The 56,495-nt window shown below is 72.3% G+C and carries 49 protein-coding genes and 3 pseudogenes (2 of these 52 only partly in view); 14 read left to right on the top strand and 38 right to left on the bottom strand.

Translation table 11 applies throughout. From position 1 onward, the window contains the following. From OCT49_RS30890 to OCT49_RS30840, 11 genes are all read right to left on the bottom strand, one after another. Nucleotides 1-379, bottom strand: partial view of a polyprenyl synthetase family protein gene (locus tag OCT49_RS30890; RefSeq protein WP_283855094.1) — the 5' end (the start) only. Its footprint begins 725 nt before the window's first position; 379 of the gene's 1,104 nt are visible here — the first part of the coding sequence; it begins with the start codon at nt 377-379; its stop codon lies off the left edge, out of view. Further along, nucleotides 376-1,764 (bottom strand): hydroxysqualene dehydroxylase HpnE, encoded by a 1,389-nt coding sequence (gene hpnE, locus OCT49_RS30885; protein WP_283855093.1) that lies wholly within the window; start codon nt 1,762-1,764, stop codon nt 376-378. Before hpnE ends, OCT49_RS30890 begins: the two co-directional genes overlap by 4 nt. Before the next feature lie 115 nt (nt 1,765-1,879). After that, entirely contained in the window at nt 1,880-2,800 is a 921-nt protein-coding gene (hpnD, locus tag OCT49_RS30880) for a presqualene diphosphate synthase HpnD (RefSeq protein WP_283855092.1), read from the bottom strand. Between the two features lie 29 nt (nt 2,801-2,829). Next, on the bottom strand, nt 2,830-3,750 hold the full coding sequence (hpnC, locus tag OCT49_RS30875) for a squalene synthase HpnC (RefSeq protein ID WP_283855091.1): 921 nt from the start codon (nt 3,748-3,750) through the stop codon (nt 2,830-2,832). Between the two features lie 447 nt (nt 3,751-4,197). After that, a complete protein-coding gene (locus OCT49_RS30870) occupies nt 4,198-4,983 on the bottom strand; it encodes an ABC transporter ATP-binding protein (RefSeq protein WP_283855090.1) in 786 nt (261 codons plus the stop codon). Further along, nucleotides 4,976-5,905, bottom strand: a complete 930-nt coding sequence (locus OCT49_RS30865) for an ABC transporter permease (protein WP_283855089.1) — start codon at nt 5,903-5,905, stop codon at nt 4,976-4,978. The genes OCT49_RS30870 and OCT49_RS30865 overlap by 8 nt, the downstream gene beginning before the upstream one ends. 112 nt (nt 5,906-6,017) lie before the next feature. Next, nucleotides 6,018-6,890, bottom strand: coding sequence for a glycosyltransferase family 2 protein (locus OCT49_RS30860; protein WP_283855996.1), 873 nt, complete (start codon nt 6,888-6,890; stop codon nt 6,018-6,020). A gap of 8 nt (nt 6,891-6,898) precedes the next feature. After that, the gene (locus OCT49_RS30855; RefSeq protein ID WP_283855088.1) at nt 6,899-7,678 is read right to left on the bottom strand and encodes a CDP-alcohol phosphatidyltransferase family protein; all 780 of its coding nucleotides are present in this window, start codon (nt 7,676-7,678) and stop codon (nt 6,899-6,901) included. Further along, entirely contained in the window at nt 7,656-8,717 is a 1,062-nt protein-coding gene (locus tag OCT49_RS30850) for an iron-containing alcohol dehydrogenase family protein (RefSeq protein WP_283855087.1), read from the bottom strand. The genes OCT49_RS30855 and OCT49_RS30850 overlap by 23 nt, the downstream gene beginning before the upstream one ends. Beyond that, nucleotides 8,705-9,442: a phosphocholine cytidylyltransferase family protein gene (locus tag OCT49_RS30845; RefSeq protein ID WP_283855086.1), complete on the bottom strand. Its 738-nt coding sequence runs from the start codon at nt 9,440-9,442 to the stop codon at nt 8,705-8,707. The genes OCT49_RS30850 and OCT49_RS30845 overlap by 13 nt, the downstream gene beginning before the upstream one ends. Continuing rightward, a complete protein-coding gene (locus OCT49_RS30840; RefSeq protein WP_283855995.1) occupies nt 9,439-11,208 on the bottom strand; it encodes a DUF5941 domain-containing protein in 1,770 nt (589 codons plus the stop codon). The genes OCT49_RS30845 and OCT49_RS30840 overlap by 4 nt, the downstream gene beginning before the upstream one ends. 520 nt (nt 11,209-11,728) lie before the next feature. Here OCT49_RS30840 and OCT49_RS30835 point away from each other — a divergent pair. The 3 genes from OCT49_RS30835 (at nt 11,729) to idi (ending at nt 14,942) form a co-directional block, all read left to right on the top strand. Then, the gene (locus OCT49_RS30835) at nt 11,729-12,667 is read left to right on the top strand and encodes a cation diffusion facilitator family transporter (protein ID WP_283855085.1); all 939 of its coding nucleotides are present in this window, start codon (nt 11,729-11,731) and stop codon (nt 12,665-12,667) included. A 264-nt stretch (nt 12,668-12,931) separates the two neighbouring features. Further along, the gene (locus OCT49_RS30830; RefSeq protein WP_283855084.1) at nt 12,932-14,200 is read left to right on the top strand and encodes a bifunctional class I SAM-dependent methyltransferase/N-acetyltransferase; all 1,269 of its coding nucleotides are present in this window, start codon (nt 12,932-12,934) and stop codon (nt 14,198-14,200) included. 148 nt (nt 14,201-14,348) lie between these two features. Beyond that, complete coding sequence (gene idi, locus OCT49_RS30825) at nt 14,349-14,942, top strand: isopentenyl-diphosphate Delta-isomerase (protein WP_283855083.1); 594 nt, start codon at nt 14,349-14,351, stop codon at nt 14,940-14,942. Nucleotides 14,943-14,969: 27 nt separating this feature from the next. Here idi and OCT49_RS30820 read toward each other — a convergent pair whose 3' ends face one another. Then, on the bottom strand, nt 14,970-15,425 hold the full coding sequence (locus OCT49_RS30820) for an ATP-binding protein (protein WP_283855082.1): 456 nt from the start codon (nt 15,423-15,425) through the stop codon (nt 14,970-14,972). A 134-nt stretch (nt 15,426-15,559) separates the two neighbouring features. Next, a complete protein-coding gene (locus OCT49_RS30815; protein ID WP_283855081.1) occupies nt 15,560-16,222 on the bottom strand; it encodes an HdeD family acid-resistance protein in 663 nt (220 codons plus the stop codon). Nucleotides 16,223-16,302: 80 nt separating this feature from the next. Between OCT49_RS30815 and OCT49_RS30810 the strand changes: the two genes are divergently transcribed. Then, on the top strand, nt 16,303-17,061 hold the full coding sequence (locus OCT49_RS30810; protein WP_283855080.1) for an enoyl-CoA hydratase/isomerase family protein: 759 nt from the start codon (nt 16,303-16,305) through the stop codon (nt 17,059-17,061). Nucleotides 17,062-17,071: 10 nt separating this feature from the next. On the opposite strand, the gene OCT49_RS30805 is transcribed toward OCT49_RS30810, so the two are convergent. Both OCT49_RS30805 and OCT49_RS30800 read right to left on the bottom strand, forming a co-directional pair. Then, a complete protein-coding gene (locus OCT49_RS30805) occupies nt 17,072-17,707 on the bottom strand; it encodes a DJ-1/PfpI family protein (protein ID WP_283855079.1) in 636 nt (211 codons plus the stop codon). A gap of 99 nt (nt 17,708-17,806) precedes the next feature. Continuing rightward, nucleotides 17,807-18,775, bottom strand: a complete 969-nt coding sequence (locus OCT49_RS30800) for a GlxA family transcriptional regulator (protein ID WP_283855078.1) — start codon at nt 18,773-18,775, stop codon at nt 17,807-17,809. A gap of 145 nt (nt 18,776-18,920) precedes the next feature. Between OCT49_RS30800 and OCT49_RS40180 the strand changes: the two are divergent. Together OCT49_RS40180 and OCT49_RS30795 are read left to right on the top strand one after the other, a co-directional pair. Next, nucleotides 18,921-19,478, top strand: a pseudogene (locus tag OCT49_RS40180) (SCO6745 family protein); the annotation flags it as partial. A gap of 219 nt (nt 19,479-19,697) precedes the next feature. After that, nucleotides 19,698-22,084 (top strand): annotated as a pseudogene (locus tag OCT49_RS30795) (Tex family protein). An 81-nt stretch (nt 22,085-22,165) separates the two neighbouring features. On the opposite strand, the gene OCT49_RS30790 reads toward OCT49_RS30795, so the two are convergent. From OCT49_RS30790 to OCT49_RS30775, 4 genes are all read right to left on the bottom strand, one after another. After that, complete coding sequence (locus OCT49_RS30790; protein ID WP_283855077.1) at nt 22,166-23,374, bottom strand: amidohydrolase family protein; 1,209 nt, start codon at nt 23,372-23,374, stop codon at nt 22,166-22,168. Beyond that, on the bottom strand, nt 23,368-23,658 hold the full coding sequence (locus tag OCT49_RS30785) for a hypothetical protein (RefSeq protein WP_283855076.1): 291 nt from the start codon (nt 23,656-23,658) through the stop codon (nt 23,368-23,370). Before OCT49_RS30785 ends, OCT49_RS30790 begins: the two co-directional genes overlap by 7 nt. A gap of 274 nt (nt 23,659-23,932) precedes the next feature. Next, nucleotides 23,933-25,570 (bottom strand): ribosomal protection-like ABC-F family protein, encoded by a 1,638-nt coding sequence (gene abc-f / locus OCT49_RS30780; protein ID WP_283855075.1) that lies wholly within the window; start codon nt 25,568-25,570, stop codon nt 23,933-23,935. Nucleotides 25,571-25,618: 48 nt separating this feature from the next. After that, a complete protein-coding gene (locus OCT49_RS30775; RefSeq protein ID WP_283855074.1) occupies nt 25,619-27,388 on the bottom strand; it encodes a BCCT family transporter in 1,770 nt (589 codons plus the stop codon). 513 nt (nt 27,389-27,901) lie between these two features. Between OCT49_RS30775 and OCT49_RS30770 the strand changes: the two genes are divergently transcribed. Further along, a complete protein-coding gene (locus OCT49_RS30770) occupies nt 27,902-29,386 on the top strand; it encodes a M1 family metallopeptidase (protein ID WP_283855073.1) in 1,485 nt (494 codons plus the stop codon). Nucleotides 29,387-29,509: 123 nt separating this feature from the next. Continuing rightward, nucleotides 29,510-29,865: pseudogene (locus OCT49_RS30765) on the top strand (substrate-binding domain-containing protein); the annotation flags it as partial. Here OCT49_RS30765 and OCT49_RS30760 read toward each other — a convergent pair. From OCT49_RS30760 to OCT49_RS30750, 3 genes are all read right to left on the bottom strand, one after another. Further along, complete coding sequence (locus OCT49_RS30760; RefSeq protein WP_283855072.1) at nt 29,828-30,778, bottom strand: oxygenase MpaB family protein; 951 nt, start codon at nt 30,776-30,778, stop codon at nt 29,828-29,830. The pseudogene OCT49_RS30765 and the gene OCT49_RS30760 overlap by 38 nt on opposite strands. Before the next feature lie 170 nt (nt 30,779-30,948). Next, nucleotides 30,949-33,624 (bottom strand): M4 family metallopeptidase, encoded by a 2,676-nt coding sequence (locus tag OCT49_RS30755; RefSeq protein WP_283855071.1) that lies wholly within the window; start codon nt 33,622-33,624, stop codon nt 30,949-30,951. Nucleotides 33,625-33,782: 158 nt separating this feature from the next. Beyond that, nucleotides 33,783-34,802: a helix-turn-helix domain-containing protein gene (locus tag OCT49_RS30750; RefSeq protein ID WP_283855070.1), complete on the bottom strand. Its 1,020-nt coding sequence runs from the start codon at nt 34,800-34,802 to the stop codon at nt 33,783-33,785. A 491-nt stretch (nt 34,803-35,293) separates the two neighbouring features. On the opposite strand from OCT49_RS30750, the gene OCT49_RS30745 reads away from it, so the two are divergent. Next, a complete protein-coding gene (locus OCT49_RS30745; protein WP_283855069.1) occupies nt 35,294-36,583 on the top strand; it encodes a phosphatase PAP2 family protein in 1,290 nt (429 codons plus the stop codon). Between the two features lie 102 nt (nt 36,584-36,685). Here the strand turns inward: OCT49_RS30745 and OCT49_RS30740 are convergent, their stop codons facing one another. Beyond that, nucleotides 36,686-37,162 carry a macro domain-containing protein gene (locus OCT49_RS30740; RefSeq protein WP_283855068.1) on the bottom strand — a complete coding sequence of 159 codons (477 nt, stop codon included), beginning with the start codon at nt 37,160-37,162 and terminating at the stop codon, nt 36,686-36,688. A 176-nt stretch (nt 37,163-37,338) separates the two neighbouring features. On the opposite strand from OCT49_RS30740, the gene OCT49_RS30735 reads away from it, so the two are divergent. Beyond that, nucleotides 37,339-38,070, top strand: a complete 732-nt coding sequence (locus OCT49_RS30735) for a MerR family transcriptional regulator (protein ID WP_283855067.1) — start codon at nt 37,339-37,341, stop codon at nt 38,068-38,070. A gap of 53 nt (nt 38,071-38,123) precedes the next feature. Here the strand turns inward: OCT49_RS30735 and OCT49_RS30730 are convergent, their stop codons facing one another. The 6 genes from OCT49_RS30730 to OCT49_RS30705 form a co-directional block, all read right to left on the bottom strand. After that, nucleotides 38,124-40,295: a 3-hydroxyacyl-CoA dehydrogenase NAD-binding domain-containing protein gene (locus tag OCT49_RS30730; protein ID WP_283855066.1), complete on the bottom strand. Its 2,172-nt coding sequence runs from the start codon at nt 40,293-40,295 to the stop codon at nt 38,124-38,126. A gap of 28 nt (nt 40,296-40,323) precedes the next feature. After that, nucleotides 40,324-41,538 carry an acetyl-CoA C-acetyltransferase gene (locus OCT49_RS30725; RefSeq protein WP_283855065.1) on the bottom strand — a complete coding sequence of 405 codons (1,215 nt, stop codon included), beginning with the start codon at nt 41,536-41,538 and terminating at the stop codon, nt 40,324-40,326. A 39-nt stretch (nt 41,539-41,577) separates the two neighbouring features. Further along, nucleotides 41,578-42,720 (bottom strand): acyl-CoA dehydrogenase family protein, encoded by a 1,143-nt coding sequence (locus OCT49_RS30720; RefSeq protein ID WP_283855064.1) that lies wholly within the window; start codon nt 42,718-42,720, stop codon nt 41,578-41,580. A gap of 77 nt (nt 42,721-42,797) precedes the next feature. Continuing rightward, nucleotides 42,798-43,952 (bottom strand): CaiB/BaiF CoA transferase family protein, encoded by a 1,155-nt coding sequence (locus OCT49_RS30715; protein ID WP_283855994.1) that lies wholly within the window; start codon nt 43,950-43,952, stop codon nt 42,798-42,800. Between the two features lie 366 nt (nt 43,953-44,318). Next, a complete protein-coding gene (locus tag OCT49_RS30710; protein ID WP_283855063.1) occupies nt 44,319-45,524 on the bottom strand; it encodes a peptidoglycan-binding domain-containing protein in 1,206 nt (401 codons plus the stop codon). 35 nt (nt 45,525-45,559) lie between these two features. Continuing rightward, nucleotides 45,560-46,369, bottom strand: a complete 810-nt coding sequence (locus OCT49_RS30705; RefSeq protein WP_283855062.1) for a glycoside hydrolase family 25 protein — start codon at nt 46,367-46,369, stop codon at nt 45,560-45,562. A gap of 256 nt (nt 46,370-46,625) precedes the next feature. Here OCT49_RS30705 and OCT49_RS30700 point away from each other — a divergent pair, with 256 nt between their 5' ends. Further along, complete coding sequence (locus OCT49_RS30700; protein ID WP_283855061.1) at nt 46,626-47,732, top strand: peptidoglycan-binding protein; 1,107 nt, start codon at nt 46,626-46,628, stop codon at nt 47,730-47,732. A 34-nt stretch (nt 47,733-47,766) separates the two neighbouring features. Here OCT49_RS30700 and mmpA read toward each other — a convergent pair whose 3' ends face one another. Next, nucleotides 47,767-47,910: a morphogenic membrane protein MmpA gene (gene mmpA, locus OCT49_RS30695; protein ID WP_187438959.1), complete on the bottom strand. Its 144-nt coding sequence runs from the start codon at nt 47,908-47,910 to the stop codon at nt 47,767-47,769. Nucleotides 47,911-47,978: 68 nt separating this feature from the next. Then, a complete protein-coding gene (locus OCT49_RS30690) occupies nt 47,979-48,656 on the bottom strand; it encodes an endonuclease V (RefSeq protein WP_283855060.1) in 678 nt (225 codons plus the stop codon). A 132-nt stretch (nt 48,657-48,788) separates the two neighbouring features. Here OCT49_RS30690 and OCT49_RS30685 point away from each other — a divergent pair, with 132 nt between their 5' ends. Beyond that, nucleotides 48,789-49,088, top strand: a complete 300-nt coding sequence (locus OCT49_RS30685; protein ID WP_283855059.1) for a YciI family protein — start codon at nt 48,789-48,791, stop codon at nt 49,086-49,088. Between the two features lie 56 nt (nt 49,089-49,144). On the opposite strand, the gene OCT49_RS30680 is transcribed toward OCT49_RS30685, so the two are convergent. After that, entirely contained in the window at nt 49,145-50,254 is a 1,110-nt protein-coding gene (locus OCT49_RS30680) for a WD40/YVTN/BNR-like repeat-containing protein (protein ID WP_283855058.1), read from the bottom strand. 185 nt (nt 50,255-50,439) lie between these two features. Here OCT49_RS30680 and ssgD point away from each other — a divergent pair, with 185 nt between their 5' ends. Beyond that, nucleotides 50,440-50,856, top strand: a complete 417-nt coding sequence (ssgD, locus tag OCT49_RS30675) for a spore wall synthesis regulator SsgD (protein ID WP_283855057.1) — start codon at nt 50,440-50,442, stop codon at nt 50,854-50,856. Nucleotides 50,857-51,284: 428 nt separating this feature from the next. Next, nucleotides 51,285-52,259: an acyl-ACP desaturase gene (locus tag OCT49_RS30670; protein ID WP_283855056.1), complete on the top strand. Its 975-nt coding sequence runs from the start codon at nt 51,285-51,287 to the stop codon at nt 52,257-52,259. Between the two features lie 57 nt (nt 52,260-52,316). Here OCT49_RS30670 and OCT49_RS30665 read toward each other — a convergent pair whose 3' ends face one another. The 6 genes from OCT49_RS30665 to OCT49_RS30640 all read right to left on the bottom strand — a co-directional run. Next, nucleotides 52,317-52,817 carry a tetratricopeptide repeat protein gene (locus OCT49_RS30665; RefSeq protein ID WP_283855055.1) on the bottom strand — a complete coding sequence of 167 codons (501 nt, stop codon included), beginning with the start codon at nt 52,815-52,817 and terminating at the stop codon, nt 52,317-52,319. Nucleotides 52,818-52,950: 133 nt separating this feature from the next. Then, entirely contained in the window at nt 52,951-53,205 is a 255-nt protein-coding gene (locus OCT49_RS30660) for a WhiB family transcriptional regulator (RefSeq protein ID WP_283855054.1), read from the bottom strand. A gap of 333 nt (nt 53,206-53,538) precedes the next feature. Beyond that, the gene (locus OCT49_RS30655; protein WP_283855053.1) at nt 53,539-54,612 is read right to left on the bottom strand and encodes an LLM class flavin-dependent oxidoreductase; all 1,074 of its coding nucleotides are present in this window, start codon (nt 54,610-54,612) and stop codon (nt 53,539-53,541) included. Nucleotides 54,613-54,616: 4 nt separating this feature from the next. Further along, on the bottom strand, nt 54,617-55,522 hold the full coding sequence (locus OCT49_RS30650; RefSeq protein WP_283855052.1) for an ABC transporter substrate-binding protein: 906 nt from the start codon (nt 55,520-55,522) through the stop codon (nt 54,617-54,619). Further along, complete coding sequence (locus OCT49_RS30645) at nt 55,523-56,302, bottom strand: ABC transporter ATP-binding protein (protein ID WP_283855051.1); 780 nt, start codon at nt 56,300-56,302, stop codon at nt 55,523-55,525. Beyond that, nucleotides 56,299-56,495, bottom strand: partial view of an ABC transporter permease gene (locus tag OCT49_RS30640; protein WP_283855050.1) — the 3' portion only. 634 nt of this gene lie beyond the right edge of the window; 197 of the gene's 831 nt are visible here — the last part of the coding sequence; its start codon lies beyond the right edge, outside the window; it ends in the stop codon at nt 56,299-56,301. The genes OCT49_RS30645 and OCT49_RS30640 overlap by 4 nt, the downstream gene beginning before the upstream one ends.

Genomic DNA, 56,495 nt, shown 5'->3' with positions numbered 1-56,495 from the left:
GGCGCTGCTCGTCGCCGTCCATCAGGTCGTCGTGCAGCAGCGAGAAGTTGTGCACGAGTTCGACGGCCACGGCGCCGGGGATCCCGGCCTCGGGCTCGGCGCCGGCCGCCTCCGCGGACAGCAGGGCGAGCGCCGGGCGGACGGCCTTGCCGCCGTCGCCCTCGGCCGCCCGTCCCTGGGCGTCGATCCAGCCGAAGTGATAGGCGGCGACGGTGTCCATGGGCGGTGCGAGCCGGTCGACGGCGGCCCGGAGCACCGGCGTGGAAAGGGCCCGTCCGCGCTCCAGAAGCGCGGTGACGTCCGTGGTGTCGGCCACGGTGTCGAAAGCCGGATTCGCCGGGGTCACTGACTCTCCTCTTGTTCCGGTGGTACTGCTCATGCCGCCTCCTGCAGCGGATGTTCATGGGAGCGGCCGAGCGCCCTCAACGCGGCGGACGCGGCGCTGAATCCACTGCGCACGGCGCCCTCCATCGTCGCGGGCCAGCCGGTGGCCGTCCATGCTCCGGCCAGGCACAGGCCGGGGGCGCGCGTGGGGGCGCCGGGTCTCAGCCGGCCGACCCCGGGGGCGGGGGCGAAGGTCGCCGTGCGCTCCCGGGTGACGAAGAAGTCCTGGACGCCGGCCCCGCGGGCGGCCGGCAGGAGCCGCTCCAGCTCGGGCAGGTAGCGCCTGCGCAGTTCGGCGACGGGGAGGTCGATCTCCTCGTGCGCGGCGGACTGGGACAGGGCGAGGTACTGGCCGGGGCCGGTGAGGCCCGAGGCGTCGGTGCGGTCGAAGACCCACTGGACCGGGGAGCCGAGCGCGGTGAAGAAGGGGCGGCGCAGCACCTTGCGGTCGTAGACGACGTGCACGTTGAGAATCGGCGAGGTGCCGATCTCCAGGAGCTTGTCCGGTTCGTCGAGCGCGCCGTCGGGCAGCAGTCCGTGGGCCTCGCGCTGCGGGACGGCGAGGACGACGGTGTCGGCCCCGATGCGTTCGCCGTCGACGTGGACGGTCCAACCGCCGTCCTCCGCACGGGTGATGGCGGTGGCCTTGGTGCGCAGTTCGGTACGTACGCCGACGGCGTCGAGCGCCTCGCGGGCCAGCTTGTCGTGGATCTCGCCCAGGGGCACGCCCGCCCAGCCGATGTCGGCGGCGCCGGGGTCGGAGAGCAGCCCGGTCTTGAACACCTTCGCGGCGAGGGCCAGCGAGGAGTGGGGCGCGGTGGCGTTGAGCGTGGCGACGCCGACCAGGTCCCAGAGGGCCTCGATGGTGCGCGGCGACTGGCCGTGCCGGGCGAGCCAGCTGCCGAAGTCCACGGTGTCGAGCGCCGGGTCGTCCGGGTCCAGGCGGCCGAGGGCCAGCGCGGCGCGCCCGACGCCCGCCCGTTCGGCGAGCGAGAGGTGCGGGTAGCCGGCGAGCCCGGCGGCGAGGTGGAACGGCACCGGCAGGGCGTTGCGGCGCAGTCGTCCCAGGCGGGGGCCCGAGGGGCGGGCGACGTCGAGAACGGGCACGTCCAAACGGTTTTGCAAGGGTGCCAGCCGGGCGCCGCCGACCCGGTCGAGGAACCACTGGTAGGCGGTGCAGCAGCGCAGGTAGACGTGCTGGCCGTTGTCGATCGTCAGTTCGCCGCGCCGGAAGGAGAAGACGAGGCCGCCGAGGCGGGGCCGTCCTTCGAGGAGGGTCACCGCCAGCCCGGCGTCGGCGAGGCGCAGCGCCGCGGTGATGCCGGCGAGTCCGCCCCCGATCACGACCGCGCGGGAGGAACGCGGGTGGCCGTTCGTCATGCGTCCTCCTTTCGTGGGGTCACTTCAGTCAGGGACGCGGCGGAACCGCCGAGGGTTGACCGCTCAACGATTGTGTCCGTGCTGCACATGGTGCGCGAGTTCTCCGTACGGCGCATCAGAAACGCCCCCGGCCCGTCCGCCGGGAGACGTACCGGGCGTCCAGGCCCGACAGCCCGCGCACCGCGACGTACGCCTTCTCGTGACCGGGCAGCGAGACCCGGCCGCGCAGGACCGCCTCGGGGTCGCGCTCGATCCGGTCGAGCAGTCTGCGGTAGATGCCCGCCATGGCCGCGACGCACGCGCCGCTGCGCCGGTCGAGCATGGGCAGCAGCCGGTAGCCCTCGGCGAACAGCGTGCGGGCCCGGCGCACCTCGAAGTGGACCAGTCCCGCGAAGTCGGCGCCCTGCGGCGGGGTGGCCCGGTGGAACCCCGCCGAGCAGCCGAACTTGGCGAGGTCGTCGGAGGGCAGGTACGTGCGCCCGTTGCCGGCGTCCTCCCGGACGTCGCGCAGGATGTTGGTGAGCTGGAGCGCGAGGCCGAGCGTGTCGGCGTACTCCGCGGCCCGGTCGGTGCCCGGCGCGCCGGGTGCCGTGCCGAAGACGCCGAGGCTGAGGCGGCCGATGGCGCCCGCGACGCAGCGGCAGTAGACCTTGAGGTCGTCCCAGGTCTCGTACGTCGCTCCGCGCACGTCCATCAGCACGCCGTCGATCAGTTCGTCGAGCCCGCCGAGCGGGAGCGGGAACCTGCGCGCGGCGTCGGCGAGCGCGACGGCCACCGGATCGGTGTCGTCCTCGTCCACCTCGCCGGCCCGGATCCGCTCCAGCACGGTGCGGGTGCCCTCCAGCCGGGTCCGCTTGGTCTCCGGATCGAGCTCGCCGTCACCGATGTCGTCGACCCGACGGGAGAAGGCGTACAACGCCGACATGGCGTGTCGCTTCGCGGCCGGCAGCAGTCTGATGCCGTACGCGAAGTTGCGCGCCTGCTGTCCGGTGACCGCCTCGCAGTAACCGTATGCGGCCTGTACCGGTGCCGACATGTACGTCGTCTGGCCCTCCACGGTCCGGCTCACCCCTCTCTACGCGCTCTTCGCAGGACAACTCCCACCTCGCGCAGCAGGCCGGGCCTGGTGGGCTTGGGCGGGCCGGGCAGTACGTCGAACCCGGCGGCCGTGATCGCGGCGAGGGCCGCGCGCCCTCCGCCCACGAATCCGGCGAGGAGCAGCTTGAGCCTGCCGTGCACGCTGCCCACCAGGGGGATGCCCTCGTCCAGCAGTTCCCGGGCGCGTTCCGCCTCGTACGCGACCAGGGAACGCACCGACGCGTTCCCCGAGGGGGCCGCCAGATCGGCCTCGTCGACGCGGAACCGCGCCATGTCCTCGGCGGGCAGGTAGATCCGGTCGCGGCCGAGGTCCTCGGTGACGTCCTGGAGGTGCTCGATGATCTGCAGGGCCGTGCAGACGGCGTCGGAACGGCGGATGCGTTCGGGGCCGGCGGTCCCGGTGACCTGCAGGACCAGCCGGCCGACGGGGTTGGCGGACAGCTCGCAGTAGGCGAGGAGCTCGTCGTACGTCCCGTAGCGGCGGACCCGCTGGTCCTGCCGGTTCGCCTCGACGAGGCCGAGGAAGGGTTCGGGGGTGAGTCCGCGGCGCCGCACGGTGGGGCGCAGCCCGCGCAGCAGGGGGTGGCGGGGGCCGTCGCCCGTGGGGGCGAAGACCCGGTGGAGATCGGCCTCGAAGGCGTCGAGCACGGCGAGCCGGTCGTCGGCCGCCGCCGGGTCCAGGCCGAGATGGCGGGCGTCCGCCCCGCCCTCGGCGAGGTCGCCGTCGCCGATGTCGTCGACGAGGCGGGCGAAGCCGTACAGGGCCATCAGGTCGTCCCGCCAGGCCCGGGGCAGGAAGAAGGGGGCCACGGGGAAGTTCTCGTCGGCGGCCTTGTCGAGGGTGCCGGGCGCCGTGGTGCCGGGGGGCGCCTGCGGGGTGAGGGTCACCGGCGGCCGCCCGGTGCGGGGACGGCGTGAGCACCTCGGAGCTGGAGATCTTCCGTCATTGCCGTCACATCTCCCGTTCTACACTGCTGACCCAAAACATCCCATTCCGGACACGCCGCCCGCTCTGCCGAGTGCGGAGCGCTGCCTACGAGCCGTACGGCCAGGCGGTATCGCCCCACTTGCCTCGAATCAGCACCGGTACAGCTTACGTTGCACAAGGCTCATCCATACGGCGGGGTGCGGGGCGCCTCGCGCGAGCACCCCCCACCCCGCCAACCTTCCCCGCGTCCAGCGGGATTGACGTCATCCGCCGGTAGGAGATCTTGCCCCGGACATACCGCCGGGCGCGCAGAACCACGGCGGCCGTCCATGATCCGGACAGCGGGACGGCCCCCGCCGGAACCCTCCGGCAGAGGCCGCCGCGCCGTCGCGGACCCGTGGGAGCGGCTACTTCCCGGTCTCGCGCTCGTACGCCTTGAGCACCTCGTCCGTGGGGCCGTCCATCAGCAGCTCGCCCTTTTCCAGCCACAGGACCCGGTCGCAGGTGTCCCTGATGGACTTGTTGCTGTGGCTGACCAGGAAGACGGTGCCCGCCTCCTTGCGGAGCTCCCTGATCCGCTTCTCGGAGCGGATCTGGAACTTGCGGTCACCGGTCGCCAGCGCCTCGTCGATCATGAGGACGTCGTGGTTCTTCGCGGCGGCGATGGAGAAGCGCAGCCGGGCGGACATGCCGGAGGAGTAGGTGCGCATCGGCAGGGTGATGAAGTCGCCCTTCTCGTTGATGCCGGAGAAGTCGACGATCCCCTGGTAGCGCTCCCGGATCTCCTCGCGGGACATGCCCATCGCGAGGCCGCCGAGCACCACGTTGCGCTCCCCGGTCAGGTCGCTCATCAGCGCCGCGTTCACCCCGAGCAGGGAGGGCTGGCCGTCGGTGTAGACCTTGCCCTTCTCGGTCGGCAGCAGACCGGCGATGGCCCGCAGCAGCGTGGACTTGCCGGAGCCGTTGGTCCCGATGAGGCCGATCGCCTCGCCCCGGTAGGCGGTGAAGGTGACGCCGCGCACGGCGTGCACCTTGCGCACCCCGCGCGCCTCGCCCTTGCCGCGGCGCAGTATCCGGCTCAGCGCCGCGGTGGCGCTGCCCCTGCCGCCGCCCGCCCCGTTCACCCGGTAGACGATGTGCACATCGTCGGCGATGACGGTGGGGACGCGCCCCTGGGTCTTGTCGTCAGCCACGGCCGTACCGTTCCTCTGCCTTCCAGAAGTACACGAAGCCCACCACGCCGACGACGAGCGCCCAGGCCAGCGCCACCATCCAGACGTGCGCCGGCAGGTTCTCCGAGCCGTACCCGTCGATCAGCGCGAAGCGGATCAGGTCCATGTAGACGGCCGCCGGGTTGTACTGGAGGACGTCGGCGATCCAGGCCGGCTTGTCCTTGAGCATCACCGGGATGGAGAACATGACGCCCGAGGCGTACATCCAGGTCCGCATGACGAACGGCATCAGCTGGGCGAGGTCGGGGGTCTTGCTGCCGAGCCGGGCCATGATCAGCGCCAGGCCGGTGTTGAAGACGAACTGCATGGCCAGCGCCGGGATGATCAGCAGCCAGGACAGGCTCGGGTAGCTGCCGAAGACCACGGCCACGACCCCGAGCACGATCATCGAGAACAGCAGTTGCTGGAGCTGCTGCAGCGAGAACGAGACGGGCAGCGAGGCACGCGGGAAGTGCAGCGCCCGGACCAGGCCCAGGTTGCCGGAGATCGCCCGCACGCCCGCCATCACCGAGCTCTGGGTGAAGGTGAAGACGAAGACCCCGGTCACCAGGAACGGGATGAAGACCTCCTGGGTCATTCCCTTCCGGGTGCCCAGGATCAGTCCGAAGATCAAGTAGTAGACCAGGGCGTTGAGCAGCGGGGTCGCCACCTGCCACAGCTGGCCCAGCTTCGCCTGACTGTACTGGGCGGTCAGCTTCGCCCTGGAGAACGCCATGATGAAGTGGCGCCGGCCCCAGAGCTGCCGGATGTACTCGAAGAGCCCCGGCCGGGCGCCGCTCACCGTGAGGCCGTGCTTGGCGGCCAGCTCTGCCGGACTCAGACCGTCGTCGGCGGATGGCGGGGTGCTCAGTGCGACCGCACCATCAGGGGTTGTGTCACTCACCAGATGAAACTCTCGTATTCAAGATGCGCAGCCAGTCGCGGGCGCGGCTCGGAGCGGACAGGTCCCGTAGGGAAAACGAACGTACGACTCATGCTCTCAGAAGGAGAGCCTCTCAGATCACGGGAGGTCGGCCGAGCCGGGTCAGCCGCCACACCGTGCGCCACTTCATGGGGCGGCGGGTGCCGCACGGGGTGGTCCAGCCCTCCCGGAAGCCGCCGAACCAGGCCTTCAGCGCCGGGACGGAGGGCCTGCGCAGCAGGGTCAGCAGCAGCCACACCCCGAGGTAGACGGGGATCAGGAGGGCGGGCAGATTGCGACGGGCCAGCCAGACCCGGTTGCGGGCCACCATGCGGTGGTACACCGCGTGCCGCGACGGGGCGGTCGTGGGGTGGTTGAGGACCATGTCCGCGCGGTAGTCGATCATCCAGCCGGCGTCCAGGGCCCGCCAGGCGAGATCGGTCTCCTCGTGCGCGTAGAAGAACCGGCCGGGCAGCGGTCCGACCTCGGCGATGACCCGGGTGCGCACGGCGTTGGCGCCGCCCAGGAAGGTCGTCACGCGGGAGGAGCGCAGCGGGTCGGAGGCGCGCAGCCGCGGCACGTGGCGGCGCTGGGTGACCCCGGTGTCCGGGTCGGCGATGCGGAAGCTGACGATGCCCAGCCGGGGGTCCGACTCGAACGCCCGGCGGCACAGCTCGGCGGTGTCGGTGAGCGGCAGCAGTCCGTCGTCGTCGAGGAAGAGCAGGACGTCCACATCGCTGCCGGACGGGCCGAAGGCCTCGATCCCGACGTTGCGGCCGCCGGGGATGCCGAGGTTCTCCGGCAGCTCGACGGTGCGCACCCCGGCGGGGACCTCCGGGACGGGGGCGCCGTTGCCGACGACCACCACCTCGATCCGGTCGCCCTCCTGGCGGACGACCGAGTCGAGGAGGGCGCGGAGCTCGTCCGGGCGGTTGCCCATCGTGATGACGACCGCGCCGATCTTCATGGGGGTGCTCACTTCAGCCTGCTCGACGCCAGGATCGACACGAGGTGCAGGAGGGTCTGCAGCAGCGCGATGCCGGCCAGCACCGCGACCATCAGACGGCTGAAGAACAGGTCGTCCCTGACCGCGTCGAGGACGGCCGCCGCCAGGATCACCAGCGACGCCTCGACCCCGAGGATCAGCCGGTGGAACTTGAGCGCGCCGGCGGCCCGGCGGGCGAGCGCCATGCCGGACGAGCGCGGCTCGGACGCGGACTCCTTGACGGGCGGCAGGCCGCCCTGGTGGCGGGCGACCCCGACGAGGTCGGTCTCGGCCTTGATCAGGATCGCGCCGAGGGCGGCGAGCGTGCCCAGGAAGGCCCACAGCCAGTCGATCCGCCCGGAGCCCCACAGGTCGGCGGCGCGCAGGCCGAAGCCGACCAGCACGGCCGCGTCGCAGAGGTACGCGCCGACCCGGTCCAGGTAGACCCCGCCCAGCGAGAACTGCTTCTTCCAGCGGGCGATCTCGCCGTCGACGCAGTCGAGCAGCAGGTAGAGCTGGACCATGAGGACCCCGAGCAGCGCGCCGGGGATGCCCGGGACGAGCAGGGCGGGGGCGGCGAGCACACCCGCGACGGTCATCAGGTAGGTCAGCTGGTTGGGGGTGACCCGGGTGTTCACCAGGTGCCGGTCGATGCGCAGCGAGATCTCGCGCATGTAGAGCCGACCGGCCCAGTGCTCGCCGCTGCGCCGGTCCTTCACGCCCGGCGGGTGCACGACCGGACGGAGTTCAGCTATGGATGGCTTTTGCATAGTCGGCGTACGCGTCCCTGATCTGGTCGGTGGACAGGTTGAGGTGTTCCAGGATCGTGAAGCGCCCGGGGCGGGTCTGCGGGGCGTACTCGACGACCCGGACGAACTCCTCGGTGGTGAACCCGATCTCCTCGGGCAGGACCGGCAGCCCGTGCCGGCGCAGGGTCCTCGCCATGAGGAGCGACTCCTCGTGGGCGCCCCGCAGCCACATCGCGAAGCCGGCGCCGAGGCCGACCTGCTCGCCGTGGCTGGCCGCGCGCCGGGGGTGGAGCAGGTCGAAGGCGTGGTTGATCTCGTGGCAGGCGCCCGAGGCCGGCCGGGAGTCCCCGGCGACGGACATCGATATGCCGGTCAGCACCAGGCCCTCGGCGAGCACCTTCAGGAAGGCGTCGTCGCCGATCCCGCCGGGGTGGCGCAGCACGGCCTCGCCGGCCTGCCGGGCCATGGCGGCGGCCAGGCCGTCGATCTCCTCGCCGGTGATCTCGTGGGCCAGCTCCCAGTCGGCCACGCAGGAGATGTTGGAGACCGCGTCGCCGATGCCGGAGCGCACGAAGCGGGCGGGTGCCTGGCGGACCGTGTCGAGGTCGATGACGACGGCGATCGGGGTGGGGACCCCGTAGGAGCCCCGGCCGTTGTCGTTGTCCAGGGTCGCGACCGGCGAGCACAGGCCGTCGTGGGCGAGGTTCGTCGCCACGGCGACCATGGGCAGGCCGACCCGCGCCGCGGCGTACTTGGCCACGTCGACGATCTTGCCGCCGCCGAGGCCGACCACCGCGTCGTACCGGTTGCCCTTGATGTCGTCGGCCAGCTTGACCGCCGAGTCGAGGGTGCCGTCGGTGACCGGGTACCAGTGGGCGCCGGGCAGCGCGGGGGCCAGCCGCTCGCGCAGGGCGCGCCCCGACCCGTCGCTGATCGCCACGGCGAGCTTGCCGGAGGCGGAGATCCGCTGGTCCGCGAGGAGACCGGCCAGGTCGTCCAGGGCGCCGCGACGGATGTCGACGACGACCGGGGACGGGATGAGCCGGGTCAGTACTGGCACGCGATCTCACGGCCCTTCGCGAGGTCGTCGTGGTTGTCGATCTCCACCCACGCCACCTCGCCGATGGGAGCCACGTCGATGGTGAAGCCGCGGTTCACGAGCTCCTGGTAGCCGTCCTCGTAGTAGAGGTCGGGGTCGCGCTCGAAGGTCGTCCGCAGGGCGTCGGCCAGCTCCGCGGCGGCCTCGGGCTCGATCAGGGTGACGCCGATGTACTCGCCGGTCGCGGTGGCCGGGTCCATCAGCTTGGTGATGTGCCGCACCCCCTTGCCGTCCTCGGTGACGACCTTCATCTCCTCGTCCGCCAGCTGCTTCAGCGTGTCGAGGGCGAGGATGATCCGCCGGCCCTCGCCGCGGGCGGCGAGCAGGGTCTTCTCGACGGAGGCGGGGTGGACGGTGTCGCCGTTGGCCAGGATGACGCCGCGTCCCAGGACCTCACGGGCGCACCACAGGGAGTAGGCGTTGTTCCACTCCTCGGCCTTGTCGTTGTCGATCAGGGTGAGGGTCACGCCGTACTTCGCCTCGAACTCGGCCTTGCGGGCGTACACCGCCTCCTTGCGGTAGCCGACGACGACGGCGACCTCGGTGAGGCCGATCTCCGCGAAGTTGGCCAGCGTCAGGTCCAGGACCGTCTTCTCGCCGTCCACGGGCACGAGGGCCTTCGGGAGCGTGTCGGTGTAGGGGCGCAGACGCCGTCCTGCACCGGCTGCCAGTACGAGGCCGATCATGCGGGTTCTCCTTCGTCGTGAACGGCGGGTGCGCCTGAGGACACCCAGAAGCGGATGGACTCCACGAGCACCACCAGGGCCACGGCCACGGCGAGCGCGGTGAGTGCCGTGGTGAAGGTCGAGTGCCGGGTGAACAGGGCGGCGAACACGGTCACCACCAGGGTGCGGCCCTCGTGCCCGCCGATGGTGCGGACCAGCCACCGGGGCGGCGCACCGGTGCCGCCGCGGATGCGGTACACCGTGTCGTAGTGATGGTAGGCGACGGCCGAGACCAGCCCGAAGGCCGCGGGAAGCGCCCCCGGGACGTCGCTGCGGGCGGCGAGGACCAGGACGGTGCAGTACTCCGCCGCCCTGAACGCCGGGGGCACGAGCCAGTCGAGGGCGCCCTTGAGCGGGCGGGAGACGGCCATGCCGGAGAGCATCGCGTAGACCACCGCGGCCAGGATGGTGTGCCAGCTGCCGAAGGGCTGGGTGAGCGCGGAGGCGATCATGAGCGCCCCGGCGAGCAGCGCCGTGACGGGGGCGCTCCAGCTGCCGCCGAGCCGGGGCCCGATCGCGGCGACGGTATCGGCGAGCGGTCCGGAGTCGGCGAGGTCCGCGAGGGCCCGGGCGGCGCGGTCGGTGCGCTTCGCCCTGCGGGTCAGCGAGCGCAGCAGCCGGCCCGCGGTGGTGTAGCAGGCGGCGAAGGAGCAGCCGACGAGCAGGGCGTAGAAGACGATCCGGGGGGTGGTCACCGCGGTGAGGACCGCGATCATCGCCCAGCGCTCGCCGATCGGCAGCACGATCATCCGGCGCACCCAGACCGTCCAGCCGACGCTGTCGAGCTTGGTGGACAGCGCCGCCGTGGGGCTCGAATTGGCCACCGCGTCGTGGTTGGCCTCGTTGAACGAGAAGTCGATCACGTGCCGGCAGGCCTGGAGCACCATCGCGCCCAGGGCGAGCGCCCATACGTCGTCGCCGCCCCGGGCGGCACCGAGGGCGAGACCCGCGTAGTAGGCGTACTCCTTGGCCCGGTCGAAGGTGGCGTCGAGCCAGGCGCCCATCGTCGAGTACTGCAGCGAGTAGCGGGCGAGCTGCCCGTCGGTGCAGTCCAGGACGAAGGACAGGAGCAGCAGCACCCCGGCGGCGACGTAGCCGCCCCGGGTGCCGGTCGCCGCGCTGCCGGCCGCGATCAGCGCGGTCAGCAGGGAGGCGGTGGTGACCTGGTTCGGCGTGAGGCCGCGGCGGGCGCACCAGCGGGCGATGTAGCGGGAGTACGGGCTGATGAAGAAGGTGGTGAAGAAGCCGTCGTGCGCCTTCACCGCGCTGCGCAGCCGCACCGCCTCGTCGTCGACCGAGACGAGGGCGCGCTCCGCCTCGGCGCGCGTGGCGTCGTCCCTCGGTACGGCGGCGACCAGCGAGCCCAGCTCGGGGCGCCGCACCTCGGTGCCCCCGGCGTCCATGGCGGCGGCGAGGCGGCCCGGCACGGTGGGGTCGGTGACCGGGGCGCCGGGCGCGCCCGCGGGGACGCCCGCGCCGACGGCGGCGGTTTCGGTGTCCAGGGCCCGGACGAGCGCGGGGCGCGCCTCGGGCTGGGCGGTGAGCGCGCCGGGCACGGCGGCGGCGGGGAAGCGCGGGTCGGTCAGTCCGAGCCGGAGGGCGTGGACGTGGCCCACGAAACCGGGATCGACCAGTGCGACGCGGTGGTCGGCGGGGACGGCCGAGATCAGCCGTGCGGCCTCGGCCGCATCGGCGGCGACCCGGACGTCGAAGCCCAGGGACCGCAGATCGTCCGCGAGCGACGACCCGGGTACCGGTGCACCGGTGAGGATGGCGGTCGACAGACGAACTCACTCCTTGGTGCTGACGGGGTCGGCGCGCGACAGTGCGGTCCTGATGTGGACCGGCGGCACGTCGGCAGAGGCTATCGGATGAACGGAAGCGCGAGTTCACCGACCGTTTGTGCTCCGTTCGGGGCTGACCGGCATCATGCGGCACGCCCGCGATCATCATCGTCGATCCCCGCCCCGCCTGACAAAAACGCCTCGTCGCAACGCCTCGTCGCCCCGGGCCGCCGGCAGCGCGGCGCGACCTCGGGGAGGGGCTCCCGGGCGGGGCACCCGGTCCTCGGCAGCGCCCCGTCGGAACTCTTCCCACCGCCCTGACCTGCGAGCATTTCCGCAGGTCAGAGCATATGACAACGGTGTTCAGTACCGTGTTGCCACATACCCCCCACCCGTAGTTCACTGGCAGTGCCCGGCCCCCGATCGGGGGCCGGACCGACGAGACGAGCGGAAGGCGTTTCCCATGGGGGCAGGGCACGACCACGGACACACGCACGGCGGGCCGACGACCGGTACGGCGGCCGCCGCCCACCGGGGGCGGTTGCGGATCGCGCTCTGCATCACACTCACCGTGATGGCCGTGGAGATCGTCGGCGGGGTGCTCTCCGGCTCGCTCGCCCTGATCGCCGACGCGGCCCACATGGCGACCGACGCCCTGGGGCTGGGCATGGCACTGCTGGCGATCCACTTCGCCAACCGGCCGGCCGGGCTCAACCGCACCTTCGGCTACGCCCGCGCCGAGATCCTGGCCGCCCTGGCCAACTGTCTGCTGCTGCTCGGGGTGGGCGGCTTCCTGCTCTTCGAGGCCGTCGAGCGCTTCATCACCCCGGCCGAGACCAGGAGCGGGATGGCCATCGTCTTCGCCCTCGTCGGCATGCTCGCCAACATCGTCTCGCTGTCGCTGCTGATGCGCGGGCAGAAGGAGAGCCTCAACGTGCGCGGCGCCTATCTGGAGGTGCTCGCGGACACGCTCGGCTCGCTGACCGTGCTGGTCTCGGCGGGAATCATCCTGGCCACCGGCTGGCAGGCCGCCGACCCGATCGCCTCGCTGGTGATCGGCCTGATGATCGTCCCCCGTACCGTGAAGCTGTTCCGGGAGACGCTCGACGTCCTGCTGGAGTCGGCGCCCAAGGGCGTGGACATGGCCGAGGTGCGGGCCCACATCATCGCCCTGCCCGGGGTGCTGGACGTCCACGACCTGCACGCGTGGACGATCACTTCGGGGATGCCGGTGCTCTCCGCCCATGTGGTGGTGAGCCAGGACGCGCTCGACTCGGTCGGGCACGAGAAGCTCCTCCACGAACTGCAGGGCTGCCTCGGGGGCCACTTCGACGTGGAGCACTGCACGTTCCAGCTGGAGCCGAGCGGCCACGCCGAGCACGAGGCCGGGTTCTGCCACTGAGCCCCCGCCCGGGGCCGGTGTAAAGTGCTCGCAGAGGCGTTCGAGCCTCCCGCACTCGGTGACGAGAGCCCACGAAGAGAGCCCGCGAAGAGAGTCCCTGTGGAGGGCCTCTCGAAGAGAGGAGCTGAGGTTGATGACCGTCGCGACGGCGCCTTCCCGGCGCAGCATCCGGTTCTTCCTCAACTCCCGGGTTCTCGGCTAGCGCCCCGACTCGCACCGGGTCGACACCGTTGGCCGGAGCCCTCACACACAAGGGTTCCCACGTTGACCGACAACGATCACGCCGTCCGTATCGAGGCGTTCTTCTCCCTGCACCACGGCCTGCCCCGGCAGGGCCCCGGCTCCGACGCCACCACCCGGCGCCTGCTGGAGTTCGCCGGCCCGCTGCCGCGCCGCCCGCGCGTGCTCGACCTGGGCTGCGGTCCCGGCCGTGCCGCGCTGCTGCTCGCCGCGGAGGCCGACGCCGAGGTGACCGCCGTCGACCTCCACCAGCCGTTCCTCGACGAGCTGCGCGCGGCGGCCGACACCCGGGGGCTCGGCGACCGGGTCCGCACCGTGCGGGCCGACATGGCCGAGCTGACCGGTCCCGACTTCCCGGACGGGTCGTTCGACCTCGTCTGGGCGGAGGGGTCCGCGTACCACATCGGCTTCGACACCGCGCTGCGGGACTGGAAGCGGCTGCTCGCCCCGGGCGGCTCCCTCGTCGTCACCGACTGCGTCTGGACGACCGACGCCCCGACGGCCGGGGCGCGCGCCTTCTGGGACCGACAGGCCCCGCTGCGTCCCCTGGCGGCCAACACCGCGGCGGCGGTGGCGGCCGGCTACCACGTCCTGGGGACGCTGGTGCAGCCCGACGGCGACTGGGACGAGTACTACGTCCCGCTCGCCGCGCGCGTCGAGACCGCGGACCCGTCGGCCCCAGGCATGGAGTGGGCGCTCGCGGCCACCCGTGAGGAGCTGGCGGTGCGGCGCGACCACGGCACGGAGTACGGCTACGCCGGCCACGTGCTGCGTCCCGTCGATCCCCGGTGGCCGGCCAGGCCGGAGACCTCGGCGGACCGGGCCGCCGTGTTCGCGGTCAACGCGGCGGCGTTCCCCACCCCGGACGAGGCCGCGCTCGTGGACGCGCTGCGCGGTGATCCGGCGGCCTGGCTGCCGGAACTCGGCCACGTCGTGACGGACGGCCCGGACGGGGACGTGGTCGCGTACGCGCTGCTGACCCGGTGCCGGGTCGGTGACGCCCCGGCCCTGGCGCTGGCCCCGGTGGCGACGGCCCCGGACCGTCAGCGGCAGGGGGCGGGCCGGGCCGCGGTGCGGGCGGTGCTGGACGCGGCCAGGCTGCGCGGCGAGGCACTCGTCCTGGTGCTCGGACACCCCGAGTACTACCCGGCGTTCGGCTTCGTGCCGGCGTCGCGGTACGGGATCCGGCCGGGCTTCGACGTGCCCGACGAGGCGATGATGGCCCTGGTCCTCGACGGGTCCGTGCCGGTACCGCGGGGCACGATCCGCTACCCGGCCGCCTTCGGCGTCTGAGGCACCGTCCGGCCCCGTCGCACCCCGCCGGTGCGGCGGGGCCGGACATGCCAGACCCCGAAGTGCGGACAAGCGGCTTTTGTACGGCAGACTTGACCGGACTCGACGGGACCGGCGCACGGGGCCGGGACCACAGCGAAGGATGGGTATGCCGACCACACCAGCCCCCTCGGCGAACAGCTCGTCGAACGGCACCGCAGAAGCGATCATGCTCGAACTGGTCGACGAGAACGGCACCACCATCGGCACGGAGGAGAAGCTCACCGCCCATCAGCCGCCCGGCCAACTGCACCGCGCCTTCTCCGTGTTCCTCTTCGACGAGCGGGGCCGGCTGCTGCTGCAGCGCCGCGCGCTCGGCAAGTACCACTCCCCCGGCGTCTGGTCGAACACCTGCTGCGGCCACCCCTACCCCGGTGAGGCACCCTTCGCCGCCGCCGCCCGGCGCACGTACGAGGAGCTGGGGGTCTCCCCCTCGCTGCTGGCCGAGGCGGGCACGGTCCGCTACACCCACCCCGACCCGGCCTCCGGTCTGGTGGAGCAGGAGTTCAACCACCTCTTCGTGGGAATGGTGCAGGACCTGCCGCGGCCCGACCCGGAGGAGATCGGCGAGACCGCGTTCGTCACCGCCGACGAACTCGTCGAGCGGCACGCCCGGTCGCCGTTCTCGGCCTGGTTCATGACGGTGCTGGACGCCGCGCGTCCGGCGATCAGGGAGCTGACCGGACCGTCCGCCGGCTGGTGACGGGCGGACCGTGCCGGGGACGGGCGGTCAGGGCCGCGTGCTCAGCGGCAGGGCCGCCCAGATGATCTTCCCGCCGCCTGCGGTGTGCCCCACATCGCAGGCTCCGCCCGCCTCCCGGGTGATCTCCCGGACCAGCAGCAGGCCCCGCCCGCCGGTCTGCCCGTGGTCCGTCTCCAGGGCCGTCGGGCGGTAGGGGTGGTTGTCCTCGACGGAGACCCGGACCCACTCCTCGCCGACGGCCACCTCGACGGCGAACTCCGGCGAGAGCAACGCGGCGTGCTTCACCACGTTGGTGACCAGTTCGGAGACGATGAGCAGCAGCCCCTCGGCGATGTCGTCGTCCACCGGCACGCCCTGGCGGTTCAGCAGGTCGCGCACCGCGCGCCGGGCCTGCGGTACGGAGACGTCCACGGCCGGGGCGGTGAACCGCCAGACTCCCTCGTACGGCACGGGCCGGGCGGGGACACTCCCGCGGCTCTCCATAGTCCGGTACCCGCTCTCCACTCGATGGTGACTGCACGTCGGGTACAGAGTGCGGGGCGTAGTCGGCCCGAGCCGTGCTACTGCACACAAGTCGACTTCTATTGAAGGCTTTTGACCGGACAAGACCGAAAGGATCACTCCTTCGACCACTTGCCTCGCTCTTCCGACGGTGAGGCCGACGGTTCCCCGGTCACCCTCCGTTCCGACCGCTCCGAGGTCACGGAATCCGGGGTCATGGAATTCGAGACCATGGAGACGACGCGGCGGCCGCCCAGTCCCATCGCGAGCAGGCCGAGCCCGTCGAAGAGCAGCGCCAGCGAGAAGAAGAGCCCCAGGACGTAGAGGCTGCTGTGCGGCCAGTCGAAGAGCACCAGCAGCCCCAGCAGCAGTCCGAAGACCCCTTGCAGGAGCGTCCAGCCGAACTGCGGGCCGCGCACCACGACGCTGCCCACCAGGCGGAACACCCCTCCGGTCAGGAAGAGCAGTGCGGCGAACATGGTCAGCGCCTCGGCCGTGCCCTGCGGGTGGCGGATGACGACGACCCCGGCGGCGATGTTCAGCGCGGCCACCACGACGCCGAGCCAGAAGTAGTTGGTGCCCCGGGAGTCGATGGCGTGCAGCAGCCCGACGAAGCCGCCGATCAGCAGCAGCCAGCCGAACAGGAGCATCGAGGTCAGCGTCGCGAGGCCGGTGTACACCAGGCCCACCAGACCGGCCACGACGAGCAGTGCGCCCAGGACGGCGAGCCGGCCGAAGCTGCGGCGCAGCCTCCGGCCCTCGGTTGCGGGATCGGCCATGGGAAGCTCCTCACGGTGCGTGCCTGGTCGGCGACCCCTTCTTGATCATAGGTTCGAACCGTACGGATAGCATCCGGCGCATGGACCGCACGGAACCCCGGCTGGAGCACGCCGTCGCGAACGGCGTCGCCACCGTCGTCATCACCCATCCCGCGAAGCGCAACGCGATGACGGCCGCGATGTGGAGCGCGCTGCCCGTCCTGCTGGAGCGGCTGGCGGCCGACCCGGCGGTCCGGGTGCTGGTGCTGACCGGCGCCGGGGACACCTTCTGCGCCGGCGCGGACATCTCCTCGCTCCGGGAGGGGTCGGGCGATCCGCAGGCGCTCGCCGTGGCCGCCGAGGAGGCGCTGGCCGCGTTCCCCCGGCCGACCCTGGCGGTGGTCCGGGGCTACTGCGTGGGCGGCGGCAGCCAGCTCGCGGCCGCCTGCGACCTGCGGTTCGCGGCCGAGGGCGCGTCCTTCGGGGTCACCCCGGCCAAGCTCGGCATCGTGTACCCCGCCTCGTCGACCCGGCGGCTGGTGGCGCTGATGGGCCCGGCCGCGACGAAGCACCTGCTGTTCTCCGGCGAGCTGATCGACACCGCGCGGGCGCTGCGGACCGGGCTGGTGGACGAGGTGCTGCCGGCCGACGGGCTGGACGAGCGGGTCGGGGCGTACACGGCGACCCTGGCGGCACGTTCGCAGCTGACCCAGGCGGCGGCGAAGGAGTTCGCCGCCGGACGCGAGGACCGGGACGCGTACTGGGCGGAGCAGGCGCGCCGCAGCGACGACACCGCGGAGGGTGTCGCCGCCTTCCTGGAGCGGCGCGCGCCCCGCTTCACCTGGACGACCGGGGCGTGACGGCCCGCCCCTACCGGAACAGGTAGTGGCGCTGGGCGCGGAACTCCTCGACCAGGGCCGCCGGGGCCTTGTCCGGCGAGCCCGCGTCGTACGGCGGCTGCGGGTCGTACTCGGTCAGCAGCTGTACGGCCATGGCGTGCTCGTCGCCCTTGATCCGGCCGAGCAGGGTGAGCCCCATGTCGATGCCGGAGGAGACCCCGGCCGCCGTGGCGTACTTGCCGTCGATGACGACGCGCTCGCCGGTCGGCTCGGCGCCGAAGGCCTTCAGCGCGTCCAGCAGGAGCCAGTGCGAGGTGGCGCGGCGCCCCGCCAGCAGCCCGGCCGCGGCGAGCAGCAGCGAACCGGTGCAGACCGAGGTGGTCCAGGTGCTGGTGGCGTCGGCGGCGCGCAGCCAGTCGAGCAGCACCTCGTTCTCCATCTGGTCCTGCTGGCCGGGGCCGCCGGGCACGATCACCACGTCCGGGGCCGGGACGTCGGCGAAGGTCCGGTCGACGACGAGCGTGAGGCTTCCGGTGTCGTTGCGCACGGGGCCGGGCCGTTCGGCGACGAACACGATCTCGCCGCCGGGGATGCGGGCGAGCGTTTCGTGGGGTCCCACCGCGTCGAGCGCGGTGAAGCGGTCGTAGAGGACGATCGCGATCTGCATGGGAATCCTTTCGGAGGCCGGCCACCGGCGGGATGCCGGTGGTCAGGGGTCGGCGGGAGGCCGGTGGTCAATCGGGGCCGGCAGGCCGGTGGTCGGTGGTCACCGGTCGACGGCGGCGGGGTGGGCGCGGAAGCGTCTGCGGTATTCGGCGGGGGCGGTGCCCAGGGCCTTGACGAAGGCGCGGCGCATGGCCTCCGGGGTGCCGTAGCCGCAGGCGCGCGAGATGCCGAGGACCCCGTCGGTGGTGTCCTCCAGCAGCCGACGGGCCTGTTCGAGCCGTACGCGTTCGACGTAGCGGCCCGGGGTCAGGCCCGTCTCGGCCCGGAAGGCGCGGGCGAAGTGGCGGGGCGAGAGCCGGGCGCGGGCGGCGAGCGCGCCGATCGAGAGGTCCTCGTCCGGGTGCTCGCTGATCCACCGCTGGACCTCGCGCAGCGGTTCGCGCCGGGCGGTCTGGGCGGTGAGCTGGGCACTGAACTGCGCCTGGTTGCCGGGCCTGCGCAGGAAGACCACGAGGTGACGGGCGATGGTGAGGGCGATCTCCCGGCCCCGGTCCTCCTCGACGAGTGCGAGGGCGAGGTCGATGCCCGCGGTGACCCCGGCGGAGGTGGCCAGCCGGCCGTCCCGTACGAAGATCGGGTCCGGGTCGACCTCGACGGCCGGGTGGGTGCGGGCGAGGTGGTCGCAGACCGTCCAGTGCGTGGCCACCCGGTGTCCGTCCAGCAGTCCGGCCTCGGCGAGCAGCAGCGCCCCCGTGCAGACGGAGACGAGGCGTTCGGCCCGCGGGGCATGGTCCCGCAGCCAGTCGACGAGTGCCGGGGCGGGGGTGCGGGCGCCCTCGCCGCCCGGTACCAGCAAGGTGTGCGGCACCCGCGCGCCGGCGAGGTCGCCGTCCGGGACCAGGAGCAGGCCGCTGCTCGTACGGACCGGGGCGCCGTCGAGCGAGGCGGTGCGCAGCTCGTACCCGGCCCCGGGGAAGTGGGAGGCCCCGGCGAAGACCTCCATCGGTCCGGTCACGTCGAGGCTCTGGACGCCGTCGTACAGGACGACGAGCACGGATTGCTGCGGCATGTCCGCCATCCTGGGCGGCGTCGGGGCACGGCCGCAATGACGAGAAACCCACCTTTCCTGCCATTCCCGGCCGCAGGGCGGGACGGGGGGGTGCGGTGAGAACGGGGGTGCCGGGACGCAGGGATGCCGGGGACGGGCGGTTCGGGAGGGCCGGCTGCGCGCCGCCGACTCGACGCTCCGGCGGTTGCTGGGCGAGGAGGTCGTCGCCTCCCCCGAGCCGGCCGAGGCGGCCGGCCCGGCGCTGCGCGCGGCCGAGGGGTGCACCCGACACGCCCGGCCGCTCCACACCGCCCACACCGATCTCCCGGTGCCCGAGGAACCCCATCCGGCCTACTGGCACGCCGGCCCGCCGTTGCGCGAGCACCGCGGCGACGGCCGTGTCGCCGCGCTCCTGTCCGCCGGACTCGACCCGCTGGAGGCCCTGGTCGGCCACACGGCGACCGGCAAGGGGATGTCCCCGCGCCGGGTGCTCGCCGGCCGGGGCCGGCACCGCGACGACCGGGACGCGGCCGGCGAACGGCTGCGGGGGCGCGGACTCCTGGACGGCGAGGGCGAGTTGACCGGGGCGGGCATCACGCTCCGGGCGGAGCTGGAGGAGGCCACGGACCGGATGGACGCGGCACCGTACGAGCACCTGGGCGCGCGGGGCGTGGAGCGGCTCACCGAGCCGGCGCGCGGCTTCCTCCTCACGGCGACGTCGGCGGGCGCGTTCCCGGCCGGTCTGATCGGCAAGGGCCGACGCCCCCGCCCGGCCACGACGGGCGTCGCGGAGCCGCCGCCCGTCATGGGTGTGCTCGTGGGCGGTCGTCCGGAGCGGCCGGGCGACACGGCGCCCGGCCACCCGGCACAATGCAGGCGGAGGGGCCCCGCCCCGGCAAGCACAGCCAGTAGAGCCAGTACGAGAAGGCGAGTCGGTAGAACCGTGACGACGTCCATCGAAGGCAGGATCGCCGAGGAGCTCGGCGTACGCGAACGGCAGGTGAAGGCGGCCGTCGAGCTGCTCGACGGCGGTTCGACCGTGCCGTTCATCGCGCGTTACCGCAAGGAAGCGACCGAGATGCTCGACGACGCGCAGCTGCGCACGCTCGAGGAACGGCTGCGGTACCTGCGGGAGCTGGAGGACCGCCGTGCGGCGATCCTCGACTCCGTGCGCGAGCAGGGCAAGCTGGACGAGGCCCTGGAGGCGCAGATCCGGGCCGCCGGGACCAAGGCGCGGCTCGAGGACATCTATCTGCCGTTCAAGCCCAAGCGGCGCACGAAGGCGCAGATCGCCCGGGAGGCGGGGCTCGAACCGCTCGCCGACGGCCTGCTCGGCGACCCTTCGGTGGACCCGCTCGCCGCTGCCGCCGCCTTCGTCGACGCCGACAAGGGGGTCGCGAACGGCGCGGCGGCGCTGGAGGGGGCGCGTGCCATCCTCACCGAGCGGTTCTCCGAGGACGCGGACCTGATCGGCGAGCTGCGCGAGCGCATGTGGACGCGCGGGCGGCTGGCCGCCAAGGTGCGGGAGGGCAAGGAGGAGGCGGGGGCGAAGTTCGCCGACTACTTCGACTTCGCCGAGCCGTTCACCGAGCTGCCCTCGCACCGGGTGCTCGCGATGCTCCGGGGCGAGAAGGAGGACGTGCTCGACCTGGTCCTGGAGCCTGAGGAGCCGTCCGAGGCCCCCGGCCCCTCGACGTACGAGAACCTGATCGCCCGGCGCTTCGGGGTGAGCGACCGGGGCCGGCCCGGCGACAAGTGGCTCGGCGACACCGTGCGCTGGGCCTGGCGGACCCGCATCCTGGTGCACCTCGGCATCGACCTGCGGCTGCGGCTGCGCACGGCGGCGGAGGACGAGGCGGTGCGCGTCTTCGCGTCGAACCTGCGCGACCTGCTGCTGGCCGCCCCGGCCGGGACGCGGGCCACGCTCGGGCTCGACCCCGGTTTCCGTACGGGGGTGAAGGTCGCCGTGGTCGACGCGACCGGCAAGGTCGTCGCGACGGACGTCATCCACCCGCACGTGCCCGCGAACAAGTGGGACCAGTCGCTGGCCACGCTGGAGCGGCTGGCGAAGGCCCACGACGTCGACCTGATCGCGATCGGCAACGGCACCGCGTCCCGCGAGACCGACAAGCTCGCCGGTGAGCTCATCGACAAGCACCCGGAGTTGAAGCTCACCAAGGTGATGGTGTCGGAGGCGGGCGCGTCGGTGTACTCGGCGTCGGCCTTCGCCTCACAGGAACTCCCCGACATGGACGTGTCGTTGCGCGGCGCCGTCTCCATCGCGCGGCGGCTGCAGGACCCCCTCGCGGAGCTGGTGAAGATCGACCCGAAGTCGATCGGGGTCGGCCAGTACCAGCACGACCTGTCCGAGGTGAAGCTGTCGCGCTCGCTGGACGCGGTGGTCGAGGACTGTGTGAACGGGGTCGGTGTCGACGTCAACACGGCTTCCGCGCCGCTGCTCTCGCGGGTGTCCGGGATCAGCTCGGGGCTCGCGGAGAACATCGTCGCGCACCGCGACGCCAACGGCCCCTTCCGGTCCCGCAAGTCGCTCAAGGACGTGGCGCGGCTGGGCCCGAAGGCGTACGAGCAGTGCGCGGGCTTCCTGCGCATCCGGGGCGAGGACCCGCTGGACGCCTCCAGCGTGCACCCGGAGGCGTACCCGGTGGTGCGGGCGATGGTGAAGCGGACGGGCGGCGACGTCGCCTCGCTGATCGGCAACACGGGTGTGCTGCGGTCGCTGCGGGCCGACGACTTCGTGGACGAGAAGTTCGGTCTGCCGACGGTCACCGACATCCTGAAGGAGCTGGAGAAGCCGGGCCGCGACCCGCGTCCGGCGTTCCGCACGGCCACCTTCAAGGAGGGCGTCGAGAAGATCGGCGACCTGGCGGCCGGGATGGTGCTGGAGGGCGTCGTCACCAATGTCGCGGCGTTCGGCGCGTTCGTGGACGTCGGTGTGCACCAGGACGGCCTGGTGCACGTGTCGGCGATGTCGCGGACGTTCGTGAAGGACCCGCGGGACGTCGTGAAGCCGGGCGACATCGTGAAGGTCAAGGTCATGGACGTCGACATCCCGCGCAAGCGGATCTCGTTGACGCTGCGGCTGGACGACGGGGCGGCGGGTGCCGGGGCCCCGGGCGGCGAGCGGGGCGGGCGTCCGCCGCGCCAGCGCCAGGGGCAGGGCGGCGGCGAGCGACGCGGTGGCCAGGGGCGCGAGCGGCGCGGGGCGGCGCCCCTGCCCGTCCGGCCCCGGCGCCGGTGAACAGCGCGATGGCGGACGCCCTGCGGCGGGCCGGGCTGGCCGATCCGGAGCGGGGCGGCAGGAAGCGGTGACGGGGCGGGAGGGGTGCGCCCGCGGCGTGCCCTCCCCGGCCCCGGCCGGTCCCCGGCCCGGGGACCGGCCGTCCCGGTCCGTCAGCCGACGAGTCGCAGGCCGTCGGCGACGACCCGGCCCGCGTGCAGGACCGTGCGGTCGTCGCTGCGGTCCATGACGGCGGACGTCACCGTCTCGCCCTCGACCAGCAGCAGATCGGCGGCGTCGCCCACGGCGACCCCGGGGCGGTCGGCGACGGAGGCCAGGCGCGGCAGGTCCGGGTGGAGGATCGAGGCGCCGCCGCGGCCGGCGACGGCCACGCAGTGCTCGATCAGTTCGTCGGCGCGGTAGCGGTTGGTGAAGGCCAGCTGCCAGGTCCGGTCCAGCATGTCCCCGTTGCCGTAGGGCGACCAGAAGTCGCGCTGGCCGTCCTCGCCCAGGCCGACGCGCACACCGGCGGCCGTCAGGTCGGCCAGTGGCAGGGCCCGGTGCTGGGCGGGGGCCACGGTCGCCATCGCGATGTCCAGTTCCGCGAACTCCTCGACGAGCCGTCGGGTCGTCGCCTCGTCCACGCCGCCCAGGTCGTACGCGTGCGAGATCGTCACCCGGCCGGCCATGTCGAGGGCGCGCACCCGTTCCAGGATGAGGTCGACGCTGAACACGCCCAGTGCGCCGGGTTCGTGGAGGTGGACGTCGATCGGTGCCCGGTGGCGCTCGGCGAGGCCGAAGAGGATGTCCAGGTGGCGCACCGGGTCCCGGTCCAGGGTGCAGGGGTCGATGCCGCCGACGACGGCCGCGCCCGCGGAGAGCGCCCGGTCCATCAGTTCCGGCACGCCCTTCTCCCTGAGCAGGCCGGCCTGCGGGAAGGCCATGATCTCGACCTCGCACCGGCCGGCGTGCGCCTCCTTGGCGGCGAGGACACCCTCGAACCGCTCCAGTCCGCAGTCCGCGTCGATCTGCGCGTAGCTGCGGACCCGGGTGGTGCCGCGCTCGATCATGCGGCCCAGGGTGTGCGTGGCCCGTTCGGCGACGCTCCACTCGTCCTCGCGCCAGTGGGCGCGGTCGTTCATGGTCATGGCCCAGACGCCGGGGCCTCCGGTGTGGGGGCGGAAGGGCAGACCGATCCGGGTGGAGTCCAGGTGGCAGTGGACGTCGGAGAACGACGGCAGGGCGAGCCGTCCCCGTCCCGCCACGGTGTCGTCGGCCGGGGCGCGGTCCGGGTCGTGCGGAGCGAGCGCGGTGATCGTGCCCTTCTCGATCTCGATGTCGCACGGCTCACCGCCCCAGGGACGGACGTTCGTGATCAGCATGGGGTGTCTCTCCTTCGGTCCGGGGCGCCGGCCCGTGGGGCCGGAGCGGGGCGCGGCGCGGTGCGGGGGCGCAGGTTCGCCGGGACGATGCGGTCCTCGCCGTGGACGCCGGGGCGCCGGTCGATCACGATGCCGGGCGGCACGAGGAGCCGGGTGCCCAGCGGCCCGGTGCGCTCCAGCAGGCGCAGCGGGGTGGTGCCGTGCGGTTCCCGTACGAGGTTCCGTCCGGTCACGCCCCGCAGGTGGTGCAGCCGTGCGTGGGCGGCGCGCCGGCGGGTTCGCACGGGGTCTCCTGCGGATGCGGGGTCAGGACCGTTCCGGCCGGACGGCGGTCCACGGCTGAAGCGACACTAACACTTGGCATACCAAAAATGGGCACCCCGAAATGGGGCGCTCAGGCGACCAGGGGATTCTCTCCGCACGAAGTGGGTTCAGGTCGGAGCGGCCCCCTGTTTGGCATACCAACCGGGTCCACGGGCTGCGCCCGGTTCCCCGGCCCGGCGGGCCGGGACGGCGCGCCGGGGCTCGGGCCTCGGGACGGCGCGCCGGGCCCGGGTGTCAGACCTCCGTCACCTTCCCCGCCGCCACCTCCACGCGCCGCGTCGTGCGCACCGCGTCCAGCATCCGCCGGTCGTGCGTGACCAGCAGGAGCGTTCCCGGGTACGACTCCAGCGCCGATTCCAGCTGTTCGATCGCGGGCAGGTCGAGGTGGTTCGTCGGCTCGTCGAGCACGAGGAGGTTGACGCCCCTGCCCTGGAGCAGCGCGAGGGCGGCCCTGGTGCGTTCGCCCGGGGAGAGGGTCGTCGCGGAGCGCGTCACGTGGTCCGCGCGCAGGCCGAACTTGGCGAGCAGCGTGCGCACCTCGGCCGGTTCGGTGTCGGGCACGGCCGCGCAGAACGCCTCCAGCAGCGATTCCGTGCCGTGGAAGAGCTTGCGCGCCTGGTCGACCTCGCCGACCACCACGCCCGAACCGAGCGTCGCGTGACCGGAGTCCAGCGGGAGGCGGCCGAGCAGCGCGGCGAGGAGCGTGGACTTGCCCGATCCGTTGGCTCCGGTGATGGCGACCCGGTCCGCCCAGTCGATCTGCAGTGAGGCCGGTCCGAAGACGAAGTCGCCGCGCACGGCCCGCGCCTCGCGCAGGGTCGCGACGACCGAACCCGAGCGGGGCGCGGCGGCGATCTCCATCCGCAGCTCCCACTCCTTGCGCGGTTCCTCGACGACTTCGAGCCGTTCGATCATGCGCTGGGTCTGCCGTGCCTTGGCGGCCTGCTTCTCGCTCGACTCGCTGCGGAACTTGCGGCCGGTCTTGTCGGAGTCGGTGGCCTTGCGGCGGGCGTTCTTGACGCCCTTCTCCATCCAGGCCCGCTGGGTCTGGGCGCGCCCTTCGAGGGCGGCGCGCTTGTCGGCGTACTCCTCGTACTCCTCGCGGGCGTGCCGGCGGGCCCGCTCGCGTTCCTCCAGGTAGGCCGCGTATCCGCCGCCGTACAGGTTGATCTGCTGCTGGGCCAGGTCAAGTTCGAGGACCTTGGTGACCGTGCGCATCAGGAATTCGCGGTCGTGGCTGATGACCACGGTGCCCGAGCGCAGCCCGGAGACGTAGCGCTCCAGTCGTTCCAGTCCGTCCAGGTCGAGGTCGTTGGTGGGTTCGTCCAGCAGGAAGACGTCGTAGCGGGAGAGCAGGAGGGAGGCCAGGCCCGCGCGGGCGGCCTGGCCACCGGAGAGGGCGGTCATCGGCAGGTCGAGCCCGACGGTCAGTCCGAGGTCGTCCGCGACCTCGGCGGCGCGCTCGTCCAGGTCGGCGCCGCCGAGGGACAGCCAGCGCTCCAGGGTCTCGGCGTAGGCGTCGTCCGCGCCCGGGGCCCCGTCGACCAGGCCCTGCGTCGCGGCGTCCATCGCGGCCTGCGCCTCGGCGACCCCGGTGCGGCGGGCCAGGAACTCCCGCACCGTCTCGCCCGGCCGCCGCTCCGGCTCCTGCGGGAGGTGGCCGACGGTGGCGGTGGGCGGGGAGAGCCGCAGTTCGCCCTCCTCCGGCCGGTCGAGTCCGGCGAGCAGCCGGAGGAGGGACGATTTGCCGGCTCCGTTGACTCCGACGAGACCGATCACGTCCCCGGGCCCGACGACGAGGTCGAGTCCGGCGAAGAGCGTGCGGTCGCCGTGTCCGGCGGCGAGGTCCTTGGCGACGAGAGTGGCAGTCATCAGGGTGCCGATCCTACGGGCTGCCCTCCGCCCGGGGAGGTGCGGCCGTCAGTCGCCCGGGGCCTCGGCAGGGCCGGAGGGGGAGCCCGGCGGGGGCGTGCCGTGTTCGTGGAGTCCGGTGGTGATCCGGCTGCCGCCGGGGCCGATCCGGATCTCGAAGTCGCCGGCGTACTTCGCGTGCCCCTCGATGACGGCGGACTCCACGGCCTCCACGCCGAATTCGCGCCGTACGATCAGCGGGTCGTGGCGCAGGTCCCGCATCAGCGCCACGCACATGCCGATCATCACGAGGGTGAACGGCGCGGCGACCAGGATCGTCAGGTTCTGGAGTCCGGCGAGGGCGTCGCCCTTGCCGTTGCCGATGAGCAGCATGATCGCGGCCACCGCGCCGGTGGTCACTCCCCAGAAGACGACGACCCACCTGGCCGGTTCGAGGATGCCCTTCTGGGAGAGGGTGCCCATGACGAGGGAGGCGGCGTCCGCGCCCGAGACGAAGAAGATGCCGACCAGGATCATCACCACCACGCTCATCACCATGGCGAGCGGGAACTGCTGGAGCACTCCGAAGAGCTGGGCCTCCGGGGTGGTGGCGCCGCCGAGCTCGCCCGCCTCCTGGAAGTCGATCGCCGTGCCGCCGAAGATCGCGAACCAGACCAGGCTGACGGCGCTGGGCACCAGGATGACCCCGCCGATGAACTGCCGGATCGTCCGGCCGCGGCTGATGCGGGCGATGAACATGCCGACGAAGGGCGTCCAGGAGATCCACCAGGCCCAGTAGAAGACGGTCCAGCTGCCGAGCCAGTCGGCCACGTCGCCCGCGCCGGTGGCCTCGGTGCGCCCGGCGAGCTGGGCCAGGTTGCCGAAGTAGGCGGCGATCGAGGTGGGCAGCAGGTCGAGCACGATGATGGTGGGGCCCGCGACGAAGACGAAGACGGCCAGGAGCAGGGCCAGCACCATGTTGGTGTTGGAGAGCCACTGGATGCCCTTCTCGACGCCGGAGACCGCCGAGGCGACGAAGGCGACGGTCAGGACCGCGATGATCAGGACCAGGAGTCCGGTGCCGGTCTTCTCCTTCCAGTTCAGTTCGTGGAAGCCGCTGCCGATCTGGAGGGCGCCGAGGCCCAGGGACGCGGCGGAGCCGAAGAGCGTCGCGAAGATGGCGAGGATGTCGATCAGCCGGCCGATCCCCCCGTGGGCGTGCCGGGCGCCGATGAGCGGCTCGAAGACGGCGCTGATCGTCTGCCGCCTGCGGCGCCGGAAGGTGCTGTACGCGATGGCCAGGCCGACGACGGCGTAGATCGCCCAGGGGTGGAGGGTCCAGTGGAAGAGGGTGGTGGCCATCGCCGTCTGCATCGCCTCGGCGGCGGAGGCGGGGTGGGTGCCGGGCGGCGGGGCGGTGAAGTGGGCGAGGGGCTCGCTGACCCCGTAGAACATCAGGCCGATGCCCATGCCCGCGCTGAACATCATGGCGACCCAGGACACGGTGCGGAACTCGGGCTCCTCGCCCTCCTGGCCGAGGGAGATGTTTCCGTAGCGGCTGATGGCGAGCCAGAGGGCGAAGACGACGAAGCCGGACGCGGCCAGCATGAAGGCCCAGCCACCGTTGTGGATCAGGCCGTTGAGCATGGAGCTGGAGACTTTTTCCAGCGAGTCGGTGGCGGTGGCCCCCCACACCACGAAGGCGAGGGTGAGGACGGCGGTGACGCCGAACACCACCCGGTCCGTCCTGGGGTGCCGGTCCTGGGCCGGGTGGCCGAGGAGGTCCGCCGTCACCGGCAGATCCCCCCGGCCACCCGTTCTCTGTTCGTCCTGCGACACGAATGGCACCTTTCACGAAAGCTCTTTTTTCGCTCTCCGTAGGCAGTACCACACGCGGCGCTCATCCCATGGGACCAACAAGCGGTATCGACTTGACCGTTTGTGAGGTGATATGTCACCCGCCGGCCCCGGAGGAGCCGGAGGACGCGGTCCGGTTCGGGCGCCCGGTCGTCGACACCACCGAGGTGCACCGGTCCCCGGTCCCGGAAATCCGCCGCGCGGGATGCGGCGATTGCGGCCCCGCTCCTGCCGCGGCACCCCTCGGCGAACTCGAACAGCCCGTCGGGCACGACGACTTGAGGGGCGACGCGGCGTCGCCGTCGGGCACGGGACCGAGGGGGCCTCCAGCGGCGGGATTCGGCGTGATCATGATGCGAAAGCCTCTTGCCGTCGTGTCGGTCGAATGGCAATCGTGTGACAGCGACCGTCGTGGACACGACCAGCACGGCAGTCGCTGCATAGTGTCGGCCTGACGGTTCGAAAGATCATTCGCCCCGACGACTTGGAGCATTCGTGCACCGCAGATTCATCGTCCCGAGCGCACTCGCGGTCTCCCTGCTGCTGGCGATCCCGGCCTCGGCCGCCGAGGGCACCGTGGGCGCCCCGGGCATCGGAGACCCCTACTATCCGGCGAGCGGCAACGGCGGCTACGACGTGTCGCACTACGACCTGCGGCTGAAGTACCAGCCCGCGACCGACCTGCTGGAGGGCACGGCGACGATCCTCGCCACGCCCACCCAGGAACTCTCCCGCTTCAACCTGGACCTCGGGCTGAACGTCTCCGAGGTGCGGGTGAACGGCCGGAAGGCCGGCCATGCGAAGAACGGCGAGCAGGAGCTGGAGATCACCCCGGCGGCCCCGCTGGCGAAGGGCCGGGCCGTCTCGGTGGTCGTGCGGTACGCGGGCAAGCCCTCCGAGGTGAAGATCAACGGCTGGACGTCCTGGGTGCGCACCCCGGACGGCGCGGTGGCCGCCCAGGAGCCGGAGTCGGCCGCGTGGTGGTACCCGAGCAACGACCACCCGCTGGACAAGGCGACGTACGACATCTCGGTCTCCGTTCCCGACGGCGTGCAGGCCATCAGCAACGGCACTCTCCAGTCGCAGAGTTCGAAGCTCGGCTGGACCCGCTTCAACTGGCGCTCCGCCAAGCCGCAGGCCACGTACCTGACCACGCTGGCGGTCGGGAAGTTCGACATCACCACGGACACCACGGCGGACGGGCTGCCGGTCGTCAACGCGTACAGCAAGGACCTCGGCGCCAACGACGGGGCGGCCCGCGCCAGCATCGAGCGGACCGCCGAGGTCGCCGAGTGGCTGACGGAGGTCTTCGGGCCGTACCCCTTCGACGCACTCGGCGGTTACGTGCCGAATGTGAGGAGCGGGTTCGCGCTGGAGACCCAGACCCGGCCGTTCTACAGCCCGAAGCAGTTCGCGAACGGATCGAACGTCTCGGTCGTCGTCCACGAGCTGGCGCACCAGTGGTACGGCGACAGCGTCTCGGTCAAGGGCTGGAAGGACATCTGGATCAACGAGGGCTTCGCCCGCTACAGCCAGTGGCTGTGGTCGGAGAAGGAGGGCGAGGGCACCGCGCAGGAGCTCGCGGACCACACCTACGCCCAGCACCCGGCCGACGACCCGTTCTGGACCGTGAAGCCGGGCGACCCGGGTCCGGACAACCAGTTCGCCGCGGCCGTCTACGACCGGGGCGCGCTGGCGCTCCAGGCCCTGCGCAACGAGGTCGGCGACGACACCTTCTTCGAGCTGCTGAAGGGCTGGCCGGCCGAGCACGCGTACGGGAACGCGAGCGTGAACGACTTCGTGACGTATGCGGAGCGGGTCTCGGGCAAGCCGCTCGCCGGCCTCTTCGACACCTGGCTGTTCCAGCCGACGCGCCCGCAGGCGCCGGCCGCGGCCGGCGCGCATGCGCTGAACGCCCCGGAGCCGCCCGCCTCGTGGAAGAAGATCGCGGCGACCAACACGATCCACGACCACCGCTGACCGCGCGGGCCCGTTTCCGGCGCCGTCGTCCCGTGTCTCCGGAACGGGACGACGGCCCCCGGTGGCGGGGCGGACGCGCCGGATAGGCCGGCGGGGCCGGTGCGGTCCCGCCGGCCGCGGTCGTTTCCGGCCCGATCCCGCGTGTACGAGGAGCGTTCCTTGCCCGGCCCGTCCCCTGACTCCCCTCGCGATGCCTCCCGCGACGCGGTCTTCGCCGCCAACGACCTGATGGCCTCGGGCGCCCTGCGGGTGCTGCGCGAGCGCGGGCTCGACGTGCCCGGGGACGTGGCCCTGGTCGGCTTCGACGACATGCTGCCGATCGCCACCAGCACCGATCCGCCGTTGATGATGGTTCGTCAGGGCGTGGGGGGAATGGGCCGGTTGATGGTGCGGATGCTGATGCGGCGGTTCAACGGCGAGCCGGGGACCAGGAGCCGGTGATCACGCCGACCGAGCTGGTGCGCCGTGGCTCCGCCTGAGTGCGCCGCGCCGGACGGCCTCGCGGTGTGCCGCCCGCGCCCGGCGCGCGTACGGCAGATAGCGCAGCCGCTCGGGGAGCACCGGTACGACGTGCCGCACCACCGCGCACCACCGTCGCAGTCTCCGCTCCTGTGCGTCCGTCCACTCCAGTCCGATCGCCTCCCGGGCGTCCGGCGGCATCAGCCCGATGGTGACGAAGCGGCGGAACCGGGCCAGCGGTGGCAGCAGCACCGGCCACAGCGCCCTCAGCAGCAGCCTGACCGGCAGCGGGCCGCGGTCCGGCGGCGGTACCGGCCGGTCGGTGGCGACCAGTTCCTCGACGACGGCGTTCGTCCCGATCTCGTCGGCGAGCATCTTGCGGTAGTACGGCCAGAACTCCTCGATCGTCTGCGGCATGTCCCGGTCGTGGATGCCGAGGATCCTGCCGACCTGGAGCCACTCCCGGTAGAGGGCCCGCTCCTGTTCCTCGGTGAGCGGGCGGAGCAGGTAGCGGGCGCCGTGCCGGTAGACGGGGAAGCCCGTGGCGTGCACCCACGCGTAGTTCGCGGGCGACAGCGCGTGGTAGTGGCGGCCCCGGGCGTCGGTGCCCTGGATGGTGCGGTGCAGGGCGCGCAGTCTGCGCCCCTCCTCGGCCGCCGCGTCGCCCCCGTACACCCAGAGCTGGAGCGAGCGCAGGGAGCGCTCGCCGCGTCCCCAGGGGTCGGTGCGGAAGACGGAGTGCTCGTCGACGCCCGCGCCGACCGCCGGGTGGGCGACCTGGAGGGTGAGGGCGGCGGGCAGCATCAGCAGGGCCCGGACGTCGCCGGACAGGCTCCACAGGACCCCGCCGGGCGGGGGCGGCGCGGGGGTCCCGCCCCGTACGCCCCGGGTGTCCCGTGTGTTCCGCTCGCCCTGTGCTGCTTCGCTGCTCATGCGGTGCTCCCGGGGCCGGTGGGGCGGGTGTTCTCGGCCCGCCCCCTGTGATCCAGTATGCGATCGGTCCGGGACGGGTGTGCAGGGGGTCCTCGCACCCCGGCGGGAACGGGCTGCGGGGCGCGCACCGGAGTCCGGTGCGCACCCCTCGTCGCCGGTGCGGTGCGGGACTACTCGCAGGTGCCGGCGAACGTCGCGCGGGTCACCACGTCGGTGGCCGCGGCGGTGGTGTCCAGCCAGGCGATGCGCTGCCCGTCACCGAGCGACGGGGCCAGCTGGGCGCCGGATGAGCAGGAGACCCGGGTGTAGTTGTCGAGACCGGCGAGCACGTCGGCGGTCCTGGAGACCTTCACCTTGCCGGGGCCGGTCCAGGCGCCGAGGGCGCCCCAGAGGTCGTACGTGGAGTAGGCGAAGTACTCGTCGTTGACCGAGAACTGGGCGCCGTACACGCTCGACGGGTAGCGCAGCTTGGCCGCCTTCGACAGGTGGTCGAGCGGGGCCGACATGAGCTTCGAGCTCGGGATCAGGAAGCCGCCCGTCTCGCGCCAGAAGACGCGGTCGGAGGTGAGCTGGATGTCCGAGACGTAGTCGAAGATGAAGCCCGTGATCCGCTTGACCTGGGTGGTGCCCGACGCGATGTCGTGGACGTGGACGTACGTGCCGTCGCCGCCGGCCCAGGCGATCCTGCCGTTCTTCATCGCGAGGCGGCTCGCGCGGGAGCCCGCCTCGGGGGTGATGTTGACCGTGGTGCCGTCGGCCCTGCGGAGCATGACGTCCTGCTCGCCGTCGGCGGTGGTGCTGATGTAGGCGAGCGCGCCGTTCCCGGTCACCGGCTCGGTCTCGTCCGCGTCGGGGCGGTCGACCAGCTTCTTGATCGCGCCCTGGCCCTTGGAACCGGTCCGGTAGACGCCGATGCCGTCGGCGGTGATCCGGGTGAAGACGATGCGGTCGTCGTCCAGGGACGGGTCGAGCAGGTAGGCGTCCTTCTGGGCCAGTTCGTGCTTCGGCTCCTTGCCGAAGCGGCCCACGGTGATGCCGAAGGCGGCGCCGCCCCGGTCCCAGGCGACGGCGTCGCCGTGGCCGATCGCGTAGACGTCGCCGTTGATCTGCGCGGCCTGCTCGTCGATGCCGCTGTAAACCTCGTACGCGGGCAGGACGTCGGCGCCGATGGTGGTGCCGTCGTGCGTGCCGCTCTTCTTCTCCCAGCCGGTCTCGATGCCGTGGTCGTCGAAGGCCTTGTCGATGACGGCGAGGTCGGCGGCCGAGACGTTCAGGGACTTGGCGGCGAGGGTGACCGCGTTGCGCATGTCGGTGAAGCCGGACAGCGGGGTGAGGTAGTTCTGCGCGGACCGGTAGACGATCCGGTCGGCGAGCTTGCTGTCGAGGTTCTTGCGGATGTCCCACAACGCGCCGCCGACGATGGTGGAGTTGTAGTGCACCCCACCGTTGTCGATGTCGAGGGTGATGGGCTGGTAGTCCTTCTGCGCGTTGCGCCCGTCGTTCAGGTCGCGCAGGGCGCACTCCTCCAGCGGCTTGGTGCCGTTGCAGAGGTGCTCCCCGACGAGGCCGGACGTGGGGTCGCTCATCGCGACGCCCTTGTCGGCGGTCTCCATGGCGTTGCCGAAGTAGTCGGATATCGCCTCGTTGAGCGCGCCCGACTGGTTGAGGTAGACGAGTCCGGCGGAGTGCTCGGTGACACCGTGCGTCATCTCGTGGCCGACGACGTCCAGGCCGACGGACAGCGGCACGCCGTCCATGTGGCCGTAGACCATCTTGGAGCCGTCCCAGAAGGCGTTGGCGTAGTCCTCGCCGTTGGAGGCGACGTTGACGACGGAGTGGATCGTGCCGCCCTTGCCGTCGATGCCGTCCCGGCCGATCTGCTCTTTGTAGTACTCGTAGACCTTCGCCGCGTTCAGGTGGGCGTCGACCGCGCCCGACGCGGTGTTGGCGCCGTCGAAGCGGTCGCTCGCCGAGGTGCCCAGCGGGATGTCGTCGGTGACCGGACCGCCCGCGACGAGCGTGTACTGCTTGCGCTGGGCGTCGTAGGTGCGGATCTGGCCGCCGGTGGCCGGGTACATGGCGCGCGTGGAGTCGACCAGCGTGTACGAGCCGTCCGTCTCCTTGTTGACGTCCAGTTCCGCCTCGGTGCCGTCGACGCGTACACCCGTCCCCTGTGCGGGCGACGCGTCGGCCGCGTCGATGTTGTTGTACGAGAGCGCGATGCCGCCCACCCGTGCGTCGACGTACACCTCCTGGCGCACCGGGCTGCCGTTCGCCCTGCCGCCGGTGACGGTGAAGTGCCAGGCCAGCCTGCCCCCTTGGGCGTCGGGCAGCACGGCCAGGCCGTGCGCCTCGGTCCGCGCGTCCCGTACGCCGGACAGGCCGCGGTCGAGCGCGAACATCCGCCGCTTCGCGGTGGCCTCGCTCACCTTCGGCGTGGTGGAGACCGTGAGGGCCGTGTAGAGCGTGCCGGTCGCGGAGGTGATCCGCCGGCCGCCGTCGGCCGCCTCGGTCTGCACCGCGTACTCGGCGCCGAAGACCGGGACGCCGTCGTGCTTCTGCCGGAAGCGCACCGTGGTCTGCTTGCCGTCCTTGGTGGTCCGCACCGTGCTCAGGTCGGAGACCGGGACCTTGTACGTGTCCTGGTGCGCCTTGAGGTGGGCGCGGGCGGCCTGGGCGGGGGTGCCTTCGCGGGCCGAGTCGTCCAGCCCCCGGGTCATCGCGGGGGCCACCGGCACCGCGCTCGCCGGCGCGGTGGTGGCGGGGGCGGGTTCGTCGTCCGCCCAGGCCGGGGCGGTCAACAGTGCCGATCCCGTGGCGGCGGCGACCACACTCGTCGCCAGCATCCGCCGGATACTCGTTCTCCTCACAGAGCTCTCCCCATCACACAGCTGTCCGTGGAACGCGAGCGTCCCTTTGGGTTGACGGGGTTGATGTTTCGGTACGCGGGGTTCCGCCAACAAGAGATGGCGCTGGCGCGAACGCGCCGTGGCGTAAATACGCCTCAGGGGTGCCGCTGTGGAACCGAGTTGCCGTTCTTCCCGTCCAGCCATCCCGCGCGGGCCGCGTACCAGCCGAGCTGGAAGCGGGTCGCGGCGCCCACCTCGTCCATCAGGGCGTGCAGCCGGCGCTGCACGGTGCGATGGCCCATGCCCAGCTGGCGGGCGATGGCGGCGTCCGTCAGGCCGACGTGCAGCAGGGCGACGATCTCCCGGTCGATCGCCGCGACCGGCGCCTCGTCCCGCTCCACCACGCCCGAGGCGTTCAGCGGCCATCCCCGCTCGAAGTGCAGGTCGAAGAGCGAACCGAGGGCGGTGAGCAGCCCGGTCCTGTGCACCACGAGCGCCACCGGCTCGGTCTCGCGCTCCGGGTCCAGGGGCAGCAGCGCGATGCGGCGGTCCACGATGACGAGCTTGATGGGCAGCCGGTCCGTGACGGAGACGTGCTGGCCCTGGGCGACGCAGGAGGCCAGCACGGCCGCGGCCTCCGGGCGTTCCAGCCATTCGCGTTCGACGACGCTGCGCACGGCCACGCCGCGGCGGGTCGTCTCGGAGTCCACCTCCGCGTGGTTGTCCGCGAAGGAGAGCACCGGCGGCACGCGTCTGGTCGGGACCATGGTGCACACCTCGTCCCTGGCCTGCCGCTGCATCGTCAGCAGGCGGCGCCGGATCGCCGCCGGGCCGGACAGCACCTCCACCGGGGCGCCCGAGGCGTGGCTCTGCGCGGAGCGGTGCCGTTCGGTGAGTTCACCGACGAGCGACTCGACCCGGTGCAGCGCGGCCCGCCGGGACTCCAGGAGGGGACCGAGCGCGAGGACGGGCGAGGCGGCCCGGTAGCGGACGACGCCGTTGTCATCCGGCCGTGCGGCGCAGGCGAGTCCGCGCTCGACGAGCGAGTCGAGGGCGCGCGCGACCGCGGGGCCGCTCAACGGGCCCGCGAGCGCGCCCGGTTCACTGCCGGGACGGTCCACGAGCAGGCGGTAGACCGCGTCCTCCTCCGCGTCGAGGCCGAGCAGGGTCAGCAACGACGCGTCGATCGGGTCCTGCGGCCGGTGGTCGGGGTGCAGTGTTCAGGCTCCGTTCCGCCGGGTTTGGAACGCGCCGCACGCATCCCGCGGGCCGTCGCTCGCACCCTCGTTGCCGGTGGCGGCCCTGCGAACGCCCCACGCACCGGCCGGGCCACGACGGCCGGACCTCTCGCACACCGCCCTGTCCTCCGGCACCCGGCCCACCCCTTTTCCGTCCATCCGTCTGCTGACGGCGGTCAGATTATCCGGCGGGTGCAGTCGGCCGTGACCAGCGAAAGCCTCCCGCACCCCCTCCGTTAGCATGTTCGAACTCACGACGATCGCCCCACCCCTGCCCTTCGCCGGAAAACCATGCCAGCCATCACGAAAAGCGACCGAGTCCACCCACACCTAACAAATCGGCCAAACAATTGATACCTATAGCATCGCGGGCGTTTTCGCGAATAAACCGCATAATTCCGTTCGCCGAACTGCGTCGACCACGGGTGATGCTGTGGGCCGCGGCGGGTGTGACGACCCTCGGATTCCTGATCGCGCTGGAAATCGCCGCGCGTCATTACGACTTGCCGGGGCCGATCGTCAACCAGGCGCGAGAGGTGATATTCCCTCCCAAATCCGGCTTTCTGCTGTACGCCAGCATGGCGTTGATGATGGTGGTGCTCACCTGGCGGCAGCGGTTCATCGCCCTCGGCACCGCGCTCGGCATCGACCTCGTCATCTTCCTGGTGCGGTGGGCATGCGACGCCCTGGTGCCCCTCGACGAGGGCCATCCCTTCGGCAGCGGCGCGCTGTGGGTGATCCTGGGCTGTGCGGTCATCGCCGTCACCCGCCGCACGGGCAATGAACGCACCCTGCTGCTGAAGGGCGTGGGACTGGGGCTGCTGCTGGTGACCGGCCGCAAGACCGGCGACACCTGGCTGCTCATCACGTCGAAGACCCGCCCCATGGTGCTCGACCAGTACGTGGCGACCGCCGATCACGCGCTGGGCAACCCCTCATGGCTGGTGGGCCGGCTCGTCGAGGCCACCGGCCCGATCGGCACCCATCTCCTCGACTACGTCTACGTCCAGCTCGCGGTGGCCGCGGTCATCGCCTCGCTGTACCAGCTGCGCCGCGTGGCGACCGAGCGCCGCTTCCCGAGCCACCACCTGGTGCGCACCTTCCTGGTGATCGGCCTCCTCGGGCCGGGCATCTACATGATCTTCCCGGTGGTCGGGCCGATCTTCGCCTACGGCGCCGACGGCGGACAGTGGGCGACGGCCGACCTGTGGCCGGACACGCTGCCGGCGCTCAGCACCCCGCAGCACATGCCGTTCGACGAGATCACCCCGCGCAACTGCATGCCCAGCCTGCACACGGCGTGGGCCACCGCGATCTTCATCCACACCCGCAGGAGCCCCCGGTTCCTGCGCGCCGCGGGCACGTTCTGGCTGATCGCCACGCTCGGCGCGACGCTGGGATTCGGCTACCACTACGGCGCGGACCTCATCGCCGGCGTGGTGTTCACCCTCACCATCGAGGCGGCACTGCGCTCGCTCGCACGCGGCTGGGACCGGGCGGGAATCCAGCTGGTCACCTACGGCGTGGTGGTCTTCGCCGCGATGCTGGTGTCGTACCGCTATCTGCCGGTGGAGATGGCCAGGCATCCGTGGCTGTTCGGGCCGCTCCTCGTCCTGGCCATGTGCTCGGTGATCTACGGCTACGTACGGACCACCCGGCAGTGGGACCCGAAGCCCGTACCGGCGCGGCAGCCGGAACCACAGCCCGAACCGGTCTGAGCCGCGGCACACCGGGGCATCCGTGAGCACTGCCGTCGGGGCCGGTCGCACACCGCGGCCGGCCCCGGCCGCTCCGTGCACGCGCCGGGGCCGGGCCGGTGCTCAGCCGAAGTCGTACACCGTGACCGGTATGTCCCGGTTCAGCAGCCGGTCGGCGATCAGCGGCTCCACCCGGGACCACTTTCCGCCGGCCAGACCGCACCCGATCCGCGGCATGTGGACCGAGGCGCCCAGCTCGACCGCCCGGTCGGCCACCGCGCCCAGCCCCGTGCCGATCGCCTCGTAGCGGACCGGAACCCCCTTGCTGCCGGTGCGTATCCCACGCTGGCCCACCAGATTGGCCACCCACACATAAGGATCCACCTGGACGAACTGCACCGCGCCGAGGCCGAAGTCGTTGTCCGCGCGCGCCCGGTGCCAGCGGCGGTACGCCGCCTCCGGTTCGGGCCAGCGGCGCGAGAGGGCCAGGACGAAGCCCTTCCCCCAGCCCCCCAGGTCGTTGCAGACATGCACGATGACCTTGACGCCCTTGCCCTGCGGAGCGGTGGCGTCCCCTTGCACGTATGTGATCTCCCGCATGACTTCAGGGTAGGGGTCCCCACCGACAACCGGGATCATGGTCGCGGCCACCGCATCCGCCGGGGGCCGGCCCTCGGACGAGGCACTTTCACAACAGTGGTGAGACAGCAATACTGTTGCACCTGATGGACGCAGACGCGGCAGTCCGCCGCCGGGTCGGGACGCGAGGAGCAGCCATGGCGACCGGGACCGAGGAGCCGACGCTCACCGTCGACGAGCTTGCGGCGCGTGCCGGTGTCACCGTACGCACCGTGCGCTTCTACAGCACCCGGGGGCTGCTGCCGCCCCCGGTGATCGGGCCGCGCCGGGTCGGGCACTACGGGCACGAACACCTGTCCCGGCTCGCGCTCATCGAGGAGCTCCAGCACCAGGGCATGACGCTGGCGGCGATCGAGCGCTACCTGGAGCAGCTGCCCCCGGACCTGAGCGCGCACGACCTGGCGATCCACCGCGCGCTGGTCGCGTCCTGGGCGCCGGACACGGCGGAGGACGTGACGCGGGCGGAGCTGGAGCGGCGCGCGGGCCGGGCGCTGAGGGGGCAGGACATCGCGCGGCTGGCCGCGATGGGGGTGCTGGAGCGGGCGGAGCCGGTCGACGGCAGCTACCGGGTGGACCCGGGGCTGCTGCGGCTCGGGGTCGAGCTGCTCGGCGTGCCGATCGCCCACGAGACGATCCTGGCCGCCCGCACGGTCCTGCTGGAGCACTCCCGGTCCGCCGCCCAGGAGCTGACCCGGCTGTTCCGGGACGAGGTGTGGGGGCCGTACCGGGAGCGGGAGTCGGACCCGGAGCACGTGGCGGCGATGAAGTCGCTGTCGGCCCACATGCAGCCGATGGTGCTCCAGGCGCTGGTGACCGCGTTCCAGCGGTCGTTGAAGGAGGAGTTGCGGGCCGCGTTCACCGCGGAGTGAGCCGCGGCGGCCGGCGCCCCGTGCGGGGGGGCCGGCCGCCGCGGATCCGGCCGTCAGTCGTGGAAGGTCTCGCCCTTCCCGGCCTTCTCCACGAGCAGCGCGGGCGGCAGGAAGCGGTCGCCGTAGCGCTCCGCGAGCTGCCGGGCGCGGGCCACGAAGCCGGGCAGGCCGCCCTCGTACCCGTTGATGTACTGGAGCACGCCGCCCGTCCACGGCGGGAAGCCGATGCCCATGATGGAGCCGATGTTGGCGTCCGCGACGGAGGTCAGGACGTTCTCCTCCAGGCAGCGGACGCTGTCCAGCGCCTCGGAGAACAGCATCCGTTCCTTCATGTCGTCGAAGGGGATGTCCGTGTCCGGCCGGGTGAAGTGCTCGCGCAGGCCGGGCCAGAGCCGGGTGCGGACGCCGTTCTCGTCGTACTCGTAGAAGCCCGCGCCACCGCTGCGTCCGGTCCGGCCGAACTCGTCGACCATCCGGTCGATGACCTCGTCCGCCGGGTGGCCGGGCCAGGTGCCGCCGGCCTCCTCGACGGCCCGCCTGGTCTCGTCGCGGATCCTGCGGGGCAGGGTGAGGGTCAGCTCGTCCATCAGGGAGAGCACCTTGGCCGGGTAGCCGGACTGGGCCGCGGCCTGCTCGACCGACGCGGGCTCCACGCCCTCGCCGACCATGGCGACGCCCTCGTTGATGAACTGGCCGATGACGCGGGAGGTGAAGAAGCCGCGCGAGTCGTTGACGATGATCGGGGTCTTCTTGATCCGGCGGACCAGGTCGAAGGCGCGGGCCAGGGCCTCGTCGCCGGTCTGCTCGCCCTTGATGATCTCGACCAGCGGCATCTTGTCCACGGGCGAGAAGAAGTGCAGCCCGATGAAGTCGGCGGGCCGCGAGACGCCTTCGGCCAGGACGGTGATGGGCAGGGTCGAGGTGTTGGAGCAGAGCAGCGCGTCCGGCTCGATGACGTCCTGGATCTCCTGGAACACCTTGTGCTTGAGCGCGGTGTCCTCGAAGACGGCCTCGATGACGGCGTCGCAGCCCGCCAGGTCGGCCGGGTCGGCGGTCGGGGTGATGCGGGCCAGCAGCTCGTCGCGCTTCGCCTCGGTCGTACGGCCCCGGGAGAGCGCCTTGGCGAGCAGCTTCTCGCTGTACGCCTTGCCCCTGGCCGCGGCCTCCTCGGAGACGTCCTTGAGGACGACCTCGATGCCGGCCCGTGCGCAGGAGTAGGCGATGCCCGCGCCCATCATCCCGGCACCGAGCACGGCGACCTTGGTGACCTGGCGCTCCTCGATGCCCTTGGGGCGGCCGGCACCGGAGTTGACGGCCTGGAGGTCGAAGAAGAACGCCTGGATCATGTTCTTCGCGACCTGGCCGGTGACCAGCTCGGTGAAGTAGCGGGCCTCGATGGTCAGCGCGGTCTCGAAGTCGACCTGGGAGCCCTCGACGGCGGCGGCCAGGATGTTGCGGGGCGCGGGCATGGGGGCGCCCGCGATCTGCTTCTTCAGGTTGGACGGGAAGGCGGGCAGGTTCGCGGCGAACTTCGGGTTGGACGGGGTGCCGCCGGGGATCCGGTAGCCCTTGACGTCCCAGGGCTGCTGGGATTCGGGGTGGGCGTCGATGAAGGCGCGGGCCTTTTCGAGCATCTCCTCGCGGGTGTCGGCGACCTCGTGGACCAGGCCGTTCTCCAGGGCGCGCCGCGGGGTGTACTGGGTGCCCTGGAGGAGGACCTTCAGCAGCGCGTCGGCGATGCCCATGAGGCGGACGGTGCGGGTGACGCCGCCGCCCGCGGGCAGCAGGCCGAGCGTGACCTCGGGCAGGCCGATCCGGGAGCCGGGGGCGTCGAGGGCGATGCGGTGGTGGGCGGCGAGCGCGATCTCGTAACCGCCGCCGAGCGCCGCGCCGTTGATCGCGGCGACGACGGGCTTGCCGAGGGTCTCGATGCGGCGCAGCGAGTTCTTGATGGCGGTGCCGGTGTCGAAGGCCTGCTGGGCGTTCTCGGGACCGACCTTGATCATGTCCTTGAGGTCGCCGCCCGCGAAGAAGGTCTTCTTGGCGGAGGTGTAGATGATGCCGCGGATGGAGTCCTTCTCGGCCTCGGCGCGGTCGGCGATGGCCGCGATGGAGTCCTTGAAGGCCTGGTTCATCGTGTTGGCGGACTGGTCGGGGTCGTCGAGTACGAGGGTGACGACGCCGGTCTCGTCCTGTTCCCAGCGGATGGTCGTGCTCTCGGTCATTGTTCTTCTTCTCCGTAGGCAGGGGCGGTCAGACGCGCTCGATGACGGTGGCGATGCCCATGCCGCCGCCCACGCAGAGGGTGGCGAGGCCGTACCGCTGGTCGCGGCGTTCCAGTTCGTCGATGAGGGTGCCGAGGATCATCGCGCCGGTGGCGCCGAGCGGGTGGCCGAGCGCGATGGCGCCGCCGTTGACGTTGATCTTGTCGAGGGAGAGTCCCATGTCCCTGGCGAAGCGGAGGACGACACCGGCGAACGCCTCGTTGATCTCGACGAGGTCGATGTCGTCGATGGTCAGCCCGGCCTTGGCGAGGGCCTTGCGGGTGGCGGGCGCGGGGCCGGTGAGCATGATGGTGGGCTCGGAGCCGGAGACGGCCGCGGAGACGATCCGGGCGCGCGGGGTGAGCCCGTGGCGCTCGCCGGTCTCCTTGTTGCCGATCGCGACGAGGGCGGCGCCGTCGACGATGCCGGAGGAGTTGCCCGCGTGGTGGACGTGGTCGATCTTCTCGATCCAGTGGTACTTCTGCAGCGCCACCGCGTCGAAGCCGCCCATCTCGCCGATCGTGGCGAAGGACGGCTTGAGCGCGGCGAGCGAGTCGGCGGTGGTGCCGGGGCGCATGTGCTCGTCGTGGTCGAGGACGACGAGGCCGTTGCGGTCCTTGACGGGGACCACGGAGCGGGCGAAGCGGCCCTCCTTCCACGCCTCGGCGGCGCGCTCCTGGGAGAGCGCGGCGAACTCGTCGACGTCGCGGCGGGAGAAGCCCTCGATGGTGGCGATGAGGTCGGCGCCGACGCCCTGCGGGGCGAAGCCGGTCTCGAAGTTGGTCATCGGGTCCATCGCCCAGGCGCCGCCGTCGGAACCCATCGGGACGCGGGACATCGACTCGACGCCGCCCGCGAGCACGAGGTCCTCCCAGCCCGAACGGACCTTGGCCGCGGCCAGGTTGACGGCCTCCAGGCCGGAGGCACAGAAGCGGTTCTCCTGGACGCCGGCGACGGTGTCGGGGAGTCCGGCCGCGATGGCGGCGATCCGGGCGATGTCGGAGCCCTGGTCGCCGAGCGGGCTGACCACGCCGAGGACGATGTCGTCGATGGCCGCCGGGTCCAGTCCCGGGAAGCGGCTGCGGATCTCGTGGATGAGGCCGACGACGAGGTCGATCGGCTTGGTGCCGTGCAGGGCGCCGTTGGCCTTGCCGCGACCGCGCGGGGTGCGGATCGCCTCGTAGACGTACGCTTCGGTGCTCAAGTCAGCAGCCTTTCGGGGGTGTTGTGCGAAGGGGGTGGGTCAGGCGAGCAGCGAACGGCCGATGATCTCCTTCATGATCTCGGTCGTGCCGCCGTAGATGGTCTGGATGCGGCCGTCGGTGAAGGCCCTGGCGATCGGGTACTCCGCCATGTACCCGTATCCGCCGTGCAGTTGGAGGCAGCGGTCGGCGACGCGCTTCTGCAGTTCGGTGGCCCACCACTTGGCCATCGAGGCGTGCACGGCGTCGAGGGTGCCGTCGGAATGGTCGACGATGCAGCGGTCCAGGAAGGTGCGGGTGACGGCGCACTCGGTGGCCATCTCGGCGATCTCGAACCGGACGTGCTGGAGTTTGGCGAGCGGCCGGCCGAAGGCCTCGCGCTCCTTGACGTACCGCGTGGTGATCTCCAGCAGGTGTTCGGCCGCGGCGATCCCGGCGACCGCTATGCCCATCCGTTCCTGTGCCAGGTTGGTCATGAGGTGGATGAAGGCGCCGTCCCGTTCGCCGAGCAGGTTCTCCTTGGGGACGCGGACGTCGTGGAAGAACAGTTCGGCGGTGTCCTGGGACTTCTGGCCGATCTTGTCGAGGTTGCGGCCGCGTTCGAAGCCCTCCGCGCCGCGTTCGACGACGATCAGCGACAGTCCCTTGGCGCCGCCCTCGGGGGTGGTTTTGGCGACCACGATCACCAGGTCGGCGAGGATGCCGTTGGAGATGAAGGTCTTGGAGCCGTTGAGCAGCCAGTGGTCGCCCTTGTCCTCGGCGGTGGTGCGGATGCCCTGGAGGTCGGAGCCCGCGCCGGGTTCGGTCATGGCGATGGCGGTGATGGTCTCGCCGCTGCAGAATCCGGGCAGCCAGCGCCGCTTCTGCTCGTCGGTGCCGAGTCCGGTGAGGTAGGGGCCGATGATGTCGTTGTGCAGGCCGAGCGCGAGGCCGGGGGTGCCGGCCCGGGTGAACTCCTCGGCGAGGACGGCGCTGTAGCGGAAGTCGGGGTTGCCGCCGCCCCCGTACTCCTCGGGCATCGCGAGGCCGAGCAGCCCCTGCCGGCCGGCCGCGAGCCACGCCTCGCGCGAGACGATGCCGGCCTTCTCCCACCGCTCGTAGTGCGGGAGGACCTCCTTGTCGAGAAAGGTGCGCACGGTCTCGCGGAACGCGTCGTGCTCTTCGGTGAAGATCTGCCGCTGCACTGCGGGCCTCCTGGAGCCGGGTCCTTGCGGTGGAGAGAGGTGCCGCGGGGCCGTACAGGCCGGCGGCGGGAAGAAGCTCATCGGCCGGCGGGGTCCGCCCGGTCGTCCGCGAGGCCGGGCACGGCCCAGTCGGCGGCGACGGCCTCGGTGTCCGCGCCGGGGCGCGCGGGCCCGCTGCGTACGGAGACGGGGGTGGCGGAGAAGCGCGGCGCGGGGGCGGGCTGGGTGAGGCCGCCGTGCTCGACGAAGGTGGAGCGGGCGGCGAGGTGCGGGTGGTGGGGCGCCTCGCGGAGCGAGAGCACGGGGGCGACGCAGGCGTCCGTGCCCTCGAACACCTCGGTCCACTGCGCGCGCGTCCGGGTCCTGAACCGGTCGGCGACGGCCGTGCGCAGTTCCTCCCAGCGGGCGATGTCCCCCCGGTCCGGGAGCTCGTCCCCGATCCCGAGGAGTTCGACGAACTCGTCGTAGAACCGCTGCTCCAGCGGGCCGACCGCCATGTACTGGCCGTCGGCGGTCTCGTACGAGCCGTAGAACGGGCAGCCGCCGTCCAGGAGGTTGGAGCCGCGCCGGTCCTGCCAGCCGCCGGCCGCCAGCATCCCGTGGATCATCGTCGCGAGGTGGGCGGCGCCGTCGACGATCGCCGCGTCCACGACCTGGCCCCGGCCGCCGGGGGTGCGGGCGTGCTGGAGGGCGGCGAGGACGCCGACGACGAGGTAGAGCGAGCCGCCCGCATAGTCGCCGACGAGGTTGGCCGGGAGGGTGGGCGGCTCGCCGGGCCTGCCGATCATGGAGAGCGTGCCGGAGAGGGCGATGTAGGAGACGTCGTGCCCGGCCCGTTCGGCGAGGGGCCCGTCCTGGCCCCAGCCGGTCATCCGCCCGTACACGAGCCGCGGGTTGCGGGCCAGCGCGGCCTCGGGGCCGACGCCGAGGCGTTCGGCGACGCCCGGCCGGTATCCCTCGATCAGGATGTCGGCGCGTTCGGCCAGGTCGAGCACCCGCTCGGCGCCGCCCTCGGCCTTGAGGTCGACGAGCACGGAGCGCTTGTTGCGGTTGGTGAGGTCGTACGCGGGGTCGATGCCGAGCCCCGCTCCCCCGGGCCGGTCGACCCGGACGACGTCGGCGCCGAGGTCGGCCAGGAGCATCGCGGCGAACGGGCCGGGGCCGATGCCGGCCAGCTCGACCACCCGCACCCCTGCCAACGGACCGTGCGAGCCGTGCCCTGTCGTTGCCATCAAGCCCCCAGCGGTATGACACAACTGATGTAACATCGATGATGCTAAGAACGCACCGCGCTCCGCACAACCCCTGGGGCCGAGCAAGCGCTTAGCGCCTCTCGTCCGGATCATGCCGGGCCGATCCGGACGAAAGACCCTGGGACCTCCTTCCGGGATCCTCCCCCACGATCCCCGCCCCGCCGTTCACCGCCACGGCCCTCGCGCGGACCCGCGCCGTTCACCGCCCCGAACGCACTGCCCTCCTCCGTCCGCCCCGGCCGTCTCCTCCGTCCGCCCCGGCCGGGGCCCGTCCCGTACGCATGCCGGTGTCCGGCCACCCCCGACGGGGCGGCCGGACACCGTTCACCGGTCGTGCGGCAGGGGTCAGCGGGGCCAGCCGCAGTGCACGTGGCGGCTGTGTCCGGCGTCGCCCGGCCCGAGGACCTCCGGCGCGCCGAGCTTCTTGCAGGCCGCCATGAACTGCTTGTGCGGGGCGCCGCTGCCGACGTGCCGGCCGTTGATGTGCGTGATGTCGAAGGCGATTCCGGCGTAGTGCCTGGAGTTGCTGCTGTGGTCGCCGCCGACGATCTCGGAGACGGAGATCCGGTAGCCGTACTGGGTGCGCAGCTTCAGCAGGCCGTTCAGCATCCGCGGGTCGAGGGCGACCCGCCGGTTGGGCTTGTCGCCCCACGGGCTGGTGAGCGCTCCCTTGCCGTTCGCCGTGTCGACGATGTTCTGCCGGGCCGTCGAGCCGGCGTGCTTGCCGCCCGGGTGGACGGTGGCCAGGACGATCTGCTTCTGGGCCAGGATCTGCTTGGCCAGTGCCGCCCTGTCGCCGCCGGACGGGGTGCCGCTCAGCAGCGCCGCCCAGGTGCGGGCGCCGACGACGCCGTCGGCGGTGAGACCGGCCGACTTCTGGAACGCCTTGACCTTCGCCGTCACCGCGGCGGTGAACGCCCCGTCGACGGCCACCGCCTGGCCGCGCGCCTTCAGCAGGGTCTGCGCGGCCTTCACGGCCGGTCCCTTCGCCCCCTCGCGCAGGGTGGTGACCAGCCGGGACCAGGTGCCGACCCCCACGACGCCGTCCACGGTGAGGCGCTGCGCCTTCTGGAACGCCTTCACCCCGGCCGTCGTGGCCGGACCGAAGGAGCCGTCGACCGCCAGCGACTGTCCCCGCGAGTTCAGCAGGTGCTGGAGGGCGGTGACGGAGGTGCCCTTGGCGCTCGCCCGCAGGGTCGGCCAGTCGGCCGCCGCGGGGGCGGTCCGGAGGCCGGCGGCGGCGGTCCGGGCCGCCGGGGCCTCGCCCGCGGTCGCGAGGGACGCCGCGGGGCCGGTCAGCACGGCGACGGCGGCGATTCCGGCGACGAGCCGGGCGGCGGTGCGACGGGGAAGGGCGGCGGCGGAGAACGTGGACATGGTGGACATGGGTGACTCCTCGGTGTGGGTGGTGACGGTGTTCCGGTCGGTGGTGCGGGCGAGCCGGTGGATGGTGCGGGCGGCATGCCCGGTGAGGTGGGTGGTACGGGCGGCGGCTCGGGAGGTCCGGGCGGTCCGGGGCATGGCGTGCGTGGTGCCGGGTGCGGGCCTCATGGGCGGGAGCGCAGGACTGGGAAGTCGTGGGCCGGTCACGGGGTACCGCCCTCGGCCATCGCCCGCAGCTCCGCCGGGCTGCCGCGGAAGACGTCGCGGTCGACCGGCCCGTCGATGCCCGGCACGGCTCCGTCCTGGGTGTGCTGCCAGAAGGTCCAGGACCGTCCGGCGCCGGGCACCTGGTGCGGTTCGTCCGATCCGCTGCCGTACCGGGCGAGCCACAGCGGGTGCCCGGCGAACACCTCGCCCTTGCCGCCCATGCACTCCTTCACGAAGGACGCCCGGGTGTAGACGATCGGGGTGACCCCGAGCTCCTTCTTCACCTCGTTCAGGAAGGCCCGCACCTGCGCGGCGCGCAGCGCCTTCGGGCAGATCTCCCCACCGCCCTTGGCGGGCAGCTTCTCCACGTCGAGCACCGGCGGCAGTTCGCCCGCCCGGCCGCCCCGGTAACCGGCGGCGCGGACGGTCGAGACGAAGTGCCGGGCCTGGGCCGCGCCGTCGGTCGTGCTCCGGGGGTGGAAGAAGTGGTACGGGGCGCGCAGCAGCGAGGTCCTGGAGGCGGCGGCGTAGTCCCGGGCGAACCAGCCGTCCTTGCCGGAGACCCCTTGGGTGGCCTTGAGGAAGGCGAAACTGTTGGAGGCGGCCACCCGCTCCCAGTCGATCGGGGTGTCCCCCGTCCCCTTCCGCTCGTGGTTGTAGTGGCTGGTGTCCACGCCGGTGACCCCGTACGACGAGGGCGGCGCGGCCTCGACCGCGGGAGCGATCACGCCCAGCGCGACCAGGGCCGCTCCCACGACCGTGCCGGTCAGAGCGACACGCACTCGTACGGGTGATGTCGGATGCATATGCAGATCTCCTTGTTTCTCGGGCGAAAGGGCCACGGCGTCCCCGTCCGCCGCGAACGCGCAGGCAGGAGCACCCCTTCGAAGGGGTGGGAACGGGGTGGGGTTCGCGGGGCTCCCGGGCCGGCCGCTCCTCAACTGTGCAGCACGCGACGGCGCTTTCACTACGATCTGCGTCCCGCGGGTCGATGCGCCTATGCACGCTCCCGATGCACGGCGTTGACCTGCGGCTATGCACACGGAGAGTCGGGAAGGCACGATGACGGACAAGACGGCGGCGGGCCACGGGCCGCATCCGGGGCGAGCTCTCGCGGAGTTACTGAGGACCTGGTGGGAGTCGTCGGCGCGCGACGGCCGCGAGAAACCCACCCAGCAGTCCCTCGCCAAGCGGCTGGGGATCGACCAGACCACCCTGTCGCGCTATCTGAATCCTTCTCACTCCTCCAACGCGCCGCGCAGGATCGTCGAGCAGCTGCACACGGTGCTGCGGGCCCCGGCCGACGACCTGGCCCGGGCGTGCGCCCTGGCGGAGGCGGCGGCCGGGGCCGCGCCGGGCCGCCGACGCACCGCGGTCGCGCAACCGCCCGGTCCGTCGGCAAAGAGCGGTGCGGCGAGGAGCGCCGGGTCCGCGGCGGTCGGCGCGAAGGAGGCCGTGACGCCCGCCGGTTCCGGTACGGGGGAGGCCCCCGGGTCCGCGACGGCCGGGACGGACACGGCCGGAGCCGGGGCGGGGGCCGGAGCGCCCGCCGCCGTGGGGCCGGTCGACGCCCCCGGTCCCGGGGCCCGGCGGTGGGACCGCTTCCCCGTGGCATTCCCGACCCTGGCCGTCTCGGCGCTGCTCCTGCTGGTGTTCGGCGGGCTGGCGTGGTGGGCGGCGCCGGCCCCGGGCCGGAACGACGCCAAGACGACGGCGGAGGTGACGGACCGTCCGTCGGAGGGCACGGCCTGGCCCCTGGCCCGCAAGGGCAACGTGCTCTGGAAGGCCCGTACGGTGCAGTTGCTGCTGCGGGCGCACGGTCACGACGTGAAGGTCGACGCCGACTACGGTCCCGCCACCGCGGAGGCCGTGAAGAAGTTCCAGTCCGCGCACGGACTGACCCCGGACGGCAAGGTCGGGAAGGACACCTGGCCATTGCTGATCGTGGCGATCGACTCGGGCACGAAGGAACCGGAGGCCATCACGGCGGTGCAGTACCTGCTGCACCAGGCCGGGGTGCCGACCGACAGCACCGGTGCCTACACCCCGTCGACCATGCGCTCGTTGAAGGAGTTCCAGGCGTCCCGGAACCTGCCGGTGACGGGAGTCGGGGACGAGGACACCTGGCGCGCGCTGCTCAACGCCCAGGGCCCGGACCAGCACAAGTGACCGGGCGGGAGGGGGCAGCGGTCGCCCCGGGGGGTCAGAGCATCCAGGACACCAGCGTGCAGACCATCGAGACGGCCCAGACCACTCCCGCGACGATGCCGAGCGTCATCCCCACCGCGACCCGGCGTTGAGCGAGGTAGACGGTCCCGGGGCCCATGGGTGTTCGATGTTCGTTCATGCGTACCAGTCTGCCGGTCGGGACTGACAGACCTCATCCGTACCCGTACTCAGCCGGTACCGCGGTACTCAGGCCGTCGCTTCCCGCAGGGCCTTCCGGCACAGGGCGTCGGCCCTGCGGGTGGTTTCCGGCTGACGGAAGTCCCGGGCCAGCCACAGGGTGTGGGCGCACGCGTTGTCGAGGCCGGTGCGGTGCCCGACGGAGACGAAGACGGGTTTGACACCGGCCCGGGTGCGCAGGGCCCGGCCCACCTCCTCCTCCCCGTCGAGCAACGGCGACCAGTCGCCGCGGCGGGGCCCCGGCTGCTCGTACGAGAAGGTGAACGGGTTCTTGGCGACGCCGATGACCGGGAGTCCGGTGAGCACCCCGAGGTGGCTGGCGAGGCCGAAGCGGCGCGGGTGCGCCAGGCCGTATCCGTCGCAGATCACGAGCCCGGGGTCGACCGGCAGGGCTTCGAGCGCGGTGAGCACGGTCGGTATCTCCCGGAAGGCGAGGAGCCCGGGGACGTACGGGAAGGTGACCCGGCCGACGGCGGTGGTCTCGGCGAGCACGTCGAACGTCGCCCCGTCGAGAACGACCGCCGCCGCGACGACGACGTCGCGTTCGTCGTCGTAGGCCACGTCGACCCCGGTGACCCGGCCCGTGCCGGGCGGCGGTCCTGGTTCGTCGAGCACCAGCCGGGCGCGCAGGGTCTCCTGGATGGCTCGTGCCCCGGCCTCGTCGGCGGGCATCGGGAAAGTCGTCATGATGCGGTCGAGTTTAGGTCTTTCGTTCGGGCCGGGCCGGATCGGTGAGCGGGGCCCGGTGCAGGCGCTCGCGGGCCGGCCGGTCCGTCGGCGGGGACGGGGCGGGCTGCCCCGTCCCGGAGCCTGACGATCATGTTTGTACTCGAACTGACCTACACCGCCCCCGTCGAACGCGTCGACGCGCTGCTCCAGGACCATGTGGCCTGGCTGGAGGCGCACTACGCGGCGGGGGTGTTCATCGCGTCGGGCCGCAAGAACCCCCGCGACGGCGGGGTGATCCTGGCCGTCGGGGACGACCGCGCCCGGATCGAGGAGATCACCTCGGCGGACCCGTTCGTGACCGAGGGTGTGTGCGCGTACCGCGTGACCGAGTTCATCGCGACGAAGACCTCGGACGAACTCGCCCCGTACCGCCAGCAGTTGCCCGGCTGAGCACCACGGCCCGGCGGGCGGCGCCGAGCGGCCGCCCGCCTTCACGGATCAACGGATCAGTGACCGGGGCGCCCCGCGTGGGCCACGCGCCCCTTCTCGCCCGCGGCCCAGCAGCCGCCGTCCGGGGTGCAGTCGACGGTGTCGTACGACCCCGTGTCGACCGTGCGCCAGGTACGGCCGCCGTCCCGGGTGAGGTCGGTGCCCGTCGGGCCGACCGCCAGCGCGGCCGACCTGCTGTGCGGCAGCCAGGCCACGCCCGAACGGTAGGCGGTCGGCGGGGTCGTGGACCGGCGCCAGGTACGGCCGGCGTCGCCCGTCACCGCCGCGGCGTCCGGCGACGCCTCGCCCGCCCGGTAGTCGCCGCCGACCGCGATGCCGTGGTGGCGGTCGCGGAAGGCCAGCCCGAAGACGCCGCGCGCCGGGTCACCGGCCGGGATCGGCGACACGGACGCGGTCCAGGTCAGTCCGCGGTCCGCGGAGTGCAGCACCCGCGCGGTGGCGGCGCCCCCGGTCGCGAGCCAGACGTCACGGGGCCCCGACGAGACCAGGCACTGGCCGCTGGCGGCGAACCCGGCCTCACCGGGCTGCGCCTCCGGCATGCCCTCGGTGGGCAGGACCCGCCAGCTCCGGCCGCCGTCCGCGGTGGACAGGATGCGGTACTTCCCGTCCACCGGGTCGCTCATCGCGAGCCCGTTCCGGCTGTCGAAGAAGGTGAGGCAGTCGTAGAAGGCACGGGCGTCGGTGTTGCGGAACGACTCCGTCCAGGTCGCGCCCCCGTCGTCCGTGCGGAACACCCTGGACGCCTCCCCCTCGCCGATGGCCAGGGCCACCGCGCGCCGGGCGTCGAACGCCTCGATGTCGCGGAACTCCAGCTCCTCCTCGGCCGCACCCGCGGGTGACACGTCGCGCCAGTGCCGGCCGCCGTCCACGGTGCGCAGCACCGTGCCCTTGGAACCCGCGACCCAGGCGGTGCGACGGCTGACGGCGGCGAGACCGCGGAACCGGGCGTCCGTGCCGGTGTCGGTGAGCGTCCAGGTCGGCCGTTCGCCCGGCCGGTGCTGCTCCTGCGGCGTTGCCGCGGTCGCCGGTGTGGCCAGGGTCGCGGCCAGCGCCGCCACACAGAGCCCCCATGACATCAGTCGTCTCTTCTTCCCCATGACACTCATGGCGCTGGAAGCTAGCCCACCCGTCGCGGCCCGTCCAGGGTGAGCTGCCGCGAAGTGGGCAGGCGACCGGGTGCGCCGGTACGCGGTGATGCAACTCACGCCGTCTCCCAGTGCACGGACAGGAGGATTCCGTCGTCTTCATCAGTACCGGCAACCGTTCGTCCGGCCGAGAAAGGGAGCAGGTCTTGTCCACCGTCATCGAGCAGTCCGTGCAGGCCCGCATGGTCGCGTCCGCGCCGCGGATGGAGACCCTTCCCGCCACCCTGCAGTACGACCCGAGCGATCCGTTCGCCGTGCGCATGGCGTTCCCCGCCCCGGCGACCCTGGAGGGGACCGAGGTCTCCTGGGAGTTCTCCCGCGAGCTGCTGGCCGCGGGCATCGACGCGGCGGCCGGCGTGGGGGACGTACGCATCCGGCCGTTCGGATACGAGCGCACGGTCCTGGAGTTCCACGCCGAGGAGGGCATCGCGATGGTGCACGTGCGCACGGCCGAGCTGCGCCGTTTCCTCGACCGGGCGCAGGAGACGGTGCCGGTCGGCGACGAGCACCGGTTCCTGGATCTCGACCGGGGTCTGGCCGACCTGCTCGGCGGGCCCCACTGACGCCGCGCCCCACGGGGCCGGCGCCACCCGCCCGCCCCTGACTCCGACGGCCCCGGTGGCCGGGGCGGCCGCCCCGGCCATCGGGGCCTCTCCCGTCGCCCTCGATCCTGTTCCCGGCCACGACCTCGGCCTCAACCCCGGCCTCGATCTCGTTCCAGACCGCGCCCTCGTTCCCGATCTCGCCTTCACCACCGTCTCCGCCCCTCCCCCGCCGGTTTTCACAGACGGATAAATCAGGACATGAGCGCCCCCGGATCGGCCATCGAGCACGCCTTCAGGAAGCTGCCACCCCTCACGGACCTGCATGCATGACAGCGCGTTACCGGCTTTCTGGGAGGCCGACTTGGATCCGGGCTTACCTCCGCTTTAACCTACGGTCTCGTAACCTACGTATCCGTAGGTAATTCTCCCGTCCCCAGGAGTCCCCCGTGACGATCACCGCTCCCCACCTCGGCAGTCCGAAGGCGTGGACCGACGCCCAACTGCTGTACGCCCTGGAAGAGGTGGTGGAGAAGGAACTCAACCGTCATCTCAAGGTCGCCAAGGACTGGATGCCCCACGAGTACGTGCCGTTCTCCGACGGGCGGAACTTCCCGGGCGTCTTCGAGGACGGCGAGGCGTGGCGGGCCGATCAGTCCAAGGTCACCGACATCGGCAAGATCGCGCTGGTGGTGAACCTGCTGACCGAGGACAACCTCCCCAGCTACCACCACGAGATCGCCTCCCTCTTCGGCCGTGACGGCGCCTGGGGCACCTGGGTGCACCGCTGGACCGCCGAGGAGGGCAGGCACGGCATCGTGATGCGCGACTACCTGCTCACCTCTCGCGCCGTCGACCCGGACAAGCTGGAGCAGTTCCGGATGGCGCACATGGCGGAGGGGTTCGAGTCCGACAACCGCCACTCGATGCTGCACTCCGTGGCGTACGTCGCCTTCCAGGAGCTCGCCACCCGCGTCTCGCACCGCAACACCGGCCACCAGTCGGGCGATCCGGTCTGCGACCGCATGCTGGCGCGCATCGCGACCGACGAGAACCTGCACATGGTCTTCTACCGCAACCTGCTCGGTGCGGCCTTCGAGCTGGCCCCCGACCTGACGATGCAGGCCGTGCGCGACGTCGTCGTCAACTTCCGGATGCCCGGTCACGGCATGCCCGGCTTCGAGCGGGCCGCCGCGCAGATGGCGATCGGCGAGATCTACAACATGCGCATCCACCACGACGACGTGATCCAGCCCGTGCTGCGCTACCTGAAGGTCCTCCACATCGACGGCCTCGGCCCCGAGGGCCTGAAGGCGCAGGAGGAACTGGGCCTGTACATGGGCGGTCTGGACTCCGAGGCCGCGAAGTTCGACGAGAAGCTGGCGGCCCGCAAGGCGCGCATGGCCGCGCGCGCCATGGCCTGACCCCTCCCCGAACGGCCACGGGCCCGTCTCCCCCGGCGGGAGCGGGCCCGTCCGGGCTCACGTCGTGGCGTGCAGGTCCTGCGCGTAGTGCTCGATCGCCGCCCGGTACCGCCGTACGTACGGGTCGTCGCTGCTCGTCGCGAGCAGTTCCAGCAGCAGTCGCATGGCTTCGTGGTGCTCGCCGGTGTTGAAGAGGGCCATGGCGAGGAACGTCCGCAACGCCCCGTCGTCGGGGAACCGTTCGAGACCGGCGCGCAGGAGCCCGACCGACTCCTCGTACCGGCCGAGCACGCGGTAGGTGCTTCCGAGGCCGAGGAGCGCGCCCCGGTGGTCCTCCTCCGACAGCCCGTCGCCCTCCAGGGAGCGTTCGTAGAACGGCACCGCCTCGGCCTCGAGGCCGAGCGTGTCGTGGGCCCACGCGGTCTGGTACGCCACCTCGGCATCGGCCGGGAAGGCGGCGGAGAGGGACAGCAACTGCTGCCGGGCCTCTTCCTTGTGCCCCTCGGTGCGCAGCCGTACGGCTGCGGCGAGCAGGGCGTTTCTGTCCTGATCCGTCATGCGGACATCGTGCCAGGCCGGCGGCGGCCGTCCGGGGCGGGGCCGGAACGGTCCGGGCCCGGGGTGGACGGTCCGGGTCCGGAACCGACGGGCCGGGTTCCCGGGACGGGCGCGGCGGCCGATGGGCCCGGGCTCAGGCCCGGCCGCGACCGGTTCTGCGCAGCCGCTCCCGCTCCTTCTCGGAGAGCCCGCCCCACACACCGAACCGTTCGTCGTTGGCGAGGGCGTACTCCAGGCACTCCCGCCGCCCCTCGCAGGCGTTGCAGAGCTGCTTGGCCTCGCGGGTGGAGCTGCCGGGGGCGGGGAAGAAGAACTCGGGCCCCGCCTGGGCGCACAGCGCTGTCTCCTGCCAGGCGAGTGCGGTGTCGGCCGCGGTGTTGATCAGCATGGGATCCACCGTGCCCGGTCGCGATAAACAACCGATCAACGCTTCATCAATGCGGCGCGCCGACGTGTTTCGGCCGACTCCGCGAGGTCCGGGTACCACCCCGGCGGTACGGAACCGGCCCGTGTTCCCCACCGCTCCGTCGCCCCGGGCGTCAGTCTGCCACCGGGCCACCCCGTGCGCGCAACCCCGCCACTCCGAGCACGGGGGCGGCAAAACGGCCGGGAGTCCCGGAAAGGGCACGTGTGTCCCGGGCCGGCTGCCGGAAGCGGGGTACGCATGTCCTGGCCCGGCTGTCGGGGGCGGGGCACGTTGCGGTGTCCCGCCCCCGACCGGTCAGCGCGTCACTCCCAGGGCGGGGAGCACCGTTTCCGCCACCCGGTACGCCTCCTCCAGCAGCGGGTTGCCGGAGAGGATGAAGGTGTCGACGCCCAGGTCCTCGAACTCCTTGAGGCGTTCGACGACCTGTGCCGTCGAGCCGACGACGGCCGTGCCGGGGCCCGGCCGGAACAGGCTCATGCCCGGCCACAGGTTGGGGTGCGCCTCCAGTTCCCGCGCCCGGGCCGGGACCTTGCCGCCGTGCTGGCGGAACTGGCGCTGCCAGCCCACGCCGTCCTCCCCGGCCCGGCCGCCCAGCTGCCGGGCGTACGTGGCGTCGCTGGTGACGTCGAGGAGCCGGTCGGCCGCCGCCCACGCCTCGTCCTCCGTGTCCCGGACGATGAGGTGGAGGCGGAGCCCGATCCTGAGCGTGCGGCCGTACGCGGCGGCCCGCGCCCTGACCCGCTCCAGCTTCTCCTTGAGCAGGTGCGGGGGTTCGCCCCAGGTCAGGAAGACGTCCACGTGCTCGGCCGCCATCTCGATGCCGGGGGCGGACGAGCCGCCGAACCACAGCGGGACGTGTGATTCCTGGACCGGTTTCAGGTCCCCGAAGGAGGCACCGGCGTTCTTCAGGTCGTAGAAGCGGCCCTTGTGGTCGAAGACCTCGCCGGCGGTGAGCCGCTTCACGATCGACCAGTACTCGGCGCTCAGTTCGTACCGCTCGTCGTGCTCCACGTGCAGCCCGTACTCCTGGAGGGCCTTCGTCGAGCCGTTGACGACGTTGAACCGCAGCCGGCCGCCGAAGAGGGTGTCGAAGCTGAGGGCCATCTTGGCGAGCAGGGTGGGCGAGATCAGGCCGGGGTGGACGGCCAGCAACGGCTTGAACGCGGTGCTGGTGGAGGCGGCCAGCGCGCTGCCGAGCGGCCAGACGTCGTACAGGTCGGTGGCGAGCAGCGCGCCGCTGTAGCCGAGGCGTTCGACCGTGCCGGCGAGCTGGGCGAGGTAGCCGAGGTCGACCGGGCGGCGCCCCTCGGGTTCCCAGGGATAGGCGCCTTCGCGCGGGATGACGTACCAGAGGACTTCGGTCGCCATGTCGTCACGCCGCCCGGTCCGCGTCGGCACCGGCACCTGCTCCGGCGCCGGCCAGGGCATGGGCGACGGTGACGGGGCGTTCGATGAAGCCGATGCGGTGGAAGATGTCGGCCGCTTCCTGCTGTTCGGCGATGAAGGCGTCGGTGACGGGCTCGATCCTCCACGGCAGGGCGCGCAGCGCGGTCTCCCAGTCGTCGGCGGATCCGCCGAGGTCGGCGGCGGCGATCTCGGCGGCCTGCCGGGGGTGGGCCGCCGCCCAGTCGTCGGCGCGCTGCAGGGCCCGGGTGAGCGCCTCGACGACCTCGGGGCGGTTCTCGGCCAGGTCGCGGCGGGTGAAGAAGACGGAGCGGTCGGTGATGACGTCGCCGGTGCGGATCAGGGTGCGCAGTCCGCCGGTGCGGCGGGCGGCGGCCAGTCGGTCGCCCTGGGCCACCCAGGCGGCGATGGCTCCGGTGCGCAGCAGTTCCTCGCTGTCGTCGCCCCCGCGGACGGCGGTGATGTCGTCGGCGTAGGAGAGTCCGGCGTCGTCGAGCGCCTTGGCGATCAGGTGGGTCTGCCAGGAGCCGATCGCGAGGTGGACGGTGCCGCCCCTGAGGTCGGCGACGGTGCGTGCGGGGCTGTCCTGGGGGACGAGGAGCGCGCCGTGTTCGGGGCGCGGGGCGGAGACGGCGGTGTAGACGATGTCGTGTCCGGCCGCCTGGGCGGTGACGGGCGGGGTGGAGCCGGTGCCGCCGAAGTCGATGACGCCCCGGCCGAGGAGTTCGCCGGTGCGGACGCCGTCGGTGTACGGGTGGAAGACGACGCTCTCGCCGAGCGGGGCCAGTTCCTCCCGGGCGAGGCCGAGGCGGGAGAGGTGGTACAGGTGGTAGAGGGACGGGTTGCTGCTGTGCACACCTATGGTGATGGTCATTCAGATCACTCCGACTTCGGTACGTTCGGGGGCTTCGACGGGGTTCGGGGTCGTCCCGGAAGGCGTGGCGGGCCCCACCCCGAGGTCTTCGAGGAGGCGGCGGCGCAGGGCCGCGAAGGCGGGGTCGCCGGGGTCGCGCGGCCGGTCGACGGCGACCGGTTCGTCGGTGACGAGCCGGCCCTCGCGCAGGACGGCGATCCGGTCGGCGAGGCGTATCGCCTCGTCGACGTCGTGGGTGACGAGGAGGACGGCGGGCCGGTGCTTGCGGCACAGCTCCCCCACCAGGTCCTGCATCCGCAGCCGGGTCAGGGCGTCGAGCGCGGCGAACGGCTCGTCCAGGAGCAGCAGTTCGGGTTCGCGGACCAGGGCGCGGGCGAGGGCGACCCGTTGCGCCTCGCCGCCGGAGAGAGTGCCGGGCCAGGCGTCGGCGTGCCGTTCCAGGCCGACCTCGGCCAGGGCCCGCAGCCCGTGCCCGGCCCTGTCGCGCGGCAGGGCGACGGTCACGTTGGCGAGGACCTTTTTCGACGGTACGAGACGGGGTTCCTGGAAGACGACGGTGCGGGCCCGGGGGACGAACACCTCGCCCCCGTCGGCCGCGTCGAGCGCGCCCAGGATGCGCAGCAGGGTCGTCTTGCCGCTTCCGCTGGCGCCGAGCAGGGCGACGAACTCGCCCCGGGCGATGTCGAGTCGGAGGTCGTCGAGGACGGCGCGGTCGCCGAAGACGCGGCGCAGTCCCCGTACCCGTACCGCGGTCCGCGGGGTCGGTTCGGTGGTGGTCATCGGGTGGCTCCCTGCGGGGTGCGCCAGGGCATCAGTACGCGCTCCAGGAGCCGTACGACGACGTCGGCGGTGAGTCCGAGCAGTCCGTAGACGAGGATGCAGACGGCGAGGACGTCGGTGCGGGCGTAGCTCTGCGCCTGGGACATCAGATAGCCGATGCCCGCGGTGGCGTTGATCTCCTCGGCGGCGATCA

Source organism: Streptomyces sp. ML-6 (assembly GCF_030116705.1).
Lineage (GTDB): Bacteria > Actinomycetota > Actinomycetes > Streptomycetales > Streptomycetaceae > Streptomyces.
The sequence above is the reverse complement of the archived record's forward strand: the minus strand, read 5'-3'. Positions and strand labels throughout refer to the sequence as shown.

Coding starts and splice junctions, on each gene's coding strand:
- OCT49_RS30715 (WP_283855994.1), bottom strand. CDS start 43,952: ATGGCAACGACAGGGCACGGCTCGCACGGTCCGTTGGCAGGGGTGCGG.
- OCT49_RS30700 (WP_283855061.1), top strand. CDS start 46,626: ATGACGGACAAGACGGCGGCGGGCCACGGGCCGCATCCGGGGCGAGCT.
- OCT49_RS30855 (WP_283855088.1), bottom strand. CDS start 7,678: ATGCAAAAGCCATCCATAGCTGAACTCCGTCCGGTCGTGCACCCGCCG.
- OCT49_RS30860 (WP_283855996.1), bottom strand. CDS start 6,890: ATGAAGATCGGCGCGGTCGTCATCACGATGGGCAACCGCCCGGACGAG.
- OCT49_RS30835 (WP_283855085.1), top strand. CDS start 11,729: ATGGGGGCAGGGCACGACCACGGACACACGCACGGCGGGCCGACGACC.
- OCT49_RS30740 (WP_283855068.1), bottom strand. CDS start 37,162: ATGCGGGAGATCACATACGTGCAAGGGGACGCCACCGCTCCGCAGGGC.
- OCT49_RS30685 (WP_283855059.1), top strand. CDS start 48,789: ATGTTTGTACTCGAACTGACCTACACCGCCCCCGTCGAACGCGTCGAC.
- OCT49_RS30755 (WP_283855071.1), bottom strand. CDS start 33,624: ATGCTGGCGACGAGTGTGGTCGCCGCCGCCACGGGATCGGCACTGTTG.
- OCT49_RS30810 (WP_283855080.1), top strand. CDS start 16,303: ATGGACCGCACGGAACCCCGGCTGGAGCACGCCGTCGCGAACGGCGTC.
- idi (WP_283855083.1), top strand. CDS start 14,349: ATGCCGACCACACCAGCCCCCTCGGCGAACAGCTCGTCGAACGGCACC.
- OCT49_RS30680 (WP_283855058.1), bottom strand. CDS start 50,254: ATGAGTGTCATGGGGAAGAAGAGACGACTGATGTCATGGGGGCTCTGT.
- OCT49_RS30815 (WP_283855081.1), bottom strand. CDS start 16,222: ATGGCCGATCCCGCAACCGAGGGCCGGAGGCTGCGCCGCAGCTTCGGC.
- OCT49_RS30650 (WP_283855052.1), bottom strand. CDS start 55,522: ATGACCATCACCATAGGTGTGCACAGCAGCAACCCGTCCCTCTACCAC.
- hpnD (WP_283855092.1), bottom strand. CDS start 2,800: ATGTCGGCACCGGTACAGGCCGCATACGGTTACTGCGAGGCGGTCACC.
- abc-f (WP_283855075.1), bottom strand. CDS start 25,570: ATGACTGCCACTCTCGTCGCCAAGGACCTCGCCGCCGGACACGGCGAC.
- mmpA (WP_187438959.1), bottom strand. CDS start 47,910: ATGAACGAACATCGAACACCCATGGGCCCCGGGACCGTCTACCTCGCT.
- OCT49_RS30655 (WP_283855053.1), bottom strand. CDS start 54,612: ATGGCGACCGAAGTCCTCTGGTACGTCATCCCGCGCGAAGGCGCCTAT.
- hpnE (WP_283855093.1), bottom strand. CDS start 1,764: ATGACGAACGGCCACCCGCGTTCCTCCCGCGCGGTCGTGATCGGGGGC.
- OCT49_RS30730 (WP_283855066.1), bottom strand. CDS start 40,295: ATGACCGAGAGCACGACCATCCGCTGGGAACAGGACGAGACCGGCGTC.
- OCT49_RS30735 (WP_283855067.1), top strand. CDS start 37,339: ATGGCGACCGGGACCGAGGAGCCGACGCTCACCGTCGACGAGCTTGCG.
- OCT49_RS30790 (WP_283855077.1), bottom strand. CDS start 23,374: ATGCTGATCACGAACGTCCGTCCCTGGGGCGGTGAGCCGTGCGACATC.
- OCT49_RS30690 (WP_283855060.1), bottom strand. CDS start 48,656: ATGACGACTTTCCCGATGCCCGCCGACGAGGCCGGGGCACGAGCCATC.
- OCT49_RS30710 (WP_283855063.1), bottom strand. CDS start 45,524: ATGAGGCCCGCACCCGGCACCACGCACGCCATGCCCCGGACCGCCCGG.
- OCT49_RS30745 (WP_283855069.1), top strand. CDS start 35,294: ATGCTGTGGGCCGCGGCGGGTGTGACGACCCTCGGATTCCTGATCGCG.
- OCT49_RS30820 (WP_283855082.1), bottom strand. CDS start 15,425: ATGGAGAGCCGCGGGAGTGTCCCCGCCCGGCCCGTGCCGTACGAGGGA.
- OCT49_RS30660 (WP_283855054.1), bottom strand. CDS start 53,205: ATGCTGATCAACACCGCGGCCGACACCGCACTCGCCTGGCAGGAGACA.
- OCT49_RS30845 (WP_283855086.1), bottom strand. CDS start 9,442: ATGATCGGCCTCGTACTGGCAGCCGGTGCAGGACGGCGTCTGCGCCCC.
- OCT49_RS30705 (WP_283855062.1), bottom strand. CDS start 46,369: ATGCATCCGACATCACCCGTACGAGTGCGTGTCGCTCTGACCGGCACG.
- OCT49_RS30760 (WP_283855072.1), bottom strand. CDS start 30,778: ATGAGCAGCGAAGCAGCACAGGGCGAGCGGAACACACGGGACACCCGG.
- OCT49_RS30645 (WP_283855051.1), bottom strand. CDS start 56,302: ATGACCACCACCGAACCGACCCCGCGGACCGCGGTACGGGTACGGGGA.
- OCT49_RS30805 (WP_283855079.1), bottom strand. CDS start 17,707: ATGCAGATCGCGATCGTCCTCTACGACCGCTTCACCGCGCTCGACGCG.
- OCT49_RS30665 (WP_283855055.1), bottom strand. CDS start 52,817: ATGACGGATCAGGACAGAAACGCCCTGCTCGCCGCAGCCGTACGGCTG.
- OCT49_RS30800 (WP_283855078.1), bottom strand. CDS start 18,775: ATGCCGCAGCAATCCGTGCTCGTCGTCCTGTACGACGGCGTCCAGAGC.